The 57,671-nt window shown below is 51.0% G+C and carries 56 protein-coding genes and 1 pseudogene (1 of these 57 running past the window's edge); 35 read left to right on the top strand and 22 right to left on the bottom strand.

Features of this window, described 5'->3' with window-relative positions:
- The first annotated feature begins 422 nt into the window (after positions 1-422).
- The 14 genes from flhD (at position 423) to CPA59_RS14445 (ending at position 15,497) form a co-directional block, all read left to right on the top strand.
- On the top strand, positions 423-773 hold the full coding sequence (gene flhD, locus CPA59_RS14510) for a flagellar transcriptional regulator FlhD (RefSeq protein WP_038667870.1): 351 nt from the start codon (positions 423-425) through the stop codon (positions 771-773).
- Positions 774-775: 2 nt separating this feature from the next.
- Positions 776-1,354, top strand: coding sequence for a flagellar transcriptional regulator FlhC (flhC, locus tag CPA59_RS14505; protein ID WP_038669508.1), 579 nt, complete (start codon positions 776-778; stop codon positions 1,352-1,354).
- A 133-nt stretch (positions 1,355-1,487) separates the two neighbouring features.
- Positions 1,488-2,375 (top strand): flagellar motor stator protein MotA, encoded by an 888-nt coding sequence (gene motA, locus CPA59_RS14500; protein WP_038667872.1) that lies wholly within the window; start codon positions 1,488-1,490, stop codon positions 2,373-2,375.
- Positions 2,372-3,502 (top strand): flagellar motor protein MotB, encoded by a 1,131-nt coding sequence (motB, locus tag CPA59_RS14495; RefSeq protein WP_038919582.1) that lies wholly within the window; start codon positions 2,372-2,374, stop codon positions 3,500-3,502. Before motA ends, motB begins: the two co-directional genes overlap by 4 nt.
- A gap of 17 nt (positions 3,503-3,519) precedes the next feature.
- On the top strand, positions 3,520-5,553 hold the full coding sequence (gene cheA, locus CPA59_RS14490; protein WP_174213773.1) for a chemotaxis protein CheA: 2,034 nt from the start codon (positions 3,520-3,522) through the stop codon (positions 5,551-5,553).
- Between the two features lie 35 nt (positions 5,554-5,588).
- Positions 5,589-6,086, top strand: coding sequence for a chemotaxis protein CheW (cheW, locus tag CPA59_RS14485; RefSeq protein ID WP_013318523.1), 498 nt, complete (start codon positions 5,589-5,591; stop codon positions 6,084-6,086).
- 117 nt (positions 6,087-6,203) lie between these two features.
- Positions 6,204-7,907, top strand: a complete 1,704-nt coding sequence (locus CPA59_RS14480) for a methyl-accepting chemotaxis protein (protein WP_107759798.1) — start codon at positions 6,204-6,206, stop codon at positions 7,905-7,907.
- A gap of 707 nt (positions 7,908-8,614) precedes the next feature.
- Positions 8,615-9,487 carry a protein-glutamate O-methyltransferase CheR gene (gene cheR / locus CPA59_RS14475; protein WP_013318521.1) on the top strand — a complete coding sequence of 291 codons (873 nt, stop codon included), beginning with the start codon at positions 8,615-8,617 and terminating at the stop codon, positions 9,485-9,487.
- On the top strand, positions 9,487-10,539 hold the full coding sequence (locus CPA59_RS14470; RefSeq protein ID WP_013318520.1) for a chemotaxis response regulator protein-glutamate methylesterase: 1,053 nt from the start codon (positions 9,487-9,489) through the stop codon (positions 10,537-10,539). The genes cheR and CPA59_RS14470 overlap by 1 nt, the downstream gene beginning before the upstream one ends.
- Before the next feature lie 34 nt (positions 10,540-10,573).
- On the top strand, positions 10,574-10,963 hold the full coding sequence (cheY, locus tag CPA59_RS14465; protein ID WP_013318519.1) for a chemotaxis response regulator CheY: 390 nt from the start codon (positions 10,574-10,576) through the stop codon (positions 10,961-10,963).
- A gap of 9 nt (positions 10,964-10,972) precedes the next feature.
- Entirely contained in the window at positions 10,973-11,617 is a 645-nt protein-coding gene (gene cheZ, locus CPA59_RS14460; RefSeq protein ID WP_013318518.1) for a protein phosphatase CheZ, read from the top strand.
- 226 nt (positions 11,618-11,843) lie between these two features.
- A complete protein-coding gene (gene flhB / locus CPA59_RS14455) occupies positions 11,844-12,995 on the top strand; it encodes a flagellar biosynthesis protein FlhB (protein WP_038919577.1) in 1,152 nt (383 codons plus the stop codon).
- Entirely contained in the window at positions 12,988-15,075 is a 2,088-nt protein-coding gene (flhA, locus tag CPA59_RS14450; RefSeq protein WP_107759796.1) for a flagellar biosynthesis protein FlhA, read from the top strand. Before flhB ends, flhA begins: the two co-directional genes overlap by 8 nt.
- Positions 15,075-15,497 (top strand): flagellar protein FlhE, encoded by a 423-nt coding sequence (locus CPA59_RS14445; protein WP_038919574.1) that lies wholly within the window; start codon positions 15,075-15,077, stop codon positions 15,495-15,497. The genes flhA and CPA59_RS14445 overlap by 1 nt, the downstream gene beginning before the upstream one ends.
- A gap of 70 nt (positions 15,498-15,567) precedes the next feature.
- Here the strand turns inward: CPA59_RS14445 and CPA59_RS14440 are convergent, their stop codons facing one another.
- The 3 genes from CPA59_RS14440 to flgA all read right to left on the bottom strand — a co-directional run bounded on the left by CPA59_RS14440 (position 15,568) and on the right by flgA (position 17,122).
- Positions 15,568-16,005: a flagella synthesis protein FlgN gene (locus tag CPA59_RS14440; RefSeq protein ID WP_107759794.1), complete on the bottom strand. Its 438-nt coding sequence runs from the start codon at positions 16,003-16,005 to the stop codon at positions 15,568-15,570.
- 4 nt (positions 16,006-16,009) lie between these two features.
- Positions 16,010-16,309 (bottom strand): flagellar biosynthesis anti-sigma factor FlgM, encoded by a 300-nt coding sequence (gene flgM, locus CPA59_RS14435; protein ID WP_038667902.1) that lies wholly within the window; start codon positions 16,307-16,309, stop codon positions 16,010-16,012.
- Positions 16,310-16,453: 144 nt separating this feature from the next.
- Positions 16,454-17,122 carry a flagellar basal body P-ring formation chaperone FlgA gene (gene flgA / locus CPA59_RS14430; protein WP_038919572.1) on the bottom strand — a complete coding sequence of 223 codons (669 nt, stop codon included), beginning with the start codon at positions 17,120-17,122 and terminating at the stop codon, positions 16,454-16,456.
- Between the two features lie 166 nt (positions 17,123-17,288).
- Between flgA and flgB the strand changes: the two genes are divergently transcribed.
- From flgB to flgL, 11 genes are all read left to right on the top strand, one after another.
- Positions 17,289-17,708, top strand: a complete 420-nt coding sequence (gene flgB, locus CPA59_RS14425; RefSeq protein ID WP_033567706.1) for a flagellar basal body rod protein FlgB — start codon at positions 17,289-17,291, stop codon at positions 17,706-17,708.
- Positions 17,709-17,741: 33 nt separating this feature from the next.
- Positions 17,742-18,146, top strand: a complete 405-nt coding sequence (gene flgC, locus CPA59_RS14420) for a flagellar basal body rod protein FlgC (protein WP_038919571.1) — start codon at positions 17,742-17,744, stop codon at positions 18,144-18,146.
- Positions 18,147-18,158: 12 nt separating this feature from the next.
- A complete protein-coding gene (gene flgD / locus CPA59_RS14415; RefSeq protein WP_038919570.1) occupies positions 18,159-18,830 on the top strand; it encodes a flagellar hook assembly protein FlgD in 672 nt (223 codons plus the stop codon).
- Between the two features lie 67 nt (positions 18,831-18,897).
- Positions 18,898-20,097 carry a flagellar hook protein FlgE gene (gene flgE / locus CPA59_RS14410; protein ID WP_038919569.1) on the top strand — a complete coding sequence of 400 codons (1,200 nt, stop codon included), beginning with the start codon at positions 18,898-18,900 and terminating at the stop codon, positions 20,095-20,097.
- Positions 20,098-20,118: 21 nt separating this feature from the next.
- The gene (locus CPA59_RS14405) at positions 20,119-20,874 is read left to right on the top strand and encodes a flagellar basal body rod protein FlgF (RefSeq protein ID WP_038919568.1); all 756 of its coding nucleotides are present in this window, start codon (positions 20,119-20,121) and stop codon (positions 20,872-20,874) included.
- Positions 20,875-20,900: 26 nt separating this feature from the next.
- Complete coding sequence (gene flgG / locus CPA59_RS14400) at positions 20,901-21,683, top strand: flagellar basal-body rod protein FlgG (RefSeq protein ID WP_038919566.1); 783 nt, start codon at positions 20,901-20,903, stop codon at positions 21,681-21,683.
- A gap of 133 nt (positions 21,684-21,816) precedes the next feature.
- Positions 21,817-22,533 (top strand): flagellar basal body L-ring protein FlgH, encoded by a 717-nt coding sequence (locus CPA59_RS14395; RefSeq protein WP_033112348.1) that lies wholly within the window; start codon positions 21,817-21,819, stop codon positions 22,531-22,533.
- Between the two features lie 16 nt (positions 22,534-22,549).
- Entirely contained in the window at positions 22,550-23,659 is a 1,110-nt protein-coding gene (locus CPA59_RS14390; protein WP_038919565.1) for a flagellar basal body P-ring protein FlgI, read from the top strand.
- Positions 23,659-24,609 carry a flagellar assembly peptidoglycan hydrolase FlgJ gene (gene flgJ, locus CPA59_RS14385; protein ID WP_038919564.1) on the top strand — a complete coding sequence of 317 codons (951 nt, stop codon included), beginning with the start codon at positions 23,659-23,661 and terminating at the stop codon, positions 24,607-24,609. Before CPA59_RS14390 ends, flgJ begins: the two co-directional genes overlap by 1 nt.
- Positions 24,610-24,735: 126 nt before the next feature.
- Positions 24,736-26,658 (top strand): flagellar hook-associated protein FlgK, encoded by a 1,923-nt coding sequence (gene flgK / locus CPA59_RS14380; RefSeq protein WP_038919563.1) that lies wholly within the window; start codon positions 24,736-24,738, stop codon positions 26,656-26,658.
- Between the two features lie 31 nt (positions 26,659-26,689).
- Positions 26,690-27,619 (top strand): flagellar hook-associated protein FlgL, encoded by a 930-nt coding sequence (gene flgL / locus CPA59_RS14375; RefSeq protein WP_038919562.1) that lies wholly within the window; start codon positions 26,690-26,692, stop codon positions 27,617-27,619.
- Positions 27,620-27,787: 168 nt separating this feature from the next.
- Here flgL and fliR read toward each other — a convergent pair whose 3' ends face one another.
- From fliR to fliF, 13 genes are all read right to left on the bottom strand, one after another.
- Complete coding sequence (gene fliR, locus CPA59_RS14370) at positions 27,788-28,570, bottom strand: flagellar biosynthetic protein FliR (RefSeq protein ID WP_049855049.1); 783 nt, start codon at positions 28,568-28,570, stop codon at positions 27,788-27,790.
- Positions 28,571-28,572: 2 nt separating this feature from the next.
- Positions 28,573-28,842, bottom strand: a complete 270-nt coding sequence (fliQ, locus tag CPA59_RS14365; RefSeq protein ID WP_013318499.1) for a flagellar biosynthesis protein FliQ — start codon at positions 28,840-28,842, stop codon at positions 28,573-28,575.
- Between the two features lie 43 nt (positions 28,843-28,885).
- Complete coding sequence (gene fliP, locus CPA59_RS14360; protein ID WP_369831436.1) at positions 28,886-29,584, bottom strand: flagellar type III secretion system pore protein FliP; 699 nt, start codon at positions 29,582-29,584, stop codon at positions 28,886-28,888.
- Positions 29,585-29,658: 74 nt separating this feature from the next.
- Positions 29,659-30,078, bottom strand: coding sequence for a flagellar biosynthetic protein FliO (gene fliO, locus CPA59_RS14355; RefSeq protein WP_038919557.1), 420 nt, complete (start codon positions 30,076-30,078; stop codon positions 29,659-29,661).
- Positions 30,078-30,494 (bottom strand): flagellar motor switch protein FliN, encoded by a 417-nt coding sequence (fliN, locus tag CPA59_RS14350; protein WP_038919556.1) that lies wholly within the window; start codon positions 30,492-30,494, stop codon positions 30,078-30,080. Before fliN ends, fliO begins: the two co-directional genes overlap by 1 nt.
- On the bottom strand, positions 30,487-31,503 hold the full coding sequence (gene fliM, locus CPA59_RS14345; RefSeq protein ID WP_038667932.1) for a flagellar motor switch protein FliM: 1,017 nt from the start codon (positions 31,501-31,503) through the stop codon (positions 30,487-30,489). The genes fliN and fliM overlap by 8 nt, the downstream gene beginning before the upstream one ends.
- A 5-nt stretch (positions 31,504-31,508) precedes the next feature.
- Positions 31,509-31,997: a flagellar basal body-associated protein FliL gene (gene fliL, locus CPA59_RS14340; RefSeq protein WP_038919555.1), complete on the bottom strand. Its 489-nt coding sequence runs from the start codon at positions 31,995-31,997 to the stop codon at positions 31,509-31,511.
- A 133-nt stretch (positions 31,998-32,130) separates the two neighbouring features.
- Complete coding sequence (locus CPA59_RS14335; protein WP_107759792.1) at positions 32,131-33,453, bottom strand: flagellar hook-length control protein FliK; 1,323 nt, start codon at positions 33,451-33,453, stop codon at positions 32,131-32,133.
- 2 nt (positions 33,454-33,455) lie between these two features.
- Positions 33,456-33,896 (bottom strand): flagellar export protein FliJ, encoded by a 441-nt coding sequence (gene fliJ, locus CPA59_RS14330; RefSeq protein WP_038919553.1) that lies wholly within the window; start codon positions 33,894-33,896, stop codon positions 33,456-33,458.
- A gap of 8 nt (positions 33,897-33,904) precedes the next feature.
- A complete protein-coding gene (fliI, locus tag CPA59_RS14325) occupies positions 33,905-35,275 on the bottom strand; it encodes a flagellar protein export ATPase FliI (RefSeq protein ID WP_038919552.1) in 1,371 nt (456 codons plus the stop codon).
- On the bottom strand, positions 35,275-36,030 hold the full coding sequence (gene fliH / locus CPA59_RS14320; protein WP_100849787.1) for a flagellar assembly protein FliH: 756 nt from the start codon (positions 36,028-36,030) through the stop codon (positions 35,275-35,277). Before fliH ends, fliI begins: the two co-directional genes overlap by 1 nt.
- Positions 36,005-36,997, bottom strand: a complete 993-nt coding sequence (gene fliG / locus CPA59_RS14315; RefSeq protein WP_013318489.1) for a flagellar motor switch protein FliG — start codon at positions 36,995-36,997, stop codon at positions 36,005-36,007. The genes fliH and fliG overlap by 26 nt, the downstream gene beginning before the upstream one ends.
- A complete protein-coding gene (gene fliF, locus CPA59_RS14310) occupies positions 36,994-38,709 on the bottom strand; it encodes a flagellar basal-body MS-ring/collar protein FliF (protein ID WP_038919551.1) in 1,716 nt (571 codons plus the stop codon). Before fliF ends, fliG begins: the two co-directional genes overlap by 4 nt.
- Positions 38,710-39,041: 332 nt before the next feature.
- Between fliF and fliE the strand changes: the two genes are divergently transcribed.
- Positions 39,042-39,356 carry a flagellar hook-basal body complex protein FliE gene (gene fliE, locus CPA59_RS14305; protein ID WP_038667944.1) on the top strand — a complete coding sequence of 105 codons (315 nt, stop codon included), beginning with the start codon at positions 39,042-39,044 and terminating at the stop codon, positions 39,354-39,356.
- A gap of 197 nt (positions 39,357-39,553) precedes the next feature.
- Here fliE and fliT read toward each other — a convergent pair whose 3' ends face one another.
- The 3 genes from fliT to fliD all read right to left on the bottom strand — a co-directional run bounded on the left by fliT (position 39,554) and on the right by fliD (position 41,887).
- Positions 39,554-39,916 (bottom strand): flagellar protein FliT, encoded by a 363-nt coding sequence (gene fliT / locus CPA59_RS14300; RefSeq protein ID WP_038667946.1) that lies wholly within the window; start codon positions 39,914-39,916, stop codon positions 39,554-39,556.
- Positions 39,916-40,326, bottom strand: coding sequence for a flagellar export chaperone FliS (fliS, locus tag CPA59_RS14295; RefSeq protein ID WP_038919550.1), 411 nt, complete (start codon positions 40,324-40,326; stop codon positions 39,916-39,918). Before fliS ends, fliT begins: the two co-directional genes overlap by 1 nt.
- A gap of 103 nt (positions 40,327-40,429) precedes the next feature.
- A complete protein-coding gene (gene fliD, locus CPA59_RS14290) occupies positions 40,430-41,887 on the bottom strand; it encodes a flagellar filament capping protein FliD (RefSeq protein ID WP_049842389.1) in 1,458 nt (485 codons plus the stop codon).
- Between the two features lie 741 nt (positions 41,888-42,628).
- Between fliD and CPA59_RS14285 the strand changes: the two genes are divergently transcribed.
- From CPA59_RS14285 to phoH, 9 genes are all read left to right on the top strand, one after another.
- A complete protein-coding gene (locus CPA59_RS14285; RefSeq protein ID WP_107759790.1) occupies positions 42,629-43,471 on the top strand; it encodes a flagellin in 843 nt (280 codons plus the stop codon).
- Between the two features lie 227 nt (positions 43,472-43,698).
- The gene (locus CPA59_RS14280; protein WP_050570001.1) at positions 43,699-47,142 is read left to right on the top strand and encodes a methyltransferase regulatory domain-containing protein; all 3,444 of its coding nucleotides are present in this window, start codon (positions 43,699-43,701) and stop codon (positions 47,140-47,142) included.
- A gap of 128 nt (positions 47,143-47,270) precedes the next feature.
- Positions 47,271-48,395, top strand: coding sequence for a DegT/DnrJ/EryC1/StrS aminotransferase family protein (locus CPA59_RS14275; protein WP_107760851.1), 1,125 nt, complete (start codon positions 47,271-47,273; stop codon positions 48,393-48,395).
- 88 nt (positions 48,396-48,483) lie between these two features.
- Positions 48,484-49,665: an acetyl-CoA carboxylase biotin carboxylase subunit family protein gene (locus CPA59_RS14270; protein WP_049842390.1), complete on the top strand. Its 1,182-nt coding sequence runs from the start codon at positions 48,484-48,486 to the stop codon at positions 49,663-49,665.
- A complete protein-coding gene (locus CPA59_RS14265) occupies positions 49,662-50,792 on the top strand; it encodes a Gfo/Idh/MocA family protein (protein ID WP_107759788.1) in 1,131 nt (376 codons plus the stop codon). The genes CPA59_RS14270 and CPA59_RS14265 overlap by 4 nt, the downstream gene beginning before the upstream one ends.
- A gap of 85 nt (positions 50,793-50,877) precedes the next feature.
- Entirely contained in the window at positions 50,878-52,308 is a 1,431-nt protein-coding gene (locus CPA59_RS14260) for a hypothetical protein (RefSeq protein WP_038919547.1), read from the top strand.
- A 377-nt stretch (positions 52,309-52,685) separates the two neighbouring features.
- Positions 52,686-53,408 carry an RNA polymerase sigma factor FliA gene (locus CPA59_RS14255; RefSeq protein WP_013318476.1) on the top strand — a complete coding sequence of 241 codons (723 nt, stop codon included), beginning with the start codon at positions 52,686-52,688 and terminating at the stop codon, positions 53,406-53,408.
- Positions 53,409-53,462: 54 nt separating this feature from the next.
- On the top strand, positions 53,463-53,975 hold the full coding sequence (gene fliZ, locus CPA59_RS14250) for a flagella biosynthesis regulatory protein FliZ (RefSeq protein WP_038667959.1): 513 nt from the start codon (positions 53,463-53,465) through the stop codon (positions 53,973-53,975).
- Between the two features lie 532 nt (positions 53,976-54,507).
- Complete coding sequence (phoH, locus tag CPA59_RS14240; RefSeq protein WP_038667961.1) at positions 54,508-55,296, top strand: phosphate starvation-inducible protein PhoH; 789 nt, start codon at positions 54,508-54,510, stop codon at positions 55,294-55,296.
- A 124-nt stretch (positions 55,297-55,420) separates the two neighbouring features.
- Here the strand turns inward: phoH and CPA59_RS14235 are convergent, their stop codons facing one another.
- From CPA59_RS14235 to CPA59_RS14225, 3 genes and pseudogenes are all read right to left on the bottom strand, one after another.
- Positions 55,421-56,248 carry an FkbM family methyltransferase gene (locus CPA59_RS14235; protein WP_039692952.1) on the bottom strand — a complete coding sequence of 276 codons (828 nt, stop codon included), beginning with the start codon at positions 56,246-56,248 and terminating at the stop codon, positions 55,421-55,423.
- 360 nt (positions 56,249-56,608) lie between these two features.
- Positions 56,609-56,710 (bottom strand): annotated as a pseudogene (locus CPA59_RS14230) (transposase); the annotation flags it as partial.
- A 467-nt stretch (positions 56,711-57,177) separates the two neighbouring features.
- On the bottom strand, positions 57,178-57,671 hold the 3' end of the coding sequence (locus CPA59_RS14225; protein WP_107759786.1) for a methyl-accepting chemotaxis protein. Its footprint extends 1,111 nt past the window's final position; the window shows 494 of its 1,605 coding nt (coding positions 1,112-1,605); its start codon lies off the right edge, out of view; its stop codon occupies positions 57,178-57,180.

Genomic DNA, 57,671 nt, shown 5'->3' with positions numbered 1-57,671 from the left:
GTTTTTTTCTCCTGTTGTGATCATATTGTGTTCAGGAAAATTTCACAGCAGGGTAAAAATCAGTGAAATATTATGTTTTGCCTCTTTCATTTTTGTGATGCAGATCACATAATTATCAAAATGCTGATATGCCTGCGTTGTATGAGTCAGGCCGAAGGCGGTACAGTGGCGGAGGATTAGGATTAATCCTACGTTCTATGTTGGACGCAATACAGAGAAAGGATGAGCCTGGAGTTATGAAGAGATGGAGCCTCAGACGCATCAATGTTGATGCTGTATTTTTCGTCATATTAGAAGATTATAAAGTAGTAGAATTATCTGGCACCGATAGTTTTCATGCCACCTATGGAGAGTGATTGTTTAGCGGGTGAGCAGTCTATCACCTAACTTATGTTTGAAACATAGTCTGTCGGGATGGGAATATGGGTACCTCTGAATTGCTCAAGCACATTTATGACATCAATTTGTCTTATTTGTTACTGGCTCAGCGATTAATAAACGACGAAAAAGCATCAGCGATGTTCCGGTTGGGTATCAATGAAGAAATGGCTGAGGCATTGATGCAGCTGACTTTGCCGCAAATGGTAAAGCTCGCTGAAACCAATCAACTAATATGTCATTTCCGCTTCAGTGATCACAATACGATTAAGTTATTAACACAAGAATCCCGGGTTGATGATCTGCAACAGATCCATACCGGTATTTTATTGTCGAGTCATTTATTACAAGAGCTGTCTTCAAAAGAAGAAGGCTTGCCTAAGAAAAGGGCATAATGATGGCGGAGAAAAGTATTGTTCAGGAAGCTAAGGATATCCAGCTGGCGATGGAACTCATTTCACTGGGTGCGCGCCTGCAGATGCTGGAAAGCGAGACGCAATTAAGTCGCGGTCGCTTAATCAAGCTTTATAAAGAATTACGAGGCAGCCCTCCACCTAAAGGAATGTTGCCGTTTTCTACCGACTGGTTCATGACATGGGAACAGAATATCCATTCTTCCATGTTCTATAACGCCTATCTATTTTTACTCAAAAATGGACAATGCACCGGTGTCGAGGCAGTAATCAAGGCTTATCGCCTTTACCTCGAGCAATGTGCTCCTCAAAGCGATGTGCCTTTGCTGGCGTTGACCCGCGCCTGGACATTGGTTCGTTTTGTGGATAGCGGCATGCTGCAGCTGTCCTCATGTAATTGCTGCAAGGGGATGTTTATTACCCATGCACATCAGCCCAAGAATAGTTTTGTCTGCAGTTTATGCCAGCCACCCTCCAGAGCAGTAAAAAGACGTAAACTTTCGCCGAATGTTGCCGATATGATACCTCAACTGCTGGACGAACAGGTTAAACATGCAGTCTGAGCCTGATGGCGATTTTGTGGTTCTGTCATCGCGCGTTCATTGCCCGATGGCAGTATTCCCTCCAAATAAGTCGTTGGTAAGACTGCATTTATAACTCTCTCCGCCACCCTTTTACTATCTATAAGGAATTCTTGTGCTGGTTATATTGGGTTATCTTGTCACTATAGGCTCCATACTTGGCGGTTATCTTATCGTGGGTGGCGAGTTGGGGGCGTTGTATCAGCCTTCGGAACTGTTGATTATTGGTGGCGCGGCTGCTGGTGCGTTTATTGTTGGTAACAACGGCAAAGCGATAAAGGCGACGCTGAAAGCGCTTCCCACGCTGTTGAAAGGATCCCAATATACGAAAGCCGTATACATGGATCTGATGGCGGTATTGTTCCGGTTGATGGCCAAATCCCGCCAGCAGGGTATGCTTTCGTTGGAGTTTGATATCGACAACCCAAAAGAGAGTGAGATTTTCTCGAATTATCCCCGCATCCTTTCTGATAACTATATCGTAGAGTTCGTCACGGATTATCTGCGACTGATGGTCAGCGGCAACATGAATGCGTTTGAAATCGAAACGCTGATGGATGAAGAGATCGAAACTGTCGAACATGAAGTTGAAGTGCCGGCCACCAGTCTGAACCTGATGGGGGATGGTTTGCCGGCATTCGGTATCGTGGCGGCGGTCATGGGGGTTGTGCATTCATTGGCGTTTGTTGATCGTCCTGCAGCCGAGCTGGGGATGATGATCGCCCATGCGATGGTGGGTACGTTCCTGGGGATTTTGCTGGCATATGGCTTTGTGTCGCCGCTGGCGTCGCTGTTACGTCAGAAGAACTCAGAGAAGCTCAAGGTTCTTCAGTGCATCAAGGTGACACTGTTATCCAGCCTGAATGGTTATGCGCCGCAGATTGCTGTTGAATTCGGTCGTAAAACTCTTTATTCAACAGTGCGTCCTTCATTTACCGAGATGGAAGAGCATATTCGTAATGTGAAGGCACCGGCACAGCAGGCATCGGAAAATGACGCATGAAACACCAGCATCCCATTATCCGCAAAAAACGTAAATCGGGGCATGCCGCTCATCATGGTGGTTCATGGAAGATTGCTTATGCCGACTTCATGACCGCTATGATGGCTCTCTTCCTGGTCATGTGGCTGATTGCCATTTCCTCACCTTCCCAGTTGGCTCAGATTGCCGAATATTTCCGCACGCCATTGAAAATTGCCATCACGTCCGGTCCGAAGATGAGTGATGCCTCCAACCCCATCCCGGGCGGCGGTTCGGATCCTACTCAGCAAGAAGGCGATGTGAAGCGGCAGATTGACACCATGGATGGCCGTCTTGAGGAAATCAAACTGAACAAACTGCGGGAGCGGCTCGATCAGTTGATTGAGGCCGATCCCCGTCTTAAAGCGTTACGCCCGCACCTGTTGATTGAAATGGTGGATGAGGGGCTACGCATTCAAATTATTGACAGTAACAATCGCCCAATGTTTAAAACCGGCAGCGCCCAGGTTGAGCCGTACATGAGCGATATTTTGCGAGCCATCGCGCCGATTTTGAATGATATTCCCAATAAAATCAGTTTATCGGGCCATACTGATGATGCACAGTATGCAATGGGGGAGCGTGGCTACAGCAACTGGGAGTTGTCGGCCGATCGCGCTAATGCTTCCCGGCGCGAACTGATTGTTGGTGGACTGGCTGAGGGCAAGGTTTTACGCGTAGTTGGTATGGCCGACACGATGAATTTAAAGCAGGCGAAGGGAGGCAGCGATGCCATCAACCGGCGAATCAGTCTGGTTGTCCTGAACAAGCAGGCGCAGGAAAACATCGAACGTGAAAATGCTGAAAGCAGCGCAGTAAACATTGATAAAATAGAGAATTTACAGAACATGGGGATGGAAAAGGCCAAACCTGCTACCGCGCCTGCCGATAACGGTAACAGTACGGCTACACCACAACCCGAAACCAATGGGACGCCTGCATCTGGCTCAACTGTGGCTCCAGCCCAAGCACCGGCAACGACGGCGCCGGCATCGGGGGCGAATGGCGCGTCGACGACAGGACGTCGGCAGCCTACTACAGCTTTGCCAGCAGCACCTGATAGCCAGGCGACACCTTCTTCAACAAGCCGCGATTCACAGCAGAGGTGACCCACGTGAGCATGGACATGAGTGCTTTTTATCAAACATTCTTTGATGAAGCAGATGAATTGTTGGCGGACATGGAGCAACATTTATTGCAACTTGATCCGTTAGCGCCCGATACGGAACAGATGAATGCCATATTTCGCGCTGCTCACTCGATTAAAGGGGGCGCGGGAACGTTCGGTTTCACGGTATTGCAGGAAACCACACACATATTAGAAAACCTGTTGGATGGTGCCAGACGCGGTGAAATGCGATTGAGCACTGATATCATCAACCTGTTTTTGGAAACCAAAGATATCATGCAGGATCAGTTGGATGCTTACAAAACCTCGCAAGAGCCCAACGCCGAAAGCTTTGAGTATATCTGTCAGGCTCTGCGCCAGCTTGCTCTGGAGTCCAAAGATGATGGTGCTGCCGGAGCGGCCTCTGTCAAGGTAAATGCTGAACAACCGGTTTCCGCGTCCCCTACGCCGGCTTCCGCCGGCGGTCATTCGGGATTGCGTATTGCCCTTACCAACCTGAAAGAGTCAGATATTCCTCAGTTGCTTGAAGAATTGGGGAATCTGGGTACGGTAAAAGATACGGCGCAGACCAGCAACAGTGTTGAGTTAACGCTGGAAACGTCAGCCAGTGAAGATGACATCAGCGCTGTGCTGTGTTTTGTGCTGGAGCCGGACCAAATCAACTTCAAATCTGCCGCTCAGGCAGCGCCAGCCGACGCTGCTCCGCCAGTTGCTGCGGTGGTCGAGCCGACTGAGCCTGCGCCTGCGCCAGTTGCCCCCGTTCAGCCTGCTGCGCCAGTGGCGGCTGCACCGGCGGCCAAGCCTGCAGGCGGCAATGATGCAGCCAAAGGCAGACAAAAAGCCGGTGACACCAGTATCCGTGTAGCGGTGGAAAAAGTTGACCAGCTCATTAACCTGGTTGGTGAACTGGTGATTACTCAATCCATGCTGGCTCAGCGCTCCAGTGCGCTGGACCCGGTCGCTCATGGCGACCTGCTTAATAGCATGGGGCAGTTGGAAAGAAACGCGCGTGACCTGCAAGAGTCCGTGATGTCGATCCGTATGATGCCGATGGAATATGTATTCAGCCGTTTCCCGCGTCTGGTTCGCGACCTGGCCGCCAAGCTGGGCAAAGAAGTTGAACTGACCCAGTTGGGAAGTTCAACCGAGCTGGATAAGAGCCTGATCGAACGTATTATTGACCCGTTGACGCACCTTGTACGTAACAGTCTGGACCATGGTATCGAGTCACCGGAAAAACGTATTGAAGCGGGCAAATCGGCTGTCGGAAACCTGACGCTGTCTGCGGAACATCAGGGCGGCAATATCTGTATCGAAGTGATTGACGACGGTGCGGGTCTGAATCGTGAACGTATCCTGGCCAAAGCCCTGTCCCAGGGGATGGCGGTGAGCGATAGCATGACTGACGAAGAAGTCGGTATGCTGATTTTTGCTCCCGGTTTTTCTACTGCCGAGAAAGTGACCGATGTGTCGGGTCGTGGCGTGGGCATGGATGTGGTGAAAAGAAATATCCAGGAGATGGGCGGGCATGTTGAAATTCATTTCGTGAAAGGTAAGGGAACCACCATCCGCATTCTTCTGCCGTTGACGCTGGCGATCCTGGATGGGATGTCGGTCAAGGTCAATAGTGATGTATTTATCCTGCCGCTTAACGCGGTTATGGAGTCTCTGCAGCCGCAGGCCGAGGATTTGTATCCTCTGGCTGGAGGAGAGCGTGTGCTGCAGGTCCGTGGCGAATATCTGCCACTGGTTGAGCTGTATCAGGTATTCGATGTCGCCGGAGCAAAAACGGATGCCACTCAGGGTATCGTTGTTATCCTGCAGAGTGCCGGCCGTCGTTATGCCTTGCTGGTTGACCAGTTGATTGGTCAGCATCAGGTTGTTGTGAAGAACCTGGAAAGCAATTATCGCAAGGTGCCAGGCGTTTCAGCCGCAACTATTTTGGGTGATGGTAGCGTAGCGCTGATTGTGGATGTTTCTGCGTTGCAGGCGCTTTATCGGGAAAAGCGTGTGGTTGAAACCGCAGCTTAACAGCAAATTACAGCTATAGATTAAAGGTGAGAAACATGACTGGACTTGCAAATGTCACAAAATTAGCAGGCGAGACAGTAGGTCAGGAATTTTTGATTTTCACGCTGGGTGACGAAGAGTACGGCGTGGACATTTTGAAGGTTCAAGAGATTCGCGGTTACGATCAGGTCACTCGTATTGCCAACACGCCGAGCTTTATTAAAGGTGTTACCAACCTTCGCGGCGTCATCGTGCCGATCGTCGATTTGCGCATCAAGTTCATGCAGCAGGAAGTCGACTATGATGACAATACGGTCGTCATTGTTTTGAATCTGGGACAGCGTGTAGTGGGCATCGTGGTTGATGGCGTGTCTGACGTGTTGTCACTGACTGCTGATCAAATTCGTCCGGCGCCGGAGTTCGCGGTGACCCTGTCGACGGAATACCTCACCGGACTGGGTTCTCTGGGCGAGCGTATGCTGATTCTGGTTGATATTGAGAAGCTACTCAGTAGCGAGGAAATGGCGCTGGTTGATAGCGTCATGAAGGTTTAATAAACCAGCCATATTGGGCCACTTCGGTGGCCCATGTCATTTGATACCCTCAATCTCTGGAATTCAAAAGTTATAGAGATGCACAAGCATCAATGATCGTTGTTATTAAGGCTTAATATGCTGAATCGTGTAAAAGTTGTTTCCGGGATCGTTATCGTTCTTGGACTATTCATTGCTCTTCAAATCATTTCTGGTGGGTTATTTTTTAATGCACTGAAGTCGGACAGAGATATCTTCACGACGACACGAATTATTAATCAGCAGAAATCAGAACTGGAATCTACCTGGTCTTATTTATTGCAGACTCGTAACACGTTGAACCGTGCAGGAACACGTTATGCCATGGACGCATCAGGCGGGGCATCTGGCGGCGTATCAGCCAAGGAGCTGATTGAACTAGCGAAAAAACAGCTGGTTATCGCCAACACTCACTTCGCCAACTATGAAAAGATCCCTTATACCAATCAGCAGGATCCGGCTGTAGCTCAAGTGGTGAAAGATAATTACACCACGTTGAACAGCGCGTTAAGCGAACTGATTGTTTTTATCTCTAACGGTAGGCTGAAGGAGTTTTTTGATCAGCCGACTCAAAGTTTTCAGGACAAGTTCGAGAAGGCCTATTATTCTTACAAAGAATCTTACGACAAAGTCTATGCTAATGCCGTAGAGGAAAATAATTCGGCTTATTCAACGGCATTATGGTTGCTGATATCGGTAGCGATACTGGTTGTCGTGATGGCGCTGCTTGTTTGGCTGGGTATCAATCGTTCACTTATTCAGCCATTGACCAATCTTATTGAACATATCCGGCATATGGCGAAAGGCGACCTGACTACCCGGATTGATTTCCATGGTACGAACGAAATGGGGATTCTGGCGGATAGCCTGCGCCATATGCAGACTGAGTTCTTTACGACGGTCAGTGCGGTTCGGCTGGGAGCAGAAGCCATTTATACCGGCGCATCGGAAATCAGCGCTGGCAATAGTGATCTGTCGTCACGAACCGAACAGCAGGCTGCGGCGCTGGAAGAAACTGCGGCCAGCATGGAGCAGTTGACATCCACCGTGAAACAGAACGCCGAGAATGCGCGTCAGGCAAGCCAACTGGCGTTGAGCGCCTCCGAAACAGCGCAGAAAGGCGGCAAGGTTGTCGATAACGTGGTGAAAACCATGCATAACATTGCTGGCAGTTCGCAGAAGATTGCTGATATCACCAGCGTGATCGACGGTATCGCTTTTCAGACCAATATCCTGGCGCTGAACGCTGCTGTTGAAGCGGCCAGAGCCGGAGAGCAGGGAAGAGGCTTTGCTGTTGTGGCAGGCGAGGTGCGTAACCTGGCCCAACGCAGCGCTCAAGCGGCAAAAGAGATTAAATCTCTGATTGAGGATTCGGTAAATCGGGTTGAAGAAGGTTCCGTACTGGTCGAAAGTGCCGGGGAAACCATGGGCGAGATCGTCGGTGCCGTCACGCGCGTTACTGACATCATGGGCGAAATTGCTTCTGCGTCTGAGGAGCAAAGCCGCGGTATCGATCAGGTTGGCCTGGCGGTGACCGAGATGGACCGCGTTACCCAACAGAACGCCTCGCTGGTGGAAGAATCTGCCTCTGCGGCGAATGCGCTTGAAGAGCAGGTTCGGGTACTGAATCAGGCAGTGGCCGTATTCCGTTTGTCGGATGCTACGATGGCGGCCGGACGCCCCGCTGCGATTGCCTCACGGGCGCCGGTTTCCAAACCGGTTCTCCTGGCAACGCCGGCTTCCGCAGAGAAAGAGAAAAAGGCCAGAGCCAGTAAAACCACCGATAACTGGGAAACCTTTTAATCGCTGAATCGGATGGGCCAGGTTATCGGCCCATCCGATAAATAGACAAGCAATAATGAAAATTTATCCTGAGCAACAATAGCAATGCTGAGTATAGATTTTCATCTGATGATTTTTGCAGCTTTCTTTTTTCTCACTAATGAAAGTTGCATCACGGAACAAAAAAATGGCAGGGAGAGGCTATATTGGATGATGTTTACTTAAGATATTTTTAAGGGATTCTGTGCCTTAATGTTACGCAGCCGGTATTGATACGGCTGTGGTTTTGAGACAAAGGTTGCAGTTTTAATTTTTGTTACCGTTATGACGCTTCTTTAGTTAAAGAAAGGTTTAATACGGCCGATTGATATAAGTAATGCCAACTGTATAGGCGTATTTTAACGGCATTCTGGGCGTGATTGTCAGTCAGATGCGGCTGATCGCACTCAGAAGCGTATGGCGACGATAAGGGTTGCATTATTTTTCGGTGAGCAATCTTCACGATGAACAATGCCGAAAAGGCATCAATGTAAACCATCGCATGATTACCGCCATTAATCCGTCGGAGAAGGGCTGATAAAAGCATGCTTCCCGCTGGTATTCTGGGCGGTATCCGGTTCATCGCATAAGAAGATGCCGGAGATTAAAGCATGAGACCTGTAATAGCTATAATGGGAAGTCTGATTGGAAAACAATAAAATCATCTATCCATTTTCGGGCGGTCAGATATGAAAAATACACCATCGCCAAATCGTTCAGGTTCTACATCTATTTTGAGTCAGATGGTTGAACGGTTGCCGCTGTCTGATGTTCATTTCCGAAGAATCAGCCAGCTTATCTATCAGCGCGCCGGCATCGTGCTGGCCGATCATAAACGTGAGATGGTCTACAACCGTCTGGTCAGACGGCTGCGTTTACTGGGAATCAACGATTTTGGTCAGTACCTTGCTTTGCTGGAATCGGACCCGAACAGTGCCGAATGGCAGGCATTTATTAATGCGTTAACGACCAATCTGACGGCGTTTTTTCGTGAGGCGCACCATTTCCCCATTCTTGCCGAGCACGCCCGTAAACGGCCCGGAGGGTACAGCATCTGGTGTACCGCTGCGTCTACGGGAGAAGAGCCTTACTCATTGGCGATGACTCTGGCTGAAGTCTATGGCGACCGTGCCAGTAACTGTCAGATCATAGCCAGCGATATTGATACACAGGTTTTAGAGAAAGCGTCTGCCGGCATTTACCGGCAGGAAGATCTGCGTTCGCTTTCTCCACAGCAGATGCAGCGTTTCTTTTTGCGGGGAACCGGGCCGCACAGCGGGTTGGTCCGTGTTCGGCCGGACCTGGCGAACATGATACATTTTCAGCAAGTGAATTTGTTGGCTCCCGAGTGGTCTCTGCCAGCGCCTTTTGATGCGATTTTTTGTCGTAACGTAATGATTTATTTTGATAAAGAGACCCAGGAGCGCATTTTGCGTCGTTTTGTTCCGCTGCTTAAACCGGGCGGATTATTGTTTGCCGGGCATTCAGAGAACTTCAGTCAGATCAGTCGGGAATTTTACCTGCGCGGGCAGACTGTTTATGGGCTGGCTAAGGAAAGATAATGAGCAAAATAAAAGTATTATGTGTTGATGATTCTGCGCTAATGCGTCAGATCATGACCGAAATCATTAATAGTCATCCCGATATGGAGGTGGTTGCCACTGCACCTGACCCTTTAGTGGCGCGCGATTTAATCAAGAAGTTCAATCCGCAGGTGTTGACGCTCGATGTGGAAATGCCGCGTATGGATGGCCTTGATTTTCTTGAAAAATTAATGCGACTTCGTCCGATGCCGGTGGTGATGGTGTCTTCGCTGACCGGTAAAGGTTCGGAAATTACTTTGCGGGCGCTTGAGCTCGGGGCGATCGATTTTGTTACCAAGCCTCAGTTGGGCATTCGCGAAGGGATGTTGGCATACAGTGAACTGATCGCGGAAAAAATCCGTATGGCTGCCAAGGCTCGTTTGCCCCAGCGCAACGCGGCGCCTGCGCCTACGGTGTTGATCCCCAGTACACCGTTGCTTAGTAGTGAAAAACTGATCGCAATTGGCGCCTCAACCGGCGGCACCGAGGCGATCAGGCATGTCTTACAGCCGTTGCCGCCGACCAGCCCGGCGTTGCTGATTACTCAGCATATGCCGCCGGGATTTACCAAGTCTTTCGCTGAGCGGTTAAATAAACTGTGTCAGATTACAGTGAAAGAGGCCGAAGACGGTGAACGTGTCCTGCCGGGGCATGCGTATATCGCGCCTGGCGCCCGCCATCTTGAGCTGGCGCGTAGCGGTGCGAACTATCAGGTAAAATTGCATGATGGCCCGCCGGTTAATCGTCATCGTCCTTCTGTTGACGTACTGTTCCACTCTGTTGCACAGTACGCCGGGCGAAATGCGGTAGGAGTAATCCTAACTGGCATGGGAAATGATGGGGCCGCGGGAATGCTGGAACTTCATAAAGCGGGGGCGTATACGATCGCGCAAAATGAAGCCAGCTGTGTGGTATTCGGTATGCCGCGAGAGGCTATTGCACTCGGTGGTGTCGATGAGGTGGTGGATTTGCACCAGGTGAGTCAGCGGATGCTGGCACAAGTTTCTGCCGGACAGGCATTACGTATATAGCAGCTCCGGGTGAGCAATAATATTAGGAGTAGGTATGGCTGATAAAGAACTCAGATTTTTAGTAGTGGATGATTTTTCGACGATGCGTCGTATTGTTCGAAATCTACTAAAAGAGCTGGGCTTCAACAATGTGGAAGAAGCGGAAGATGGCGCTGATGCTCTGAACAAGCTCCGTTCAGGCGGTTTCGATTTTGTCATTTCTGACTGGAACATGCCTAATATGGACGGACTTGAGCTGTTGCAGGCTATCCGTGCCGATGGCACGCTTTCCAAGCTTCCCGTTCTGATGGTAACCGCTGAGGCAAAGAAAGAGAATATTATTGCTGCAGCACAGGCTGGTGCCAGTGGTTATGTTGTTAAACCGTTTACTGCCGCTACGCTTGAAGAAAAACTGAGTAAGATTTTCGAAAAGCTTGGTATGTAAGGAGATGCCATGAATCCACATCCGATGCCCATTAACGATCATGCGTCTGCCACAGAGATTATTTCTCGTATCGGGCAACTGACACGCATGCTGCGTGATAGCCTGAAAGAGCTTGGTTTGGATCAGGCGATCACTGAAGCGGCGGAAGCGATTCCAGATGCTCGCGATCGTCTTGATTATGTAGTCCAGATGACCGCACAAGCGGCAGAGCGCGCATTGAGCTGTGTTGAAGCAGCCCAGCCTCGTCAGAATCAACTGGAAGAAGAATCCAAATCCCTGAAGGTTCGCTGGGATCAGTGGTTTGAGAATCCGATTGAATTGTCGGAGGCGCGTGAGTTGGTTACCGATACGCGCAATTACCTTGAATCCGTCCCAGACCATACTGCGTTTACCAATGCTCAGTTGCTGGAGATCATGATGGCTCAGGATTTCCAGGATTTAACCGGGCAAGTGATTAAGCGCATGATGGATGTTGTTCAGGAAATTGAAAAACAACTGTTGATGGTCTTGCTGGAAAACATTCCGGAAAAACCGTCTGAAACCCGTCGTGCGAATGAAGGCCTGCTTAATGGGCCTCAGGTTGATAAAACCGCTGCAGGTATTGTTTCTAACCAGGATCAGGTTGATGACCTGTTGGATAGCCTGGGTTTCTGATTTTTCCCCGACACCCATTGCATCCGTATGAGTGGGCATCGTGGCGTAAGGTATGTGGATGTTTACGATCGGGCGTGTCCCGATCGTAAATTCCTGCGCCCCGTCTTATGCAATAAAATAAATAGCCGCTTATTTTCTCCTTTTTTCTACCCATCATGATTTGCCGGATTTGTCATGCTAGCGGTGTATAACTTTATGTCAGCGGGCATTAACAGGAGCGGCTGTAGTGGCAGACGATAGCGATCTGGAGAAAACAGAAGCTCCCACCCCCCAACGAACGGAAAAAGCCCGAGAAGAAGGTCAGATTCCCCGATCGCGAGAATTGACGTCGGTGCTTATGTTGATCGCCGGCCTGGCGATTTTGTGGGGAAGCGGCTCCGGCATGGCAGCCAGACTGACTGATATGATGGCCAAAGGATTAATATTTGACCATAACTTCATCAGCGACGAGCGGTTAATTATTTCCCATGTCGGTTCGTTGATCGAGCAGGCGGTGATGGCGCTTGTCCCTATCTTATTCGGTCTGGTGCTGGTTGCCCTGGCAGCGCCGATATTGCTGGGGGGACTGATTTTTAGCACCAAGGCGATTAGCTTCGATTTTGGTAAAATGAATCCGCTATCTGGGTTGAAACGTATGTTTTCAACCCATGTACTGGCCGAATTATTTAAAGCCATCCTCAAAGCCGTCATTGTCGGCTGCATTACTTTCTGGTTTCTCAAGCACAACTGGAATAGCATGCTGCACCTTGTGTCTGAGCCATTGGGGATCGCGATAAAAGATGCGCTGAACATTGCCTTCCTGTGCTGCTTCTGGGTGATCCTGGGGCTCTTTCCCATGGTGGCTTTTGACGTTGGCTGGCAGATATGGAGCCATATTAAGCGGCTGCGTATGAGCAAGCAGGAAATCCGCGACGAATACAAAGAACACGAAGGGGATCCGCATATCAAGGGCCGCATTCGCCAGCAGCAGCGGGCGATGGCCCAGCGTCGAATGATGGCGGATGTACCGAAAGCGGATGTGATTGTTACCAACCCGACCCACTATGCCGTGGCACTGAAGTATGATGAGAAGAAAATGCATGCGCCCAAGGTATTGGCCAAAGGCACCAATCAGATAGCGCAGCGCATTCGCGAATTGGGAGCAGAGCATCGTATCCCGATTCTGGAAGCACCGCCGCTGGCACGCGCCCTTTACCGTCATACTGAGATTGGGCATCACATTCCCACCGGATTATACGCCGCAGTCGCTGAAGTGCTTTCCTGGGTCTACCAGCTCAAGCGCTGGAAACGTGAAGGCGGTTTGATACCGCGTAAACCTAAAAACTTACCTGTGCCGGATGCACTGGATTTTGCTAAAGAGAAAACAACCGATGGCTAATCTGGCCTCTTTGCTTCGCCTACCAGGCAATATGAAAGGTTCACAATGGCAGATCCTGGCAGGACCTGTTCTGATATTGCTCATCTTGTCGATGATGGTTCTGCCGTTGCCACCGTTTATTCTGGACTTGTTGTTTACGTTTAACATCGCACTGTCCATTATGGTGCTGCTGGTCGCCATGTTTACCCAGCGCACGCTCGATTTTGCCGCCTTTCCTACCATTCTGCTGTTTTCCACGCTGTTGCGTCTGTCGCTCAACGTGGCATCGACTCGTATCATTTTGATGGACGGGCATACCGGCGCCGGCGCCGCCGGGCGTGTGGTTGAAGCCTTCGGCCACTTCCTGGTGGGCGGTAATTTTGCCATCGGTATTGTGGTGTTCATTATCCTGGTGCTGATCAACTTTATGGTTATCACGAAGGGTGCCGGCCGTATCGCTGAAGTTGGCGCGCGCTTTACGTTGGACGGTATGCCAGGTAAGCAAATGGCGATTGACGCCGACCTGAATGCCGGGTTGATTGGTGAGGATGAGGCCAAGAAACGGCGTTCTGAAGTGACCCAGGAGGCGGATTTCTACGGGTCCATGGATGGTGCCAGTAAGTTCGTGCGGGGTGACGCCATCGCCGGGCTGATGATTATGGCCATCAACATCATCGGCGGATTGCTGGTAGGGGTGGTTCAGCATGATATGGTGCTGGGACAGGCGGTTGAGAACTACACCCTGTTGACTATCGGTGATGGTCTGGTGGCGCAAATACCAGCTCTGGTGATTTCAACCGCGGCCGGTGTGATCGTGACTCGAGTCAGTACCGATCAGGATGTTGGTCAGCAGATGGTGACCCAGCTGTTCAATAACCCGCGTGTCATGGTCCTGAGCGCCGGGGTGTTGGGCTTGGTCGGTTTGGTCCCCGGCATGCCTAACTTCGTTTTCCTACTTTTCACCAGCGCGTTGTTAGGGCTGGCCTGGTGGATGCGGAAAGGGGAAAGCAAAGCGGAGTTTGCAGCGAATGAAGCCGCGGCTGCGGCACCTGTTACACCGCAGGTGGTGGAGGCCAGTTGGTCTGATGTGCAACTGGAGGATCCGCTCGGTATGGAAGTCGGGTACCGCTTAATTCCGATGGTCGACTTTCAGCAAAATGGCGAGTTGCTCGGGCGTATTCGTAGTATCAGAAAGAAATTTGCTCAGGAAATGGGTTTTCTACCCCCGGTCGTGCACATTAGGGACAATCTGGATCTGCAGCCAGCCAGCTATCGTATTCTGATGAAAGGGGTCGAAATCGGTAGCGGTGAAGCCCATCCGGGACGCTGGATGGCGATCAATCCCGGCAATGCAGTAGGTACCTTGCCAGGTGATTTGACTAAAGATCCCGCTTTTGGCCTGCCGGCGATCTGGATTGAAAGTGCGCTGAAAGAGCAGGCGCAAACACAGGGATATACCGTAGTTGAGGCCAGTACGGTCGTGGCTACGCACCTGAACCATTTACTCAGCCTGCATGCCAGTGAGCTGTTCGGCCGTCAGGAAGCGCAGCAATTGATGGACCGCGTGTCTCAGGAAATGCCGAAGCTGACCGAAGACTTTATTCCGGGCGTAGTGACCTTAACGACGCTGCACAAGGTGCTGCAGAATCTGTTAAGTGAACAGGTTTCGATTCGGGACATGCGCACGGTTATTGAAACACTGGCCGAGCACGCGCCGGTGCAAACCGATCCCTATGAGCTGACTACCGCGGTGCGTATTGCGTTGGGGCGGGCTATCACGCAGCAGTGGTTCCCGGGCGATACGGAGCTGCAGGTTATTGGCTTGGACAGTGCGCTGGAGCGTTTGCTGTTACAGGCGCTTCAGGGCGGCGGTGGTCTGGAACCCGGATTGAGCGACAGACTGCTGGAACAGGCAAAACAGGCATTGCAGCGACAGGAAATGCTGGGAGCACCGCCGGTGTTGCTGGTTAACCACGCACTGCGCGGATTATTGTCACGTTTCCTGCGCCGCAGCCTGCCGCAAATTGCCGTATTGTCGAACCTCGAGATCAGCGATAGCCGGCAGATCAGAATGACGTCGATGATTGGTGAGTCTTCCTGATGAAGAACATGTTGATAGTCGGTCTTTTTAGTTTAGCGACAGGGGCGTTTTCATTTAGCGCCCACGCTCAACAAGGCGGGTGGAATACAAGCCTGACTGGGCCATCATTTCAATACAAGGGCATGCTGGCCTCTTCGCCTGCGTTGCTTCCTCCCCCTGGGTTGGGCGTAACGGCCGCCCAATCCGTGACGGTAATCTACTGGCGATATCAACTGAAATCGCCAGCGCCGATAGATCTTGCCGTCAAGCTCTGCGCCGCTAATCGTTGTATCAATCTGGATGGCGCCAGCGGGCAAACTCGCGGATTGCAGGGCGTACCCGCCAACAGCGAGTTCAGGATGTTGTTCTATGTGCCTGGAAGCGGGCGGATGGCTACGTCGGTGGATGTGGTATCTAATGAAATATCAGTGAACTATAAATAGTGCATTGAAATTATATGTGCTGATATTTCTACGACAAGATGCGCGAGTAAGCCGACTGGTTTAGTCCAAATTAGATACTGATTCGTCGGCCAGAAATAGAATTGCTTCGAGATTGACCGTCCGGTCCGTACAGAGACTGTGCGTGACGAGGTTTCAATACCGCCAGCGCTTTTTCGTTGTGATCGAGATGATAACCAAGCAGTAAGCCGTTATGCTGGTTTTTATCGCGCAAAGATTCACTTAACGCGGTGATCTGTTGCCAGGTTTGTTCCAGGGCCGCATGGCTAGAGTAAGGCGCTTTTACTCGCAACACTGATTCTCCCTGCAGGCGAATTTTATCCAAATGCTGGATAGTCGATAACAGAGAGCCCTTTTTATCGGTAATCACTTGCAGAGCTGGCCCATCAACATGGCCTGCACAAAGCAACAACTGCTCATCAGACAGCACAACTTCGAGTTCACGCATGTTGAACAGCAGTTGCTCCAGCAGCTTTACAAGTTTTTCCATAGGGTTAGTCGCCTGCGATTAAGTCCTGAGCATCTTTAATTAATGCATCAGCAATTTTACCGACGTTCATTTTTAATGAACCGTCACGAATAGCCTGCTTCAGGGTTTCTACGCGCTGCATATCGATGTCCTGCGACGACGGTTGCATCAGCTTGGACTGCGCATCGCTCAGTTTAACCTGAGTACCGGTCACACCGCTTTGCTGCCCGGTTTCTTCCTTCCGCTTCAATTTTGCTACGTCGCCGGTATCCCGGGGTTGAACCTGGCTTACCGGTTTGACTGACTGGGTCCGATCAATGCTCATGGTAGTGTGCTCGTGTCATGAAAAGTATAAATGATGATAATCAATGAGATAGCTAACACCATCTAAAACTGGCATTTATTTAACCAGTATATCATCAGCGACTATGTACATCATATCGGCAGCATTGAGCATTACTTTAGCAAATTATTGTGAGATCAGAATAATCCCATCGTCGGTTGCGATGCCTGATACGACCTGCCCTGAAGCCGTGCGTGCTCTGGCAGATTGGCCCGAAGCCGCATTGTTCATCGCCTTTCCTTCGCTGCGTACGTTAAAACCATCCCCCTGGGCCAGAATCTGCACGTTTTGCCCAGCGCGGATCACCCAGGGTTTTCTAATCATCACCTGGGTGATGGGCTGGCCTGGGGCGATATCCCGCAGCGCCACCGCGCCCTGGGCCTCTTCCGGGGTGAACAAGGCGCGGGGAGGGAGTTGATCGATCCTGCCGCGGATGGTTCGAATATCGCCGGACGTCAGTTCTGTTCCCCGGCTGACCGGAGCCGCAGCGACCACATAGTTTCCAGTAACCTGCACTTCGACCTGAACGAAACGCCGTTCTTGGCTACAGCGAACCGATACTGAGAGATTGCCCCACATTTTGGCATTCCCCGGCAGTGAAATCTGCGGATTTTCACAAACGGGCCATTGGGCTTCAGGCGTCTTTACCACCACATTAATCGTATTGGACGAGCCTTTAAAATTATCCGAAAAAAAGCGGGAAATTTGTGATGCAAGATCGGCAGCATTCACCAGTACCGGGGCAAACAAGATACCCAACATCGATAACTGTATGTATTTTCTGATATCCGGCATCAGTCTTACGCTCTCCAAAAACCGTTTAATTTCACGGTATCAGTGTAACGGTACTTGCTTACAGTTAAGGCAATAAATAGCGCTTCATTTTATGTCTATTCTTGCGATGATTTTTACAGGATGAGAATTATCCTACCAGCACTAAAGTTTAAATTGCGGAGGGAGCATGCTCGATAAATTGGATGCCGCGCTACGGTTTCAGCAAGAAGCATTGAATCTCCGTGCCCAGCGTCAGGAGATTTTGGCTGCCAATATAGCCAACGCGGATACTCCTGGTTATCAGGCGCGTGACATTGATTTTGCCAGCGAACTGAACAAAGTCATGGAGCAAGGGCGTGCCAGCGGCCAGTCAGTATCGCTGAGCCTGACGTCTGCACGACACATTCCCGCTCAGACAGTGCAACCGCCCGAACTTGATCTGCTCTACCGTGTCCCGACTCAGCCGGCTCTTGATGGCAACACGGTTGACATGGATCGCGAACGTACCAACTTCGCGGACAACAGTCTCAAGTATCAGAGCAGCCTGACGCTTATCGGCGGGCAGATTAAAGGGATGATGTCGGTACTTCAGTCCGGGTCATCATAACAGCATTGGCGACAGATATAAGGTTGATGTCTCATGTCGTTACTTAATATTTTCGATATTTCCGGCTCGGCGCTCTCTGCCCAGTCTCAACGCCTTAACGTTAGCGCCAGTAACCTGGCTAACGCCGACAGCGTTACGGGACCCGATGGTCAGCCCTATCGCGCCAAGCAGGTGGTTTTTGAGGTCGATGCTGCTCCGGGGCAGGCGACTGGCGGTGTGAAAGTCGCCAAAGTGGTCGAAGATCCTTCTCCGGAAAAACTGGTCTATCAGCCGGGAAATCCGCTGGCCGATGCCAAAGGCTATGTCCGCATGCCGAATGTGAATCCTGTCAATGAAATGGTTAACACCATTTCGGCGTCCCGAAGCTATCAGGCGAACGTGGAAGTATTGAATACCACAAAATCGATGATGCTGAAGACATTAACCATTGGTCAGTAATCTGGAGAATTCATGGCTACCACATCTTCTGTCAGTGACGTCCAAAGTACTACATCAACGACGTCGACATCGTCTGTCAGCGGAAGTACCAGTGCTGACTTACAGAATAGCTTCCTGACTCTGCTGGTTGCTCAGCTGAAAAATCAGGATCCGACCAACCCGATGGATAACAACCAGTTGGTCTCTCAGCTGGCTCAGTTAAACACGGTGAGCGGCATCGAGAAGCTGAACACCACACTGGGGTCCATTTCCACGCAAATCAACAGCAACCAGTCCATTCAGGCCGCCTCATTGATTGGTCACGGCGTACTGGTGCCGGGCACCAAAGTGCTAGTCGGCAAGGAAACGACTACGCCGTTCGGCGTTGAGTTGGAAAATGCGGCGGAGAACGTGACCGTCAATATCACCGACAGTTCCGGCAAAGTGGTTCGCAGTATGGAACTGGGTTCATTGAGCGCCGGGGTTCATGCCTATTCCTGGGATGGCAAGGTCTCTGATGGTACGGCCGCACCAGATGGCGCTTATACAATTTCGGTTTCCGCTACCTCAAATGGTACTCAGCAGGTAGTAGAGGCTCTGAACTACGCGTACGTGAATGGCGTGGTCACCAATAGCAGTGGGGCATTACTGGACCTGGGCCTGAGCGGTCAGTCCACGCTGGATAATGTACGTCAGATTTTGTAGCAGTTACGGATATAACGCGCGTCACTTTTTTAGTGAATAACAGTTCATCAATATTCAGGAGAGCACTATGAGCTTTTCTCAGGCGGTCAGTGGCTTAAACGCTGCCTCTAACAATCTGGACGTGATTGGCAACAACATTGCCAACTCCGCTACCGTTGGTTTCAAAGCCAGTAATATCTCTTTTGCCGATATGTATGCCGGCTCCAACGTAGGTCTGGGGACCCGAGTTGCATCCGTACTGCAGGACTTTAGCAACGGTTCTATCACCGGTACGTCTCGTTCGCTGGATGTAGCCATTAACGGGAATGGTTTCTATCGTCTTCTTAACAGTAACGGCAGTGTGGTTTACAGCCGTAACGGTCAGTTCACCTTAGACAGCAGCCGTAATATCGTCAACGCGCAGGGGCTGCAGTTGACCGGTTATCCCGCCACCGGTACTCCGCCGACCATTCAGCAAGGTGCAGACCCGGTGGCGCTGAGCATACCGGAAACCACTATGTCGGCCAACGCGACGACCACGGCATCTATTATCGCCAACCTGAACTCATCGGATAGCACCAATACCTGGGACGCGACCGATCCGACCAATACCTCAAACTACAAGGGTTCCATCACTACCTACGATAGCTTGGGTAACGAGCATAACTTTGCGCTCTATTTTGTGAAAAGCGCCGCCAACAGCTGGAACGTGTACGCTCAGGATACCAGCATTACCGGCGCCGGTTTCCAGGGGCCGACCGCGTTGTCCTTTAATAACAGCGGTGCGCTGACGACGACGACGCCGGCGACGTTAACCATGGCGACGTTGAATGGTTCTGCCGCCAGTACCTTTACGCTTGCGTTTACCGGCACAGTACAGCAGAACAGCGGCTCCAATAGCACCAAGACGCCAACACAGAATGGTTATGCGCCGGGTGAACTGACCGGTTACAGCATCAGTAACGATGGTACGGTTGTCGGCTCTTATTCCAACTCGAAAACCCAGGTGCTTGGGCAAATTGCGCTGGCTAACTTCGCTAACCCGGAAGGGTTGTCTCCCCAGGGGGATAACGTTTGGGCGGCAACCAGTAATTCTGGTCAGGCGGTTGTCGGTCTGGCAGGTTCCGGCAACCTTGGCAAACTGGTTGGTAAGGCAACGGAAAGTTCCAACGTCGATATGAGTAAGGAACTGGTTAACATGATCGTTGCCCAGCGTAACTATCAGTCGAACGCGCAGACCATCAAAACGCAGGATCAGATTCTCAACACACTGGTCAACCTGCGTTAATTATCATAACGGGGATATTGCATGGATCACGCTATCTATACAGCGATGGGCGCAGCAAGCCAGACGCTGGAGCAACAGGCCATTACGTCGAACAACATGGCCAACGCCTCGACGCCGGGCTTTCGCGCGCAGCTGGCTGCGATGCGTGCTGTGCCGATCCAGGGGGTGACCAACGAGACGCGCACACTGGTGATATCATCAACTCCTGGGGCGGATACCACCCCGGGTTCGATGGATTATACCGGGCGTTCGATGGATGTTGCCTTGTCGCAGGACGGCTGGCTGGCGGTGCGTGCTGCGGACGGCAGTGAAGCCTATACCCGCAACGGTAATATGGAAATCAACGCCAACGGGCAGTTGACCATTCAGGGCAACCTGGTGATGGGCGACGGCGGCCCGATTGACGTTCCGCCTCAGACTCAGCTGACTATCGGCCCTGACGGTACCATCAATGCGTTAAACCCTAGCGATGCCGCGAACACGGTTACCCAGATCGGGCGCCTGAAGCTGGCCAAGGCGACGGGAACCGAAGTGACCCGTGGCGACGACGGGCTTTTTCGTGTGTCCCCTGCCGCGCAGCAGCAGCGCGGTGCGGTATTACAGAATGACGCAACGGTCAGGGTAATGCCGGGGGTACTGGAAGGCAGTAACGTCAATACGGTTGAATCGATGGTGGAGATGATTTCCAACTCGCGCCGTTTTGAGATGCAGATGAAAGTGATCAGCAGCGTTGATGATAATACGCAACGTGCTAATCAGATACTTGCAATGAATTAAGTGCCCTTGCGCACAGGAGTGACTCGATGATCCGTTCTTTATGGATTGCCAAAACCGGTCTGAACGCCCAGCAAACCAATATGGATGTCATATCCAACAACCTGGCGAACGTCAGCACCAATGGTTTTAAGCGTCAGCGTGCCGTATTTGAGGACCTGATGTACCAGACAGTTCGTCAGCCAGGGGCGCAGTCTTCAGAACAGACCACACTGCCGTCAGGTCTGCAACTGGGGACTGGTGTGCGTCCGGTGGCAACCGAGCGCATTCATACGCAAGGCTCCTTTTCCGAAACCGGTAATGTGAAGGATATGGCGATCAAGGGCGCCGGTTTCTTCCAGGTGCTGATGCCGGATGGAACCACGGCGTATACCCGCGATGGCTCTTTCCAGCAGGACTCCAACGGTCAGCTGGTGACATCCAGCGGCTTTCAGGTCCAGCCGGCGATCACTATCCCGGCAAACTCCAGCAACCTGACGGTTGGCCGCGACGGGGTGGTCACCGTGACTCAGCAGGGGCAGACTGCGCCGGTGCAGATCGGACAGCTGAACCTGGCTATGTTCATCAACGAGGCGGGCCTGGAAAACCTCGGCGAAAACCTGTATGCGGAAACCGCCAGTTCCGGCGCGCCGACTCAGAGCACGCCTGGCCTGAACGGAGCGGGTCTGATTTATCAGAAATTCGTTGAAACATCGAACGTGAACGTCGCCGAAGAGTTGGTGTCGATGATCCAGACTCAACGCGCGTATGAAATCAACAGCAAGGCGATTTCTTCCACCGATCAGATGTTGCAGAAACTGACCCAGCTGTAATCTTTCCTGGGTAATGCTTGTTAAATAGGGTGGCGTTTTACTGATTTGCGGCTGGAATGCAGATGGGTAAAGTGGCCACCTTGATTCAATATGTGGATAGATTACTGAAAGTAAGGCGATATCCGTAGTGATGATGAATACGAAGTCGGTTGCAGCGTTGCAGCCATGTCGGCCCCGTCTGCTGGCATACGTGATGATGTTAACACTGTCCGGTTGCGCCTATATACCTCATGACAAGGTGGTGACCGGGCCAACGACAGCGCAGCCTGCACCGCCTTTACAGGCTATTCCCAACGGTTCTATTTTCCAGACCGGGCAGGCGATGAACTATGGCTATCAACCGATGTTTGAGGATCGTCGCCCAAGGAATGTAGGGGATACGCTTACCATTGTGCTGCAGGAAAACGTCAGCGCGAGCAAGAGTTCGTCGGCGAATGCCAGTCGTGATGCTTCCGGCTCGTTCGGTATGACCACGACGCCGCGTTTGCTGGAAGGCCCACTGGGCAATAACCGGGCCGCATTTAACGCTACCGGCAAAGATGACTTTACCGGGAAAGGCGGCGCCAACGCGAATAACACCTTTACCGGCACTATCACGGTTACCGTGGATCAGGTGCTGACGAATGGCAACCTGCACGTTGTGGGTGAAAAACAGATTGCAGTTAATCAGGGAACCGAATTTATTCGTTTCTCCGGGGTGGTAAACCCAAGAACTATCAGCGGCAGCAATACCGTACCGTCAACACAAGTGGCGGACGCGCGTATGGAATATGTGGGTAATGGCTACATTAATGAAACGCAGACCATGGGCTGGCTGCAACGGTTCTTCCTTAATGTTTCGCCGTTCTAAATTGATGAGGCATACAATGCGGATCACTTCAATCTTTACCGTTCTTCTTGCTTTGCTGATGGTGGTGGCTCCGCCTGCATCGGCCGAGCGTATCCGCGATCTGGTGAGTATTCAGGGCGTGCGTGATAATGCCCTGATTGGCTATGGTCTGGTGGTGGGGCTGGATGGCACCGGTGACCAAACCACGCAGACGCCGTTCACCACTCAAAGTCTGAACAACATGTTGTCTCAGTTGGGGATTACCGTTCCGGCTGGTACCAACATGCAGTTGAAAAACGTGGCTGCCGTTATGGTGACGGCAAAGTTGCCGGCGTTTGCCCGTTCGGGACAACCGGTGGATGTTGTCGTTTCTTCGATGGGTAACGCCAAGAGCCTGCGCGGCGGTACGCTGCTGATGACGCCGCTGAAAGGGGTGGATAATCAGATCTATGCTATCGCGCAGGGGAACGTATTGATCGGCGGCGCTGGCGCATCCGCGGGCGGCAGCAGCGTGCAGGTAAACCAACTGTCGGGCGGGCGTATCAGCGGCGGTGCAATCATCGAGCGTGAACTGCCCAATACTTTTGGCACCGGCAATACCATCATACTGCAGTTAAATCAGGATGATTTCACCATGGCACAGAGCATCAGCGATGCCATCAACCGTTTTGGTCGCGGTGGTTCGGCAGCTCCGCTGGACTCGCGTACTGTTCGGGTTGTGGTGCCTGCCGGCAACAGCGCTCAGGTGAGGTTCCTGGCCGACATGCAGAATATTGAGGTGAATGTCGGCACGCTGGACGCCAAGGTTATCATTAACTCTCGTACTGGCTCGGTGGTCATGAACCGCAATGTCCAACTGGAGAACTGCGCGGTCGCTCAGGGCAACCTGTCCGTTACCATCAACCAGCAAAATGTGGTCAGTCAGCCGAACACGCCGCTGGCAGGCGGGCAAACGGTCGTGACACCGCAAACGGAAATCTCCATGCGTCAGGAAGGCGGCGCGCTGCAACGAGTCAACTCCAGTGCGAACCTGAACAGTGTGGTCAGAGCATTGAACTCGCTTGGCGCCACGCCGATGGATCTGATGTCAATTCTTCAGGCGATGGAAAGTGCTGGTTGCCTGAGAGCGAAGCTGGAAATTATCTGATGAGCGATATGAAGGCGTTTAACAATCCTGCTTATGAGACACAGTCGCTTAACTCGCTGAAGCGGGATGTATCCAGTCATCCCCAGAGCCGGGAAGGGATTCGCGCTGTGGCTAAACAGTTGGAAGGCGTCTTCGTGCAGATGATGATGAAGAGTATGCGTGACGCGTTGCCGAAAGATGGCATTTTCAGCAGCGATCAAACCCGCATGCTCACATCAATGTATGACCAGCAACTGGCCCAGCAAATGTCGTCGGGCAAGGGGCTGGGATTGGCTTCCGTAATTGAAAAACAGATGATGGGCCAGGGCATTGCCGGGAATGAACCCGCATCGACGGCGCCTTTCAAACCCGATGGTCAATTAGCCCGGGCCATGCCTTCGTTTGTGCTGGAACAGATGGTGCGTAAGGCCGTCCCCAAACTACCGGAAAAATCGTCGGCGTTACCGATGAGCAGCACCGACTTTATCTCCCGGTTGTCCACGCCAGCCATGCTGGTTAGCCAGCAAAGCGGTATCCCACATCATCTGATTATGGCGCAGGCTGCTCTGGAGTCCGGTTGGGGGCAGCGTGAGATTCCTACCGCCGATGGCCGTCGCAGTCACAACATTTTTGGTATTAAAGCCGGCAGTAGTTGGGATGGCCCGGTCACGGAAGTTACCACGACAGAATACGAGCAGGGCATCGCCAAAAAGGTCAAAGCCGCCTTCCGTGTGTACGGTTCTTATCTGGAAGCATTAAACGATTACGCCAAATTACTGACGCAGAATCCCCGTTATGCCGGTGTTTCTGCTGCGGCCACCGCAGAACAGGCTGCGGTGGCGCTGCAACAGGCAGGGTATGCGACTGACCCGGCTTATGCGAAGAAGCTGGTAAGCATGATTCAGCAGATGAAAAACTCGGGTGAAAAGGCGGTTCAGGCCTATACGCACGACCTGAGCGGGATTTTCTAATTTTCCTCAAGTTTTCAGCCCGTCTGCCGATAGCTATACAAGTTAATTTATAACGGCGATATCTTTTTGTGCCCGGTAATAGGTACTGCCCTGTCTGTGCATGAGTAAGAGTAAAAGGAACCCAGCATGTCCAATTTGATTAACACCGGAATGAGTGGTTTGAGTGCTGCCCAGGCGGCGTTGAGTACCGTCAGTAACAACATCAGTAACCAGGCTGTTACAGGGTATAGCCGTCAAAATGCACTGTTGGCACAGAACAACGGCACCAATCTTTCTGCCGGTTATATTGGCAACGGGGTCAGCGTTGTCAGCATCAATCGTGACTACAATGATTTCATTGCCAAACAATTACGTGCGGCACAGACAACAAGCAGCGCGACCACGTCGTATTACAGCCAGATCTCCAAGATCGATAACCTGTTGTCGAGCAGTTCATCCAGCCTGTCCACCACAATTCAGGACTTCTTTAAGAACCTGCAGAACCTGACCAGCAATTCCAGCGATTCCTCAGTGCGTCAAACCGTGCTGGGCAAAGCCGGAGCCTTGGTCAATCAGTTCAAGATTACCGATCAGTACCTGCGTGATATGGACAGCAATATCAATGGCGAGATTTCCATCACCGTTACGCAAATTAATACTTATGCCAAACAGATTGCTGATATCAACGATCAGATTATTCGTCTGAAAGGCGCCAATAACGGCGCGTCGCCGAATGATCTGCTGGACCAGCGCGATAACCTGGTTAATGACCTGAACAAGCTGGTTGGCGTGGATGTGGCGGTCCAGGATGGCGACATTTACAACGTTGCATTGAAAAATGGCCTGACCCTGGTTCAGGGCAAAAGCTACAATACGCTGGTCGCTACGCCATCCAGCACTGACCCGGCTCGCACAACTGTTTCTTACAACGATGCGATCGCCGGCGTGAGTGAAGTAAAAGAAAGCACCATTACCGGTGGTTCTCTCGGCGGTTTGCTCAATTTCCGTACCAGTACGCTGGATAGCGCCCGCAATCAGTTGGGACAGATGGCGCTGGCGTTTGCCGATGCTTTCAACCAGCAACACAAAGCCGGGTACGACCTGAACAATGATCTGGGCGGGGATTTCTTTGGCGTTGGCTCATCCGTCACGTTAAAGAGCGCCAAAAATACGTCTGCTACCGAATTGACCTCGTCCTATCTGAGCGATACTTACTCAATGCAGTACAACGGAACGTCATGGAGCGTTACCCGCTCTGACGGTACGACAGCAGCCTCAACCTTGTCCGGCTCTGCATTGACCTTTGATGGTTTCACTATCGATATTTCCGGTTCGGCTGCATCAGGCGATACTTTCAGTTTCAAAGTATCACCGGGGCAATCATCCATTTCGCAAACTGCGCCGACCGGCTCAACGTCCGCCGCTTCGTTGACGCGTAACGACACCAACTACATCAAGGCGAGCGACTATAGCGTCAAATTCGTTGGTCCGGCAGCTAATGACTGGTCGATCACGCGTTTGTCGGATGGTGCCGACCTGTCTTCCTCTGCGACGTATACCGCAGCCAGCGGTTCGACGTCGGCCAGCCTGATTTTTGACGGGATGAAACTGGATATCTCCGGTACGCCGGCAGCGAAAGACCTGTTTACGGTCAAGGGTGTTCGCGATGTCGTCGTGGATATGTCGGTGAAAGTGACGGATTCGTCCAAGATTGCGGCGGCCGGTGTTTCGCTGACGTCAGCCGGTGGTGGCGTGAGTGATAACACCAACGCTAAAGCGTTACTGAATTTGCAGACCAGCAAGGTTGTAGAGAATAAATCCAGTATCAGTCAGGCGTATGCCAGTCTGGTCGGGGATATCGGCAACAAAACCAGTACCGCCAAGGTTACCGATACATCACAGAAAAATGTGGTGTCGCAGCTGACTACTGAGCAACAGTCTGTATCCGGCGTCAATCTGGATGAAGAGTATGGCGATCTGGTTCGTTTCCAGCAGTATTACATGGCGAATGCCAAGGTAATCCAGACTGCTTCGACGATCTTTGATGCCCTGTTGGCGATCCGTAGCTAAATTTGTGACGAGAAACAGTAAGGAATAAGTTATGCGACTGAGTACCAGTATTATTTTTCAGCAGAGCATGCAAGGCGTCACAGATGGATTGTCATCCTTCAGCAAAACAGGCCAGCAGCTTGCCAGCAACACTCGCGTGTTAACCCCTTCTGATGACCCGATAGCGGCGTCCAAGGCTGTTATGGTCAACCAGGCGCAGGCACAAAACGAGCAATATACGCTGGCGCGCACCTTTGCTGAAAATGGCATGAATAGCGAATTGTCTGTGCTGACCAACGTGGCGACCGCATTGACCTCGGCCAGCACGACGCTGTTAAGCGCGGACGGTACAAAGAATGATAACGATCGCCAGCTTATTGCAACCTCTCTGCGCGGCCTGAAATCTCAATTGCTCAATCTGGCAAACAGTACGGATGGTAATGGCAGCTATGTTTTCGGTGGCTACAAGACCGACTCTCAGCCGTTTACTACCAATGCGTCCGGCACCGTTAGCTATGTGGGTGGTAATCAGGCAATTTCCCAGCAAGTGGATGCGGACCGTATCATGTCTGTCGGGCATATTGGTTCCGACGTATTTAACAACGCGAGCGGTACCGCGGACATCTTCGGTGCGCTGGATAGCGCGATTAGCGCGCTGGAAACTCCGCTGGAAGGCGCCACTGATGCTGTGAAGAGTGCCAATACTGCATCAATGAGCGCAGCCAGTCAGAGCCTCAAGAACGCGCTGACTAACGTGTCTTCTGCGCAGGCAACGCTGGGTGTTCAGCTGCAGGAGATCGATACGTTGGATAGCATTGGTACCGATCGTACTACGGCGAACAAACAGACATTGAGCGACCTGGTTGACATCGATATGGTTGCGACCATCTCCACATATATGATGCAACAACAGTCTCTGCAGGCTTCATATAAAGCCTTTAGCGATATGCAAAGTCTTTCGCTGTTCCAGCTTAATAAATAAAACGGAATAGCGACCCGTATTTGGATACGCTTAAACCGGGCGTATTCTTTTTGGCATGTCATCCTTAATAAGATGACATGCTTTTTTTTGCCGTGTATTTCGCAATGCGAATCAGGCCATTTTGGATAAGCCGGTAAGGTGGAGGAAGATACCGAATGAATGGGCGGGTTACCCGGCAAAGCGGCTTAATAAGTCAGTTAATAAATCGTAGGTTTCGCCGAACAGTTTTTCTGCATAAGGCGAGAGCAGGAAGATCAGAAAACCCACGGTGATGATCCCGGCGAAGAGGGTGATGGGAAAGCCGATGGCAAAGATGGTTAGCTGTGGCGCGAGCCGGCTTAATAAGCCAAGCGCCATGTTGATAGTCAGCAGCAGTGTGATGAGGGGCAGGGCAAGCATCAGCCCGTTAGAAAATATCCTTCCGCCAGCCTCGGCCAGGGTCATAAATACGTTACCGCTGATCGGTTCGGCATTGATGGGGATGGTGTGAAAACTGTCAACCAGCAGCGATATCAACCATAGATGCCCATTCATGCTCAGAAAAAGCAGCAACGCCAGCAAGTTCATGAACCGTGCAACCACCGGCATATTCGGGCCGCCGCTGGGGTCAAAGAAGGTCGCAAACGAAAGCCCCATCTGCAGACCGATAATCTCACCGGCCAGACGGATAGCCGCAAACGCCAGTTGCATAGCAAAACCCAGCATCGCGCCTATCAACACCTGCTGACATAGCATCCAGACACCGGCAGCGGAAAATATTGGAATCGAGGTGTGGGGAATGCTCGGTGTAATGACAATAGCGATCAGCACTCCCAGACCGATCTTTACCCGACGAGTGATAGAGCGTTCGCTAAAGATCGGCGCGGTACTAATAAGCGCGAGGATCCTGACCAGTGGCCAGAAAAACTGGTTGAACCAACCGATCATATCGATGCTGCTGAGGGTGACCATGTCTATCCAATCATGTTGGGAAATTGGCTGAACATCGTGCGCATATAATCAAGAATGACGCTGAGCATCCAGGGGCCGGCAACCACCAGCGTGAAAAATACCGTCAGCACTTTGGGAATGAATGACAGGGTCATTTCGTTGATTTGTGTGGCTGCCTGGAGCAGGCTGATAATCAAGCCGCTGACCAGTGCGGCGACAAGAGGAGGGCCTGCCAGCATCAGCGCTATTTTCATTGCTTCATAGCCTAAAGCCATGACGGATTCAGGAGTCATACAGGCATTCCTCTGATGTGGTGAACAGCAGTAACCGCATCGACTAAGTATAGAAACTCTGGGCCAGCGACCCCAGCAACAATTGCCACCCGTCAACCAGCACAAAGAGCATCAGCTTGAATGGTAACGAGATGGTGGCCGGGGGAACCATCATCATACCCAGCGCCATCAGTACACTGGCTACAACCAGGTCGATCAGCAGGAAAGGAATGAAAATCGTAAAACCGATCTGAAAGGCGGTTTTCAGCTCGCTGGTAACATAAGCCGGCACCAGTACCCGCATCGGAACCGCTTCCGGGCCTTGCAGTGAGGGAATCTGCGCCAGACGGGTAAATAAAGCCAAATCCGCTTCCCGGGTTTGCCGGAGCATGAATTCACGCAACGGCTGCGAGCCTTTTTCGATAGCCACTTCCATACTGATTTTATCTTCACTGAACGGACGATAGGCTTCGTCATAGATACGGTTCAGTACCGGAGACATCACAAAAAAAGTCAGAAACAGACTCAGTCCCAGCAACACCTGGTTGGGCGGCGCGGTTGGCGTTCCCAATGCGTTGCGCAGCAGGCTCAGGACGATGATGATACGGGTAAAACAGGTCATCATCAGCAATACCGCCGGAATAAAACTCAGCGATGTAATGAAAACCAACGTCTGAATCGGCAATGACCAGCTCTGCCCGCCGTTAGCCAGGGGCTGGCTGATAATACCGGGCAACTGCGCCAGTGCATGGGGGGCGATCATGAACAGAATGGAAGCCGCAGGATAACGTAGCAGGCGCAGCCATGCGGAGAAAGAAGTCGGACGCAGGGTGGTACTCATTCGGTTTTTTCCGGACGCGTGGTCGCTTTCTTGAGAAACTGGAGAAAATCGGCTGGCGCAATTTTTTCTGCCGATGCCGCTGCGTTGCCAACGGGACGCGCGGGCAGGGTATGTAAATGGGTGATCTGCTGGGCGGTTACCCCTAATACGAGCCAGGTATCGTCGACTTCAACAATCACGATACGTTCGCGTTGCCCGACTAGGCAAGACGACACCACTTTCATAACATTGCCGCTTTTGACCTGCGGCGCGATACCCAGTTTGCGTAACAGCCAGGCGACCAGCAAGATCAACAACAGCACACCGCACAAGGCGGTGCCGATTTGCGACAACAGCGCGCCGCCGGAAATAACGGATTCAGCAGCCGCGGGCGGCTGCTGAATGGTAGAGACAGTCTGTTGTGCGGTACCCGTCATTAACGGCCTAACCTGCGCATACGTTCTGACGGCGTAATAATATCGGTGATACGTACGCCATACTTGTCAGAGACGACCACGACTTCACCTTGAGCAATCAGATATCCGTTAATCATGATATCCAGCGGCTCACCGGCCAGGCCGTCCAGCGCTACCACGGAGCCCTGCGACAAACGCAGCAACTCTTTGATGGTCATTTTGGTGCGACCGAGCTCGACCGTCAGTTTGACCGGGATATCCAGAATCAGATCGATATCCTGCATTGAACCCTGCGTGTCCTGCACATCAAAGTTCTTAAAAATACCTTCGGTACTACCCGGCGCGCTTTTTTCTGCCGACTGCTGCTCGCTAAATGCATCAGCCCACAGATCGTCCACGGAATCCGTTTCTTCGGACGGTTTCTTGATGTCACTCATTGAGCGGTTCCTCGTCATTCAGAGAATTTAAAATGGGGTTAATCAAGTGTTCAACACGCAAGGCATATTGACCATCTAACGTACCGTATTGACAGGTCAGCACCGGCACGCCATCAACATGAGCCACCAGGCGTTCAGGTTTATCAATCGGCAAAATATCTCCGGGTTTGAGTTTCAAAACCTTTGACAGTCGAACCGGGATATCGACAAAGTTGGCAACCAGCTCCAGCTCCGAGTGCTGTACCTGCTTTGCCAGTGTTTCACGCCAATGCTGGTCTTCCTGCTGAGAGTTTTCCAGCGGCGGGTTAGCCAGCAATTCGCGTAAAGGCTCAATCATGGAGAACGGAATACAGATACTGAATTCACCGGTCAAGGTCCCGATTTCCAGATGGAAAGGGGTCGTCACCACGATATCGTTCGGCGATGTGGTGATGTTGGTGAATTTTACCTGCATTTCCGAACGCACATATTCCACATCTAATTTATAAATCGCATTCCAGGCATCACTGTAAGCTTCGAGCGCCAGTTTAAGCATCCGGCGCACAACACGCTGCTCGGTATGCGTAAATTCACGACCTTCAACCTTGGTGGGGAAACGACCGTCGCCGCCGAACAGGTTGTCCACGGCAATAAAGACCAGGCTGGGGGAGAACACAAACAGAGCCGTGCCGCGCAGCGGCTTCAGATGTATCAGGTTGAGGTTGGTCGGAACCGGCAGGTTACGCGCAAACTCATGATACGGCTGAATCTTGATAGCACCGACAGTAATATCCGGGCTACGACGAAGCAGGTTGAACAGCCCCATACGGAACTGACGTGCAAAACGTTCGTTGATGATCTCCAGCGCCTGCAGACGTTCACGAATGACGCGCCGTTGTGTATTGGGATCGTAGGGTTTGACATCCCCGTCTTTCTGCGAAGCAGCGTTGCTGGCATCAGCGCTACTATCGCCACTGTCACCGTTTAGCAGAGCGTCAATCTCTGCCTGTGAAAGAATGCTGTCACCCATAGTGATTACCGCAAAATGAAAGCAGTGAACAGGACATCGCTGACTACCTGGTTAGGTTGTCCAGGAACCAGCGGTGGGCTTAATACCTGCTTGATATCTTCAACCAGTTTTTGCTTGCCTTGTTCCGTTGCCAGAACAGAAGAGCTCTGACGAGAAAACAGCATAATCAAACGACTGCGAATTTCCGGCAGATAATTGGTCAGGCGCGCACGGGTCGCTTCATCCGGCAGTCGCAGGGTGATCCCCACATACAGCACCCGATCCGGGTTGTTATCCGGAGATAACAGGTTAACGGTGAATGTATCCAAAGGCATGAACACCGGCGCTGGCGGCGGAGGCGGTTCGCTAGCTGCCGTTTCGGCTTTTTTCTGACTCAATAACCACCAGCCGGCACCCGCTGCGGCAGTGGCTGCCAGGGCGATAACAATCAAGAGTATCAGCCAGAGGGACCTCTTATTACCGCCTGACTGGGCTTTCTTATTAGACGTAGCCAATGATATATCCTGTTATTTATCAGTATCTAATGGCAAAGTCAGCCATTAGATAAATGCGTGATATCACGATTATCCCGCCTATTCACCGCTTCAATACAATGAATAAACAATAAAAAAAGCGTTAACTTCTTCATTAGGCAAAGATATCGACGCCATTAATACCTGTTGCCATTGACTGCAGCTGTGCCGGGACCGCCAGCGGTTCAACTTCGGCGGCGGTATGCTCGGATTGGCCGAATTGCTGCTGATAAGACGAGGCGTTGCCGCCGCCGTTACCATTGGCGTTGCTTGCCACTTGCTGCTGTGACTGCTGCCAACTGCCGGCATCCGACCCTACACTGCTCTGCCCCAGGTTGATACCGCTCTCGGCCATCGCGCTGCGCAGGTGGGGGAGGGCGGACTCCAGTGCGGAACGCACCTGGCTGTTACCGGAAACCAGGTGAATTTGCGCCTGATTATCTTCGATTTTCAGCATGATATGCAGTGAGCCCAACTCTTCCGGGTGAAGTTTCAGCTCAGCGGTCTGCTGCCCGTTACGGCTAAACATCACGACCTGCTGACCCAGCGCATCATTCCACTGCTGAGTACCCAGCGGCGCGTTGATCTGGCTGGTTACGTGCTGGGCTGCGGGTTGCGTTGGCGTGGCGTTGCTGGCGAACAGCGACGACAGCGTCTGCAATGACGAGTTGGCGCTGGCATCGGCCGGTGCCGATGCGGCTATCGGATTACTGGCGCTGTCTTCCTTACGGGATGTCAGCAGAGTGCTATCTTTGGACTGGTCAACTGCCTGCAATCCGGTATTTTTGGCCGCGGCAGAGGTGCTCACGGCAGTCAGGGACGAGGCCGTCGAGCTATCCGTTGTTGCGGATGCTTTCAGTGTAAAATCACCTTGTGACGATGAATCGCCGGTTTTTGCCGAACCCAGCAACGAACTCAACACGCTGTTGCTGGTCTTGCCGTTTTTCAACTCACTCAATCCATCGGATAAAGACGGGTTGGACGCCGTGCCTTCAGTTGCCGCTTTTGTCTGCGCCGTAGTTTGTACCGGAATCATGGCAAACAACGCTTGCATAGCCAGCGCATCGGTATCAGTCGCTTTCTCGTCCTTTGCACTGACTTTCTTCTGAGCCTTGGCCAGCAGCGATTCAAGGGAATTGCCTGATTGCAAGTCAGCCAGCGTCAACGTCCCTTTAGTCAAGGCGCCCAGAATGGCATTCAATTCGTCACTGTTTGCTTCAATGCCGCTTTTTGCCAATGCGTCTTTGAAGTCGGCGCTTTCCTGATCGCTGATAATGGTTTTTTTGGCGGACTGTGCCGTTGACAGTTTCTGCGAGAGCAACTGAACAAAATTTTCCGGTAGCTGGTCTTTGCCCAGCAGCGCAAGTAAGGAATTCCCCTGAGGCGCAGTTGTGCTTGCATCAGTCGTTGTGGTGATCGGCATTGCTGGCAAGTTCATAATTATGTTTTCCTCATTGATGCGCGTTGGGCGAATTCATCCATCCGCTTTTGTTCCAGGCGATTTTCATGCGCCAGCATTTTAGTCTGTTCACGCTGTTGCAATGTACTAAATGCATTCAGTCGCTGCTGCTTTTCCTGCCAGGCTTTCATCGCCTGATTCAAACGAGAAGTCCAATTTAATAACTGATGCTGGTGCTGCTCAATCGCTTTTTCCAGAGTCAAAATAAATTGCTGATAATTTTGCCAGGAGGTATTGGCCATGCCTTCGGTCATTGAGTCATTAAGCCGCTGGCGATAATCATCATGGTAACCTAACAACGCATTAAGTTGCTGTTCAGCCTGCAAATAGGCTTTTTGTACCTGACCCAGATGCGTTGTCGCAGCATCGACCTCTTTTTGGGCCAAATCACGCAGCATGACGAAGGTAGATTGAGTTCTCATTCACCCTCCTACCGATTATACGGGAAAATGTTATCCAGTGCCTGACAGGCTTCCTCAAATGAGCTTCGCTCAAACATTCCCTGCTGCAAAAAATGTTGCATCTGCGGATAAAGCTGTATTGCCCGATCAAGCAACGGGTCGCTACCGGCGGCATAAGCGCCGACATTAATCAGATCGCGGTTGCGCTGATAACTGGATAACGACTGCTTGAATTGCCTTACCGCAGAATAATGGTTTTCATCTATCAACGCCGTCATCGCACGGCTAATAGACGCTTCGATATCAATAGCCGGATAATGTCCGGACTCTGCCAATTGGCGGGACAGCACGATATGGCCGTCCAGAATGGCGCGAGCCGAGTCGGCGATCGGGTCCTGCTGGTCATCGCCTTCGGTCAGCACCGTATAAAACGCGGTGATTGAACCGCCGCCGGAAATACCGTTGCCCGCACGCTCTACCAGCGCAGGCAATTTGGCGAAAACCGAAGGCGGGTAACCTTTGGTTGCCGGCGGTTCGCCAATAGCCAGTGCGATTTCACGTTGAGCCATCGCATAACGCGTCAGCGAATCCATAATCAACAATACATGATGACCACGGTCGCGGAAATCTTCTGCGATGCGCGTAGCATAAGCTGCGCCCTGCATACGCAGCAGGGGAGAGACATCCGCCGGGGCGGCGATCACCACAGAGCGCGCAAGCCCTTCGGTGCCGAGAATGTTTTCAATGAAGTCTTTAACTTCGCGCCCACGTTCCCCAATCAGGCCGACTACGATCACATCGGCTTGAGTATAGCGCGCCATCATTCCGAGCAGCACACTTTTACCAACACCGGAACCGGCGAAAAGCCCCATACGCTGACCACGGCCCACCGTCAGCAATGCGTTGATGGCTCGCACGCCGACATCCAGAACGTGTTCAATCGGCGTACGCTGGAGCGGGTTGAACGGCGCGGTCACCAGTGGCGCGGTGTAGCCGGTATCAGGTGCAGGAAAACCATCCAACGGTTTGGCGCTGCCATCCAGTACGCGGCCCAGCAATGCCGGACCCAGCGGTAGCTGCTTGCCCTGACTGCTGCCGGAAAGACCAACGCGTTCATAGACCCGGGCTCCCGGGATGATCCCTTCGACTTCTTCAAGCGGCATCAGAAATAGTTTCTGGCCGTTAAAACCGACGACTTCACTTTCCACTTCGTCAACCTGATTGCCGTTCTGACGTTCAATCAGGCAGGTCGAACCCAGCGGCATGTGCAGGCCGGTCGCCTCAAGCACCAATCCCGTCGCACGCGTCAGCCGTCCATAACGGCGTATTGCAGGCGTATTGGCGATACGCTTTTCAAACGTATCAATAGAAGAGAGCCAACGGGAAAGACGCACAGTCATCAGAGTTCTCCCGGTGCTGCCAGTCGGCAAAGTTCATGCCAGCGGGTGGCAATGCTGGCGTCCAGATCCCCTTCTTCGGCGCTGACTTTGCAGCCTCCGGGATGCAATTGGTTATCTGCCAACAACCGCCAGCCGTGAAGGCTGAGGGTAGGGCCGAGGTGTTGTTCCACCCGCTCCAGGTCCGATGGGTGCACACGCAATTGCGGCTTGCCGCTGAACATGGGTTCCTGCTGGATCAACTGCTGTATTTGCCCCATTAGCGCAGTGCCGTCACAAACCGGCGACTGACCAATTACCTGCTTGGCGGCGGTTAAGGCCAACTGCATCAGGCGTGAGACAATGACGCTGTCCAGAGCGTCCAGCGTTTGCTGGAATTCATTGACCATCTGTTGCATCTGGGCAATAACCGGTTGCTGCTGCTGAGCCGCATCCTGTAAACCCTGCTGTGTGCCGGTCTGGAGTCCGTCCTGATAACCGGCGGCGTAACCCTGTTGCTTGCCTTCGGCAAACCCGTTTTCCCGCGCCTGCTGCAGCACCTGTTCGCGCAGGGTTGCCAGATCATCCTCCGACTGCTGAAAATCAGACATGCCGAAGAAGTCGTTGTCTCCCGGTTGCGCCGACGGCGAAGCCGGAGAGGACGATGCCGACGTCCCCACATCCGCGACAGCGGGTGTGGGGGCGGAAAGGTCATCCAGTTTCCACGGCTGCCAGTCAAGATTGCTGGAAGAATTAGACAAACGCGTCATCACCACCACCGATAATCATTTCGCCGCTGTCTGCCAGTCGACGTACAATGAGCAAAATGGCTTTCTGTTCGTTTTCCACCTGGGACATACGTACCGGGCCACGAGTTGCCAGGTCGTCGCGCAGGATTTCCGCCGCACGCTGCGACATGTTACGCAGGAACTTCTCGCGCAGCGGCTGTTCGGCACCTTTCAGCGCGATCAGCAGAGACTCGGATTCCACTTCCTGCAGCAGACGCTGGATACTGCGGTCGTCCACTTCCACCAGGTTTTCGAACAGGAACATTTCGTCGATAATTTTCTGTGCCAACTCGCCATCGAATTCGCGTACGGCATCGATAACCGCTTCTTCGTGCTGCGTTTTCATCAGGTTGATGATCTCTGCCGCAGTACGAACACCACCCATCTTGCTGCGTTTGAGGTTTTGACCGTCCAGCAGCCCGTTAAGTACTTCGGTCAGTTCCGCCAGAGCGGACGGTTGCACCCCGCCGAAGGTGGCGATACGTAGCATAACGTCATTACGCATGCGCTCGTCGAAGTGAGCCAGAATATCCGCCGCCTGTGCGCGTTTGAGGTGCACCAGGATGGTGGCGATAATCTGCGGGTGCTCGTCGCGGATAAGGTCGGCGGCGCTTTGCGGCTCCATAAAGTTGAGCGTTTCCATACCGGTAGAGGTTTCCTTGCTTTCAAGGATATCTTCCAGCAGGCTGGAGGCACGCTCTTCACCCAATGCCTTGACCAGGACAGAACGAAGGTATTCGCCGGCATTCACACCTAACGCCGCATACTGCTCGGCCTCAATATCAAACTCGCGCAACACTTCCAGCAACTCAGACTGAGAGACCTGTTTCATGTTGGCCATCGCAGTACTGAGATGCTGCACCTCGCGGGTTGAGAGGTGCGTAAAAACTTCTGCCGCACGGTCTTCACCGATAGTCATCAATAAGACGGCGCTCTTTTCTGTACCTGTCAGACTCATAGTTCGTTACTCATCCAGTGGCGGATTACCAGCGCGACGACGCGAGGATCATTTTCGGCCAGTTCACGGATACGCTGACTGTGCATTTCTGCATGGGCCCGCTGCTCGGATTTCCGATGCAATTCTTCTTCCATCGTGCTGAGCGTGACGGTGACATCCGCATCCTGACCGCGCAACGAGGCGGCCGCTTCGGCTGCTTCCTGCAACTGCGCACGTCTCTGCAACTGCGGACGCACCAGTTTACGATACAGAATCCAGCCAACAATCAGTACCAGCAGCCAGCGGCCTACTTCGGTCAGCAGATCGAAGAACACCTGTTTCTGCCAGAAGGGCAGTTCGCCGCCAGTGGCGTCTGTAATGGTGAACGGTGTATTAACCACGTTCAGGGTATCACCGCGGTCACCGGAGAATCCCATGGATTCACGAACCAGCGCTTCGATTTTCTTCAGTTGTTCATCATTGAGCGCTGCCGGCTTGCCGTCCTCGCCCTGCGTGTAGTTAACCACGACAGCGACAGACAAACGCTGAATATTGCCGGTGTTTTGTTTGGTGTGCCGAATGGTGCGATCAACTTCATAGTTGATCGTCTGATCGTGGCGGCTGTTGTAGGTTTGATTGGCCGCGTTGCCGGCAGAAGATGTCTGGTTATTGGTTCCCGCCGCGTTAGCATTGGCGTTGTTGGCATTGTTCGCGTTATTAGCGTTATTTGCCGGCGGGGTAGAAATGGGCGCGGTCGGCGCCGGTGTCGGTGTATTCGATAATGCGCCAGGTACGCCGCCTACGTTAGGACCACCGCGCTGATCGCTCTGACTGGTTTGCTGAGAGCGCACCGCAGCCTGATTCGGCGTCTGGTTAGGTTGATACTGTTCATCAGTCTGTTCGCGGCTGGCGAAGTCGATCTGGGCGGTGACTTGCGCATGGACATTGCCTGCGCCGACCACAGGCGTCAGAATCGCTTCAATCCGGCGCTGGTAATTGCTTTCGACTTCATTGGCATACTTCAGTTGCGCGGCATTGAGGTCGCGCCCAGAACTGTCATTTTGCGTCAGCAGTTTACCGGTCTGGTCAACGACGGTGACCTTGTCGGCCGGCAGGCCTGCTACGCTGCTGGAAACCAGGTAGGTAATGGCGCTAATCTGGCTATCGTCAAGCGCCCGGCCCGGTTGCAGAGTAACGGTAACTGCGGCGGAAGGGGATTTCTGTTCGCGCACGAACAGCGACGGCTTGGGAATGGCCAGATGTACGCGTGCATTCTGGATCGGCCCCAGGGTTTCCATGGTTCTCGCCAGTTCGCCTTCCAGCGCGCGTTGATAGTTGATCTGCTCGCTGAACTGGCTGATGCCGAATTTTTCCTGGTCAAGCAGTTCAAAGCCAACAGCACCGCCTTTCGGTAACCCTTGCTGGGCGAGCTTCAGACGGGTTTCATAAACCTTGTCCGACGGGATCATGATGGCCGCGCCGCTTTCGGTGAAGCGGTAAGGGATATTCATTTTGCCCAGTTCGGAGACAACACTACCGCCATCACGTTCATTGAGGTTGGTGTACAGCACCCGATAATCGGGGCCGCGAGCCCACAATGACAGGGCGACAACAATCGCAATAGTTGCAGCGGAAGCAATCAGTAACGGGATTTTAGGGTTGGCACGCAAACGGTTGAGTATCTCGCCAAAGCTTTTCCCACCGGTTGCGGCGCCGGATGTTAAGGCGTTCATACTCTATCTCTGCCTGGTTGCTGAACGATATGGGTAACGTTGTAACGTAACAAAACAGAACTCCCTGATTGCGCAATCATAAAAACTCATCGCCTACATTTACCGGCATGCCATTATTTTCCGTTACGCAAAATTTGATGGGTCGATAAGCTGGCATTTTTAATGTCATTTATACGATTTACTACCTTATGGATATGGTAGCGTATTGAACCTGTAAAGAGATGTATGTGAAATAAACGGCGCTGATGGCGCAGTTCGTTTGCTACATATACATATGTTTATCATTTATTTGGTTTTTATATCATTCTCAATCTTTAGTTGAGGAAACAGGCATGTCTATTCAGGGTATCGACGCGGTATTGCAGCAGATGCAGATTACCGCAACCAAAGCGGCCGGTGGATCGGATTCCAACGTTGCGTCCCAGTCTGGTTTTGCCGGCGAGCTGAAAGCTGCGCTCGAAAAAATCAACGAAACACGGACGCAGGCACAGACGCAGGCTGAAGCATTTACGTTGGGCAAGCCGGGGGTCGCTCTGAATGACGTCATGGTTGACAACCAGAAGGCCTCTATTGCTTTGCAAATGGGGGTTCAGGTGCGCAATAAACTGGTCTCGGCTTACCAGGAAGTCATGAATATGACGATATAATCGGCAAGCAGAACGCTGCCCGGTTATATCTGCTTTTTATTGATTGTGATATCGGATGATTGTTGTATTCGGCAAACATCCCGAGACAAGGGGGGAATGACCAACGGTTATTCCCCCCTGATTTTTGCCTGATTTTTTTGAAGTAAAAAGAGCCCGTTCTGGGAAGTGTCAGGGCTCGTCTACAGGAACAGTGTTAATCAGGGCTGCGGTTTTCCCGGAAGTATATCGTTGGAGAACTCGGCATAAGTGTTGTTAATCGATTTTTGATTCTGTGACTGCTGGATGAGCACCGCCAGCTCCTGCATTCTGTTCTGCAGCAGCTCTTTCACCTGTGATTCCGTATCCAGTATGTCCTGAAGAAGCTGCCGGAACTGTAATTGCACAGTGCTGGGAATATTGGCAGGAACGGTAATCTGACTGATTCTCTCTATTGACTGGATATAAACTATTTCCTGTTCAACAACATCATCCCATAATCCATTAAGCGCCATGGCCTTGATATTTCGGATGAGTTTGAGTAACCCCTGATACTCAATTAGTAATGGAGAGAGGTTTTCCATTAGCGCGTTTCCGTCGTTGGTTGATAACCAGGTCCAATTTGTTTCCAGGCATCCGCAATATTACCGAGGAGAGCCTCCACTTCTATGATTGCCTGCAAATCGTTATTGATATTGGCATGCAATAACCGACGCACCATGTAATCGTAAAGATCGGAAAGGTTCTCTGCCAGCTCGCCACCTTTTTCCATATCCAGTCCGAGTTTCAACCCATTACTGATAATATCGATGGCTTTGGAAAGGGCATTCCCTTTTCCGACGATGTCATTCTGTTCAAGAAGAATTCTTGCCCGGACAAGCGCGCTCTTGGTACCGTCAAACAGCATAACAATCAGTTGATGCGGACTGGCGCTCATTACCGCGCTTTCCACACCCACTTGAGCATACGCCTGACTGACATTCTTTCTATACATGACCATGCGTTGGATAACCGATTAACAATAAATAAAAAGGTAATAATATTCGTGACTGTATGACGTGCGGTAAATCCCGTCACGTCATACATTCCTGGCTTAGTTAGCTCGAACTACTACTGGTTTTGTTAAACTGCTGCGTCAGGTAAGTACTGGTTGAATTTAGTTTGGCCAGCAAGGTATTGAGCTGAGCAAACTGGGTCTTATAACGCGCCATTGTAGAATCGATGCCATTCTGAATGCTTTCGATTTGCTTAGTTAATGAAGCCTGATTGGTCTTAATGCTGCTTTGGGCGGATTTTATCAGGCCATCGCTAGAGTCCAGCGTCTGAGTCAGGTACTTTCCTGCCTGAGTTGCAAATCCGGTGGTGGTACCGTTGCCGACAAAGAACTGCGTCACGCTGCTGGAGCTGGTTTTCAGCGTACTTTCCAGCTTGGTGGTATCGACGGTTAGTTTACCGCTATTTGTCGGATCTTGAGTAATCCCCAAATCAGCCATAATGTGCAGAGAACCACTACTGCTTTGGAAATTACTCAGCAAACCCTGCAACTGCCGCTGGACGGTGCGGATAGTTCCATCACCAACCAGCGCGCCATTGCTTGACGATTGGCTACCACTGGCCTTTTCGGTCGAGCTTGGCGCGGTGTAGTTGGTCTGCGCTTTAATGACATCCAGCACGTTATTATAAGCGCTGACCCACGTCTGAACCGCTTTCTCGGTATTGGTGATATCCGATGATACGGTCAGTGTTTCCGCTGTAGTGCTGGAAGACGTTGATTTAAGATTCAACGTTACGCCGCTGATAGCGCTACTCACGGTGTTGCTCTGACTGGTGACGGACATGCCGTTCAGCGTGAACGTCGCATCTTTAGCTGCGACCTGTTCAGTAAAACTGCCCAACGAGCTGGAAAGCGAACCGCTGACTGAAATGGTCATAGCGGATTGCGTACCGGTATCTTTTGCCGTCAGCATCAAATAATTACTGGTACCGTTATTAATGATACTGGCACTGACGCTGCCGCCGGCATTGTTGATAGCATCACGGATATCATTTAATGATGTTTTGTCATCGGTCAGTGTAATTTTCAGCGGCGTAGTCTGACTGGCCTGAGTAATCGTGATCGTGCTGCTGGTGCTGGAGGTTCCCCCTGATACCAGAGCGGTCGAGGCGCTGCTGAAACCACCAGAAATCTGTGACTGAGCCTGAGCAAGCTGGCTGACGGAAATGCTGTAGGAACCGGCAACCGCACTACTGTTAGTGGTTGCGCTGAATGAAGTGTTGGTGCTGGTCACTGCAGTTGAAGTGATCGTCTTCATGTTCTGCAGCGTCGTTGTGGCGCTCTGCAGGCTCTTCATCGCCGCTTCAACCGCGCTGTAGGCCGTTGCCTGCGCGCTTAACGAAGTTTGTTTGTTGGTGTACGGTGTCAGTTTTTGGCTTTCAGCGGATTGCAGCTTGGTCAGTAATCCGCTCAAGTCCAGTGATCCACCACTTGTTGTTGTAGCCAGGCTCAAACCTACCGATGAAATGTAGTCTGCGGTACTGCTAACCGTCGTAGCCATAGAGATACCCTTCCGTTTAAATTGTGAACTGACAGTCTTATCGGCACTGTATACGAAAAGTTTACAGACGTAATGTAAATTTCAGCGTAATCGTTATCCTCCGTGATTTCCATCGCGCCTGAACCGTCTGCGGGATTCTATCCCGGCACGATACGTATGATGCCGGGATCAACAGCTGTAATCGGGCGTTTTTCGGCTTGCCGAAGGCATTGAGTGTGTCGCCAGTATCCGTTTGGCTGGCGGGATGTTCAGCAGCTTATGGCAGCGTATCCACGCGTTGGATGCCCATGATCTAACCACATGACTGTGTTATCGACCAAGTGATGAAACCTTTATCGCGTCTTGCCAGTAAGCCTGGGGCAATGCGCCAGATACCTTATTTTATGAAGTATAGAGAGAGAATGAAGCGGGCGCTTTTCATTCGTCATCCGCCATCGCGCTGCCTATAGCCGACGCATGATGTCTGATAAGCACGGTGTCGAACGCCGCCTTTCCTGCCTCGCTACATTTTATAGCAGGCTGCTGAATATAGAATGACCGGTTCTCACATTCCCTGCAAGTTGCCGCCTTTCCTTATATTCTTCTTGCCGTAAGTGTCGGCCTGACTGGTTTTTTCCGGGGGATACGAAAAATTCAAAAAAAAACTAAAGGTTGTTTTACCCCGGCCGATACAGTTAGTGACGGTGATGACACCGGGGGCAACAGCCCATCCCCATTAATAGAGATGAAAGGAATATAATTATGGCAGTCATTAATACTAACAGTATGTCGCTGTTGGCCCAGTCCAACCTGAACAAATCACAATCTTCCCTGCAGACTGCTATCGAACGTCTGTCCTCTGGCCTGGCTATCAACAGCGCCAAAGACAACGCAGCGGGTTCTGGTATCGTTAACGGCATGACCGCTCAGATTCGTGGTCTGACCCAGGCTTCCAAAAACGCCAACGACGGTGTGTCTCTGGTACAGACCGCTGAAGGTAACCTGAACACCATCAACGACAACCTGCAGCGTATCCGTGAGCTGGCCGTACAGGCAGCGAACGACACCAACGGTACTAACGACCGTACTGCTATCCAGACTGAAATCAACCGTCGTGTTGACGAAATCAACCGTGTTGCTGCCAGCGCGAACTTCAACGGCAAAGCGCTGCTGGACGGCACTGTTACAGCTACTGGCTTCAACATCCAGGTTGGTTCTGGCACCACTGCTAACGATGCCATCTCCGTGGGTAGCTCTGCACTGATCAACGCCACCTCTGGCGGCCTGGGTATCACAACTTCCAATACCGACGTATCTAATGCTGCAGGCGCTACTGCGCTGGTTGCTGCGATTGATACTGCTCTGCAGACCATCAACACCGCTAAGGCGAACATCGGTGCGACTCTGAACCGTTTCCAGTCTACCATTGACAACCTGAGCAACACCATCAACAACCTGAGCAGCGCACGTAGCCGTATTCAGGATGCTGACTACGCGACCGAAGTATCCAACATGAGTAAGGCACAGATTCTGCAGCAGGCTGGCACTTCTGTACTGGCTCAGGCTAACCAGGTACCGCAGACTGTTCTGAAACTGCTGCAGTAATCTCTGTTCACGCAGTGATGAATTCAGAAACCAACCCTTCGGGGTTGGTTTTTTTATTTTGTGACACAGCCGGGATAAATAAATTAATCAGAATAAAAATCGGCTTCTTAAGCGACGAAATAGGGAAGTTATAATTTGATGCTCAGGGGATTGGTGAAAAGGGTTTTCTTATATACTACAGACAATTTTATCTCCGCATAAAGTATTGAAGGAAATTCCTTGTGACCATGCCAGATACACAACCTTTAGCGAATAATGACGACCTGGGTGAAGATACTGGTAAAACTCCATTGAGTTCGATGGCCCCTCCCGTTCCTTACACCGCACCTTTCCATCTGCAAGCCACCGCACATCTGTATGGCATCGAATCGGCTGCGCCGGAAAATGCGCGCGTACTTGAGATAGGGTGTAAGGATGGCGGCAATTTGCTGCCTTTTGCGCTGGCGAATCCACAGTCGCAGTCTGTCGGGATCGATCTTGATGCGGAGCAAATTGAAAAAGGCAGTGCGCTGATAAAACAGCTGGAACTGGACAATATCGCGTTATTCGCCCTGGACCTCGAATCTCTGCTGGCTTGCGATCCTGGGAAATTCGATTACATCATTATCCACGGTCTGTTCAGTCTTATTGGTGGTGAGACGCGGGAAGCGCTGCTGCGTTTCTGCAGCGAGCACCTGACCGCGGAAGGTATCGTCTGCTATTGCTACAACACTTATCCAGGGTGGAAGACCGGCGAGATCCTGCGGGACGCCATTCAGCTTCACAGCAGTCTCGCCAATGATGAAAAGACGGCACAATCCAGCGCCCGCGCGATGCTGACCTACCTGTCTTTGGGAACGTCTCCGGATAACCCCCAGAATGCGGCGCTGAAAACCTTTATTGAACAAGCTGAAAAACAGTCCGATGTGGATTTTGCGCTGCATTATCTGCAGGGGCTGAACCAGCCTTGTTACTTCGTTGATTTCTATTCACAGATTACCCAAACCGGCTTTGCCTATGTCGGCGATGTTCGCGCCTACACAGAACTGGCGGGGCACTACGGCGAGCAGGTTTCGCGCTTGCACGAGACGATTTGCCCTGAAAATACCACCTATCTGCGCCAGCAATACCTCGACTTCGCCGTTAACCGTTCTCAGCGATTCAGCATATTGGTCCCGCAGGAAAGGTCCGGGGCGATTCTGCCTGAGCCTGATCTTGCAAAACTAATGGACTTCAATTGGGCAGGTAATTTTCAGCGTGTCAGAGCGGATGACGATAGGACGTTGAATGCCCACACGTCCGGTACCGGTGAAACCATCAGCACGGAAAACCCGGTGGTATTAAGTATTCTGGATGTATTGGGGGAGGCCTGGCCAGCCAGTTTGACCCTGGATCAATTGGTCTTTAATACCCAACTGCCGGAACAAGAGGCGGAGAATCATCGACAGAATGTACTGGACGCGTTAAAGAACTTGTTTGTGAAAGGGATCAGCGGTATCTACACGCGGATAGGAAATTGTACTTACCGAAACAGTCGGCATAAGACGCTGACTGGGTTGCCCGGTATTGCCACGACCGATCTGGCATTCAATTTCTGGCATGAGCCGGTGTCGCTTGATAGTAACGAACGGCAGTTCCTGCAACAGCTGTCATCATCGCCCCTGAATAAGGATAAGGCGTTTTACAGCCAGCTCTGGGCGTTGCGTAATAAAGGCGTGATATGGGGAACGCCACGCGCGTGGCGAGACTATTTGCAGGAAGCGATCGTGACGGCGGATGCCGGACAGGTTGCTGTTTATATTCAGTCGCTGGTGATGTACACCAGTGAAACCAATGCCGGCGGCTTTGTTGAACCGGAAAAATCATCGGCGCATAAAAAGAATAAGCCGCAGGATAGAAAACCACTCAACCGGAAAGTGTACGAAGAGATTGATCGGCTAACCGCGCTGGGGCAGTTTGCCGAGGTCAGAAAAAAAGCGGAAGAGATTATCAGTACCTATCCCGATAACCTGTGGGTTTGGTATCCCTTCGTGAATACTTATGTCCGTACCAGTGATTTTGATGGTGCGCTGAGCATCATTACCAGAGCAATCGCCCTGATGCCTTTCAACTGGGATTTTTATGTTGATCTGGCGGTATGCTTCTGGAAAAAGAACGAACTGCATCAAGGCATGGCGCTGACCAGAAAAGTATTGCGTTGTGATAAGCAAAAAGGGCTGGCGTGGGATACGCTGGCCGTTTTGTTGAATATCACCCATAACCTGGATTCAGCGTTTAAATGCATGGAGAAGGCGCTGCAGATTGAACCAGAAAATCCGAATTTTATCAGTCATATGGGAATGGTTTGCCATAATCTGGGGCGAAAGGACGCTATTCAGTACCACCGTAAAACCATTGAGTTGATGCCCCAGGCGTTTCATCTGTACAGTAACCTGTTGCTGGGGTTGTCCCACGATGTCAACGTGACGCCACAGGCGCAGTTTCAAGAGCACCTGGTATTCGGTAAGCGCGTGGAAGAAGCGGCTGAGCGCTATCATTGCCAGTTTACCTATTCCCTTGATAAAGCAGCCCAGCGCCCACTGCGCATTGGTTTTATTTCCGGCGACTTTGGCAACCATCCGGTGACGAATTTTCTGGAGCCGATCTGGAATTCGCTTGATCGAAGCGCGTTCTCGCTTTATGCCTACTCAAGTTTTCAACGTAACGATGAGAAAGCCGAGAGCCTAAAACAGACCGCGGCCGGCTGGCATGATGTCGACAAGATGGGCGACCTGGAACTGGCGAAGCTCATTAATAAAGATGAAATCGACATCCTGATCGATCTATCTGGGCATACGGCTTATAACCGGTTGCCGGCGCTGGCGCTGAAACCCGCACCAATCCAGATGACCTGGATAGGTTACCCAGGAACAACGGGAATGCGTGCCATTGATTATATTTTGTTGGATGAGCATTTCCTTGTGGAGAGTGGTCTGGATGAGTATTTGATAGAAAAGCCTATTAGTATGCCATCGATAAAATTCTTTGAGCCTGATAAAGACAGCCCTGACGTTAATGAATTGCCCGCCTTGAACAATGGTTATCTGACTTTTGCCAGTTTCAATCGCCCACAGAAGATTTCTGACGAAAACCTCACATCGTGGGCAAAAATTCTGGTTGCATTGCCTACTTCCCGATTGATTATGGGATATATGACGGGGCAGGAAACGATAGATTATTTGCGCAATAAGCTGCTTGAGTTAGGTGTCAGGGATGAACAGTTAGCATTCCGCATGCGGACTGGCTTAAAAGAATATCTGAGAATGCATCATGAGGTGGATATTCTTTTAGATACTTATCCGTATACCGGTGGAACGACGATCGGTCATGCTTCCTGGATGGGGGTACCTGTCTTGACGCGTGAGGGAGATTCTATGGCATCAAGGCAAGGTGGTGTAATTATGCGAATTCTGGGACTGGATGAATTCATCGCGCGAGATGACGATGAATTGATAGAAAAAGCTCGGTACTGGAGTCACTCGCTGGATAAGCTGAGCGAAATCCGGGCCGGAATGCGTGGCATTATGACCACCAAAATTAGCTCTGTGGATTCACCATCCATATATTTTGAAAACGCAATGCGCCGGGCATGGCAAATATATTGTGCCGGCGATGCTCCTCAGGCATTCCGTATAAGTTCAGAGAGCAAGTAAAGATTCGAGAGATAACGATTGCTTTATATCGTATTGGATGGCATCTGGGTCTGTCATCTGATTGAGAAAAAGCGAAAATTGTATTTGAAAATACTGCGTAGCGACATAAGCGCAAGGACAGGTGAATGATGAGCAAGAACATCTATGTAACGAGCCCTTTACTGCCTCCGCTTGATGAATTTATGCCCTATCTGGAAAAGATATGGGATAACAAATATCTGACGAACGGCGGGCCTTTTCACCAGCAGCTTGAACAAGCGCTGGCTGAGTATCTGGGCGTTAAGCATCTGTGTTTATTCACCAACGGCACGCTGGCGCTGCTGACGGCGCTACAGGCGCTGCGCATCACCGGCGAAGTTATCACCACGCCTTATTCGTTTGTAGCGACGTCTCACTCGTTATTGTGGAATAACCTCAAGCCTGTCTTTGTCGATATCGATCCGGTTACCTGCAACCTGGATCCCAAAAAGATTGAAGAAGCGATTACGCCGCTCACGTCCGCCATTCTGCCTGTCCACTGTTATGGTATTCCCTGCGATGTTGATCGGATCCAGAACATTGCGGATGTTTATGGCCTGAAGGTGATTTATGACGCCGCACACTCTTTCGGCGTGAAAAAAGATGGCGACAGTATTCTGAATTATGGCGATCTCTCGATTCTAAGTTTCCACGCGACCAAGGTGTTCAACACCATTGAAGGCGGCGCCATTATTTGTCCCGACGTAAAAATGAAGAAACGGATCGATTATCTGAAAAACTTCGGCTTTGCGGATGAAACCACCGTGGTCGCCCCCGGCATTAACGGCAAAATGAACGAAGTGCAGGCGGCGTTTGGTTTGTTGCAACTGAATTATATCGATCAGGCGCTGGAAGACAGAAAACGCATTTATCGCTATTACCGCGACGGACTGGCGCAGATTAATAGCATCAGGACGTTGAGCGTGCCGGATTCAATTGACTGGAATTATGCCTATTTCCCGCTTTTTGTTAATGATTACTCGTTCGATGTGCGCGAGAAACTGTATGACGCCCTGAAAGAGCACGGCATCATGTCGCGCCGGTATTTCTACCCGTTGATCAGCAGCTTCCCGATGTACCGCGGTCTTGGCAGCGCGAGCGCCGAGAATTTGCCGGTGGCGACCGACATCGCCAACGCTGTGTTATGCCTGCCCATTTATCCAGGCCTGGAAACCGGCGATCAGGACCGCATCATTGAGATTATTGGGCGTACGTTGAGTGAAAACGTGCGTTAAGTGACAGGCTTGCTCTCGCCCCAGGGGGGAGTGCGCGTTCCCTGTCGCAGCGGGGAGCCTGAGAAAATATTGGTAACAGAGAATGGATATGTCGACTATAGATGCCTTAATGCTTGATGCGGGTTTTTCTGCGCTGCCGCTGCTGGAAGCGTGCCTGGAACAGGGCGTTGCGATTGGTGTGTGCAGCGGTAAACCCGGCGATCCTGGTCATATCCGGGCAACCCGGTCGATTGTCGAAGATTATTCGGACAAAGAGGCCATTCTCGGCATTGTCAGAAAAGAAAATATTAAGGCTATTTTGCCCGGCGTGACGGATGTTTCTTATGAAACCGGCGCCTGGGTCGCGGAATCGCTGGGCATGCCCGGTTTCGATTCGGTTGAGACAACGGCGATCCTGCTGAAAAAGGATGCGTTCCGTGCTTATGCGCAGCGTAAAGGACTGCCGATTCCTAAAGCGGTGCGTGACATTGAATCGGTGGGGCAACTGTCGTACCCGATTCTGGTCAAGCCAGTCGATGCTTATAGTGGCCGTGGCATTACTCAGGTTCAGCGCGAGCAGGATATTCTGCCGGCTTACCAGTCGGCCGCGTCGGCATCGGTAAGCGGTCAGGTGGTGATAGAAGAGTTCAGGCAAGGCTCGCTGCACAGCCATTCGGCGTTTATTCGTAACGGCGAGATTGTCTGTGAGTTCTTTGTTGATGAATATTGCACGGTCTACCCTTATCAGGTGAACAGCAGTTGTGTTGCTCATCAAATGAGTGAAACGCTGAAAAATGCCGTCAGTGACTGCATCAACAGCATTGTCGCCGACCTGAAGTTATGCGATGGCCTGCTGCATACGCAATTTATCGCCAATGGCGACGATTTTTGGCTGATTGAACTGACCCGGCGTTGCCCGGGCGATTTATATTGCCAGCTGATTCGTTATTCCACCGATATCCCCTATGCGGAATATTTTGTGGCGCCTTTTTTGTCACTGTCGTCGACATTCGCCAATAAGCGGCCGGCAGCCCGCCATTATGTCGCCAGACATACCGTATCGGTGTCTGAAAAAACGATCTTTAACGCGCTGCGTTATCACCAGTTGCCTGGTGAGTTACTGGAGAGTGTCGTGCTGAAAAAAAGCGGCGAAGTGCTAAATCCGGCGCCAGGCGATCGCGCTGCCGTTGTGTTTATGACCTTCGATGAAGAAGCCGCGTTGCTGAAAAGTACCGTGAACCTGAAAAATCACCTGGTGGTGAGCCACTCTTTTCTGGGGAAAGAGAAATGAAAAGCATGACAAACAACGGTGAGGCATTAAAAGTCGGGTTCATCGGCGGAGGCATTAATTCGGCAATCGGTGAAACGCACAAGATTGCTTCGCAGATGGATGGTCACTTCGAACTGGTATCAGGTTTTTTCAGCCGCCATGATGACATCAATCAGCAAACCGCCACCAGTTGGGGAATTCATGAAGACCGCGTGTACCGCGATTTGACCGGATTTTTGCAGGCGGAAGCCAGTAAACTGGATGCGGTTATCATTCTGACGCCGACGCCGACGCATAAAGATATTGTGATTGCCTGCATTGAGCATCAACTGCCGGTTATCTGTGAGAAGTCGCTGGCAACCAGCGTAGAGGAAGTGGCCGAGATTCAGCATGCGCTGGAACAAATGAACGGGACTCTGCTGGTCACTTTCAATTATTCCGGTTACCCGATGGTCAGAGAGCTGAAACAGCGGATCGCCGATGGCGAGCTGGGCCAAATCAGGCAGGTCATGGTTGAAATGCCTCAGGAAGGTTTTCTGCGCCATGTGAAGAGCGGGGCGGTGCCGCGCCCGCAGGACTGGCGTCAGCATGACGGCGTGATCCCTACCGTGTCGCTGGATTTGGGGGTGCATGCCCATCAGATGGTGGATTTCATCATCGGCGAGCAGGCGCAGGATGTGTATGCGGTGCACCATCGGTTCGGTGAGATCCCGGACGTGGTGGATACGGTTCACTGCATCTCTGGCTACACCAATCAGGTAGTGTGCAATTATTGGTACACCAAAGCGGCGCTGGGTTACCGCAACGGGCTGCGTATCCGGGTTTATGGCAGCAAAGGATCGGCTGAATGGTTGCAGATGGACCCTGAGCATTTGAAACTCAGTAATATCAACGGCGTCTCCTATGTGATCGACAGAACGCATCCGGATAACCTGATCGCATCTCAGCCACGGTACAACCGGTTTAAAGCCGGCCACCCCGCCGGATTTATTGAAGCGTTTGCCAATTACTACGAGGACATTGCTTCTTATCTGAAAGAAGGCGCGTGCGAGTATGTGTTTGGCGCCGATGTTGCGATGCGCGGTATTCGTTATCTCCAGGCCGCCGCCGCCAGCGCGCATTCTGGCGAGCGAGTAACACTACCGTAAGAACCACATATTACGTCCATATAGTGCTTTTTACGCCATATGGTTGATAGTCTCAGTACAGAAAAACCTTTTTAGAAGGCTATTTATGAAGAATTACATGCATATGAGATCCGCGCATCAATATTATCGCGATGTGTTTAGTCGAGAAATTATGCTTGGTGATGTTGGCGATCTTCCGAAAGATATGGTGATTGATTTAATTGGCAAAAGAAGCTGTAATTTTTATTTGTTGAACAAGAAGTTGGCTGATAGTCCAAGTAATTTGCCTGAAGCGCAGGATAAAGCACTTAGGTTAATGTTGCAGACCATTGCGTTGTCTAATCTGGCATTCGATGATAAATGGGGCGGACAACAAGTTCAGTTACCTCCCGATTATGTAGAGGGTATCGTCAATTCACTTATTGATGTTATCAATCTGGCTCCGAACCTGGAGTATTTGGTCGCATCGATACAAGTTTTATTCCGTGTGGGCGCGGTAGAGCATGCTATTACTTTGATAGAAAGTAACTTTTCGTTATTGGTTGATGTGCCTGTTGTCTTCAAGATTTTATTACTTACCTGTATTCTCGAAGAGAACTATGAGTACGCATTTCTTCTTGTTAAGAAGATGTCTGAAAATTCGTACTTAATCGGCGAAGATCCACTGGCATTGCTGATGATAGTTACGACCGTATTTAAAAATGGTGGTTATCCAAATAGTTATATTGATTTCACATCTCTCATTTCAGAAAAAATTCAATTACCTTATGAGAGTTATAAATGGCTACTACATAAAGACAACAAGAATGATAAGCCTACGGTTTTGGTTTCCTGTGATGTAAAATATTACCATCAGCATGCCATTTATTTGTTATATTCATTATATGAAACAAATAAAGATAGCTTGAATGTTCACATCCATGTTTATGATATCGATGATGAAACATTTAATGACATTAAGGAGAAAAAACGGCAATTCCCAGAGCTGAATATTTCTTGCTCAATGGAGGTCGTTGGGAATGTCCCTGGGGTAAATGTTCACTATGCATCGAGACGGTTTATTTTTGCCAGCTATTTGTTATCTATAAACGAAGGACCATTATTGATTCTGGATGCGGATTGTCTGGTGAGGAAGAACTGGAGCTTAATCGAGCATTCTATTGATTTATCAGGTGATATACTGATTACGAAAGATGATAACTCCCCATTCTGGGAGAAAGTATTCGCAGGCTTTGTCTATCTTAAAGGTGGGGAGCTGTCAACAGCGTTTATTGATAAAGCTGCACGCTTTATCTGGGATAATCTGAACAAAAATAACGTTGTTTGGTTTTTGGATCAGGTCGCGCTTTCTGCCGCGGTGGATGAGATACCCGCTATGCATGATATTTCAAGGATAGACTCGACCTCGGCATGTGACGTCAATCACAGAGAAAACTCATTCGCCTGGGTGGTGACGACTATCAAGGATGCGCAAAATCGCTATTCGGAATATAAAGATTATCTTGTTGAAAAATATGGCAATAAGCTTAATGGCTAAAATTGACTGAGCAGTAGGAATAAGGTGCCAGTGGGATGGTGCCTTATTCCTCAGCCATATTTTATTATGCTGATTATCCGATACGGCGGTTTATCAGCGTAAGCATCTGCAAACAGGCTGATTCTCTTCCGTCGTCATGACTATTATTGTATTAATAGTTTCTTGCATTATCAGTCAATAACTGTACATCACAAAAATGGCTGACTCTGACCGAGGGAAGGTACCCACCTTACGCTATAGCGGCTACAATATTCAGAAATGGGAATCCGGTTGCATATCTGAAAAAAGCCTTTTTTCTACACCTATTCTGCCGATTGCCATAGTATGCTAAACGCATAATGTTGCTGAGCACCTTAATTTTATAGGTATTTATCACTGTGAGCGAACTGTATACCGCTGAAGGCACAATGGATAAAAATTCATTATGGAAGCGCTATGTTCCCCTGGTGCGCCATGAAGCCTTACGCTTACAGGTTCGTCTTCCGGCAAGCGTCGAGCTCGATGATCTCCTGCAAGCGGGGGGCATTGGGCTGCTCAGTGCCGTAGAACGTTATGATTCGTTGCAGGGCACGGCATTCACCACCTATGCCGTGCAACGTATTCGTGGCGCGATGCTGGATGAGCTGCGCAGCCGGGACTGGGCGCCGCGCAGTGTCAGGCGTAACGCCCGGGAAGTCGCTCAGGCAATGCAACAGGCTGAACAGTCACTCGGCCGGGCTCCTACCGAACAGGAAGTAGCCCAAACCCTGAATATCTCGCTGGAGGAGTATCGCCAGATTCTTCTGGATACCAACAATAGCCAGTTGTTTTCTTACGATGAGTGGCGGGAAGAGCATGGGGATAGCGCTGAGGCGTTACTGGAAGGAAATGAAGAAGCCAATCCGTTAAATCAACTGATGGACGTGAATTTACGCCAGCGAGTGATGGACGCGATTGAGAGCCTACCAGAGCGAGAGAAAATGGTGTTGACCCTCTATTACCAGGAAGAACTGAACCTAAAGGAGATTGGGGCGGTTCTGGAAGTCGGGGAGTCGCGCGTTAGTCAGTTGCATAGCCAGGCGATAAAGCGTCTGCGTGCGAAATTAATGAGTGACGTTTAATTTTGGAGCGCGCAGATATGTAGTTGTACCCACACTACTGTCAGGAATGGACTCATGCCTCAAGCAACCAGGAAGAAGCAGCTTCTGAGCCGTTATTTGAAAGACTTCAAACACAGGCAAACACACTGCGCCAATTGTGCCAAGGAACTGGATCGTGTTTCGCTGGTATTTCGCGATCAGCTCATCAATAAAAAGTCGATAGCCATGATGGATCGGCTGATTGACAACACTATCTGGGAATCTGTGCAGGAAGAACTCATCCCCTTATGTCGTTTCTGCAGTGAAGTTTCCTGCAATACACACGCCAATTATTTCGATATCAAAGCGTTCACGCAGTATCTGATCGAACAGACTGAGGTGCGCCACAGCACGATGCGGGAATATGTCATCCGCTTGCGGCGTCTTGATGAATTGCTGCTGTCGAAGAATTACCCGCAGGAGAGCTTCTCCTCGGATGGCAATATTCAACAGCGTATTTGCGATTATTTGCCTGATATCGAGCAGAATACATACCGCAGCGCTCTGCGGAAGTACGATCAATATCTGCACTGGCAGAAGCATTACTAACCTTCGCATTCCTCCGCTGACCGGCGGAGGAAATCCAGCTCATAGTTTTATGTTATGGTGATGTGAAAATACTTGCCATACCGGGGCAAAATATAGCACTGTCATCTTAATGACATCTGTGGGCGGTAATTTCATCCTCAGATGTCAGGTGCCTGATACGGTCAATCATTATTCACCCGAATAGTTATTGTCACAGTGAGGAGCGCGAATGGTAGAGTCCTTCCCTGGACGGAATAGTCAGCAAATTCGCCCGTATTTACCGCTTCATCGATGCGGAGGATCTCCCTCCCGCTTCATTTTCTCACTGTCCCCTGGTTGTTGCGATATGGTCCCTGGAGTGATTCCCGCTCCATTCTTCAAAGCCGATGCCGAACGCGCCGTCATGCCACTAAAGGCGACAGCGCCAACTTCGCATCGGCTTTTTTCATTCCACCTGCGTTACGGCTTAATAAGGAAGCCAAACCTCATTTGTGAACAAAACACCGTCGACCCAGGGTCGTACGGTCAATGAAACAAACTGTAAGGTGCCACTATGGGAAGACAAAAAGCAGTGATCAAAGCGCGTCGTGAAGCCAAACGTGTTATCAGACGCGAATCGCGCAGTCATCGTCAGCGTGAAGAAGATTCGGTCACTTCTCTGGTTCAGTTGGGCGGCATTGAAGCTATCGGTATGGCGCGTGAAAGCCGCGACAACTCAATGATTGAGGCCCGAACCCCAGCTCAGGAACACTACTTGTCTGCAATAGAAAATAAACAGTTAATCTTTGCCACCGGTGAGGCGGGTTGTGGCAAAACGTTTCTCAGTGCGGCCAAAGCGGCCGAAGCACTGCTTCATAAAGAGGTTGAACGTATTATTGTTACGCGGCCGGTATTACAGGCGGAGGAAGACCTCGGCTTCCTGCCGGGCGACATCGCGGAGAAATTCGCTCCTTATTTTCGGCCGGTTTATGACGTGCTGCAGCGTCGGCTCGGCTCTTCCTTCTTGCAGTACTGCCTGCGGCCGGAAATCGCCAAGGTAGAGATCTCGCCATTCGCCTATATGCGCGGGCGGACGTTCGAAAACGCAGTGGTGATTCTGGATGAAGCGCAGAACGTTACCGTCAATCAGATGAAGATGTTCCTGACGCGTCTGGGCGAGAATGTCACGGTGATTGTCAATGGCGATATTACGCAGTGCGACTTGCCTGCCGGCGTGAAATCGGGCCTGCGCGACGCGCTGGAGCGATTTACGGAAGATGGCATGGTGGGGATTGTCACCTTTAGCAAAGAGGACTGCGTCCGTTCCGAGCTGTGTCAGCGTACGCTGGTGGCGTACTCCTGAGCGGTTTTCCCCAAATAGCAACAGGGCTGCTTTCGCAGCCCTGCTTTCAGAGAGAATGATGCTATTTTTGATTATTGACGTATAAGTTGAATATCATCTCTTATTTGATATTTTTGTGCGTTGATTAGTTTTTAGGGGTTAAAAGCAAAAAGCGCATCAGGCAAGGTCTCGCCTCAGATGTTAGCAATAAGCGGTTGTCATCAGTAAAGTCGCGTAGGATGTCCAGATGAACAGTGGGACGTTCGACACGATCCAATACATTGATATTGAAATATTGATCAAGAATATGTAGCAGGTCTCGATACTTACCGAGAAAACCTTCTATCCAGTTGTGAACTTCAATGATAATTGTTGCGCCTTGTATTTTTTCTATGAATGCCTCATTTAGCACATCAAATTCAGCACCTTCAATATCAATCAGCATCAGAGCTTTATGGAAATCAACATGTTGAATCAGTGATAAGTTATTTGAATTGGCTTCTCCGAATATCTGCAGTTCTCCGATCGCACCATTTCTGCGCCAATTTTCTGCAATGACTTCTTGCCCATGTTTGTTCTGCTCAAAGCAGATAGCATGGCGTACTTTTTTGCTCAAAAGCATTCCACAGGCATAGTAGCCATCCGCTGCCCCAATATCGATAAATGTATCAAATTGGTTGGATTCGGTATGACAGATAAAATCCAGGATTTCCTTCTCATAAAGGCCAAGCAGCATTGACCCTAAATCCGATTTTCCCCACCAGGTATCCTGGGTTAGTAATAAATTTTTAAAGGGGCCGAAAGCTACTTTTCCCTGGAGTCGTTGAAAAAGCTCCAGCGAGACGCGTTGACGCCGTTGATGCACATTTTCAGTGCGCCACATCAATTTATCTTCTTCCGTAGCATTTTTTTGTCTTTCCAGCATTGGCGCGAAATAAATCTCTTCATTTTCAATAAAATGCTGAATATTCACTGATTTATGCCTCTTAGGGTTAACATGATCTTTTGTAAAGTGCAGAACTTGGCTCCTATCATACTTGTCTCCGATAGTGACCCGGAATCCTTAAAACTGACGATACCGTCTTTACTCCGGGTATGCTATTAATATTTGAAACTATATATCAATCAGCTAGTTGGAATCATGAGCTGTATAAATATTGGCTCACACAGTACGCTGAATGGTTATTGCATAATAGCGCTGCGCTTGTCTTTGTCTTTTCGCCCCGATACTGATGTTCAGCGTCCTTATGTCTCATTTAGTCATACTATTGATTCATAATATGAGGCTGCTCGCCGTTACAAAAGATATCAACGTCAAGGATATAAGAATCAGTACGCCCAGTCGCTCGGATACTTCGGCAACGGAATAGCCGCGCTCCGTGATTTGACGGACGGCCTCTTCCTTAAATTCAGGTGTAAATCGTGGTGTGCCCATATGCTCCTCCTATGCTCAAACTATAGGGCAGGTTCGTCTACCGGAGCGGGGTCAGTTCAAACTATAGGGCAGGTTCGTCTACCGGAGCGGGGTCAGTTCAAACTGTAGGGCAGGATCGTCTACCGGTGTGGGGGCAGTCCAGTATAAGGAATGTGTAAGACAAATGTGGAGCGTCGCACGCATTATGGCTTTGTTAGTGGTGTCATATATTGTTGAAGGTGTTGTGTGATAGCCGCTGTTGGCGATAGCACATAAATTAGAGAAGGTGACGCTTGTCGGTTATTGCTGAGTGACAGAGCTCGTATGATGAGCAGACCCAGAAAATTGGTGAATCATGTTTAACATGGCGGCACGAGCTCTGAAAATGGACGAGAATGGTGCGTTCGCGACCTCCGGTTGTTAATAGCATGGGTCTGTCAATGCACTAAGGGCTGCGAAAGCAGCCCTGTTGTTAGGTGCGAAACCGATCAGTGATGGCCGAGGCGTAATGGCTGTATGTCGTTCATGGCATATGAGTCGGTAAAATGGCCGTTCCCCTGCAGTTTGAAGGCCTCCACCGACTGGCGCAATTTGGTTGCCTGCTCGTTGAGTGAGTCCGCTGCGGATGAGGCTTGCTCCACCATGGCGGCATTCTGCTGTGTAACTGCCTCCATCTGGTTGATGGCGGTGTTAATCTGGGATATGCCGCGACTTTGTTCTTCCGACGCCAGCGACACTTCATTGACCAGGCTGGACACGTTCTGAATTACGCCTTTCACGTTATTGATGGAATCACGGACTTCGTCAGCCTGCACCGCACCATGCTGTACGGCGGCAATCGCACTGTCGATCAGCGTCTTGATCTCTTTGGCGGCGGATGAGGAACGCTGGGACAGCGTGCGGACCTCGCCGGCCACCACCGCGAAACCACGCCCATGTTCACCTGCCCGTGCGGCTTCCACAGCGGCATTCAGCGCCAGGA

Origin of the sequence: Dickeya sp. Secpp 1600 (genome assembly GCF_003049805.1) — a bacterium.
GTDB classification, from domain to species: domain Bacteria; phylum Pseudomonadota; class Gammaproteobacteria; order Enterobacterales; family Enterobacteriaceae; genus Dickeya; species Dickeya fangzhongdai.
The sequence above is the reverse complement of the archived record's forward strand: the minus strand, read 5'-3'. Positions and strand labels throughout refer to the sequence as shown.

Excerpts from the sequence above, each read along its gene's own strand:
- CPA59_RS14405 (WP_038919568.1), top strand. The coding sequence starts at position 20,119 with ATGGATCACGCTATCTATACAGCGATGGGCGCAGCAAGCCAGACGCTG.
- flgK (WP_038919563.1), top strand. The coding sequence starts at position 24,736 with ATGTCCAATTTGATTAACACCGGAATGAGTGGTTTGAGTGCTGCCCAG.
- flgL (WP_038919562.1), top strand. The coding sequence starts at position 26,690 with ATGCGACTGAGTACCAGTATTATTTTTCAGCAGAGCATGCAAGGCGTC.
- fliO (WP_038919557.1), bottom strand. The coding sequence starts at position 30,078 with ATGACGGGTACCGCACAACAGACTGTCTCTACCATTCAGCAGCCGCCC.
- flgB (WP_033567706.1), top strand. The coding sequence starts at position 17,289 with ATGCTCGATAAATTGGATGCCGCGCTACGGTTTCAGCAAGAAGCATTG.
- CPA59_RS14335 (WP_107759792.1), bottom strand. The coding sequence starts at position 33,453 with ATGAACTTGCCAGCAATGCCGATCACCACAACGACTGATGCAAGCACA.
- cheW (WP_013318523.1), top strand. The coding sequence starts at position 5,589 with ATGACTGGACTTGCAAATGTCACAAAATTAGCAGGCGAGACAGTAGGT.
- fliT (WP_038667946.1), bottom strand. The coding sequence starts at position 39,916 with ATGGAAAACCTCTCTCCATTACTAATTGAGTATCAGGGGTTACTCAAA.
- CPA59_RS14285 (WP_107759790.1), top strand. The coding sequence starts at position 42,629 with ATGGCAGTCATTAATACTAACAGTATGTCGCTGTTGGCCCAGTCCAAC.
- fliM (WP_038667932.1), bottom strand. The coding sequence starts at position 31,503 with ATGGGTGACAGCATTCTTTCACAGGCAGAGATTGACGCTCTGCTAAAC.
- flgJ (WP_038919564.1), top strand. The coding sequence starts at position 23,659 with ATGAGCGATATGAAGGCGTTTAACAATCCTGCTTATGAGACACAGTCG.
- CPA59_RS14390 (WP_038919565.1), top strand. The coding sequence starts at position 22,550 with ATGCGGATCACTTCAATCTTTACCGTTCTTCTTGCTTTGCTGATGGTG.
- fliI (WP_038919552.1), bottom strand. The coding sequence starts at position 35,275 with ATGACTGTGCGTCTTTCCCGTTGGCTCTCTTCTATTGATACGTTTGAA.
- cheZ (WP_013318518.1), top strand. The coding sequence starts at position 10,973 with ATGAATCCACATCCGATGCCCATTAACGATCATGCGTCTGCCACAGAG.
- CPA59_RS14270 (WP_049842390.1), top strand. The coding sequence starts at position 48,484 with ATGTCGACTATAGATGCCTTAATGCTTGATGCGGGTTTTTCTGCGCTG.
- CPA59_RS14265 (WP_107759788.1), top strand. The coding sequence starts at position 49,662 with ATGAAAAGCATGACAAACAACGGTGAGGCATTAAAAGTCGGGTTCATC.
- motB (WP_038919582.1), top strand. The coding sequence starts at position 2,372 with ATGAAACACCAGCATCCCATTATCCGCAAAAAACGTAAATCGGGGCAT.
- flgC (WP_038919571.1), top strand. The coding sequence starts at position 17,742 with ATGTCGTTACTTAATATTTTCGATATTTCCGGCTCGGCGCTCTCTGCC.
- fliS (WP_038919550.1), bottom strand. The coding sequence starts at position 40,326 with ATGTATAGAAAGAATGTCAGTCAGGCGTATGCTCAAGTGGGTGTGGAA.
- cheR (WP_013318521.1), top strand. The coding sequence starts at position 8,615 with ATGAAAAATACACCATCGCCAAATCGTTCAGGTTCTACATCTATTTTG.
- fliJ (WP_038919553.1), bottom strand. The coding sequence starts at position 33,896 with ATGAGAACTCAATCTACCTTCGTCATGCTGCGTGATTTGGCCCAAAAA.
- fliE (WP_038667944.1), top strand. The coding sequence starts at position 39,042 with ATGTCTATTCAGGGTATCGACGCGGTATTGCAGCAGATGCAGATTACC.
- fliD (WP_049842389.1), bottom strand. The coding sequence starts at position 41,887 with ATGGCTACGACGGTTAGCAGTACCGCAGACTACATTTCATCGGTAGGT.
- flgD (WP_038919570.1), top strand. The coding sequence starts at position 18,159 with ATGGCTACCACATCTTCTGTCAGTGACGTCCAAAGTACTACATCAACG.
- flhD (WP_038667870.1), top strand. The coding sequence starts at position 423 with ATGGGTACCTCTGAATTGCTCAAGCACATTTATGACATCAATTTGTCT.
- CPA59_RS14280 (WP_050570001.1), top strand. The coding sequence starts at position 43,699 with ATGCCAGATACACAACCTTTAGCGAATAATGACGACCTGGGTGAAGAT.
- flhC (WP_038669508.1), top strand. The coding sequence starts at position 776 with ATGGCGGAGAAAAGTATTGTTCAGGAAGCTAAGGATATCCAGCTGGCG.
- CPA59_RS14275 (WP_107760851.1), top strand. The coding sequence starts at position 47,271 with ATGAGCAAGAACATCTATGTAACGAGCCCTTTACTGCCTCCGCTTGAT.
- fliZ (WP_038667959.1), top strand. The coding sequence starts at position 53,463 with ATGCCTCAAGCAACCAGGAAGAAGCAGCTTCTGAGCCGTTATTTGAAA.
- CPA59_RS14440 (WP_107759794.1), bottom strand. The coding sequence starts at position 16,005 with ATGGAAAAACTTGTAAAGCTGCTGGAGCAACTGCTGTTCAACATGCGT.
- CPA59_RS14445 (WP_038919574.1), top strand. The coding sequence starts at position 15,075 with ATGAAGAACATGTTGATAGTCGGTCTTTTTAGTTTAGCGACAGGGGCG.
- fliN (WP_038919556.1), bottom strand. The coding sequence starts at position 30,494 with ATGAGTGACATCAAGAAACCGTCCGAAGAAACGGATTCCGTGGACGAT.
- CPA59_RS14470 (WP_013318520.1), top strand. The coding sequence starts at position 9,487 with ATGAGCAAAATAAAAGTATTATGTGTTGATGATTCTGCGCTAATGCGT.
- fliR (WP_049855049.1), bottom strand. The coding sequence starts at position 28,570 with ATGGTCACCCTCAGCAGCATCGATATGATCGGTTGGTTCAACCAGTTT.
- CPA59_RS14395 (WP_033112348.1), top strand. The coding sequence starts at position 21,817 with ATGAATACGAAGTCGGTTGCAGCGTTGCAGCCATGTCGGCCCCGTCTG.
- flgE (WP_038919569.1), top strand. The coding sequence starts at position 18,898 with ATGAGCTTTTCTCAGGCGGTCAGTGGCTTAAACGCTGCCTCTAACAAT.
- flgA (WP_038919572.1), bottom strand. The coding sequence starts at position 17,122 with ATGCCGGATATCAGAAAATACATACAGTTATCGATGTTGGGTATCTTG.
- CPA59_RS14480 (WP_107759798.1), top strand. The coding sequence starts at position 6,204 with ATGCTGAATCGTGTAAAAGTTGTTTCCGGGATCGTTATCGTTCTTGGA.
- CPA59_RS14260 (WP_038919547.1), top strand. The coding sequence starts at position 50,878 with ATGAAGAATTACATGCATATGAGATCCGCGCATCAATATTATCGCGAT.
- fliG (WP_013318489.1), bottom strand. The coding sequence starts at position 36,997 with ATGAGTCTGACAGGTACAGAAAAGAGCGCCGTCTTATTGATGACTATC.
- cheA (WP_174213773.1), top strand. The coding sequence starts at position 3,520 with ATGAGTGCTTTTTATCAAACATTCTTTGATGAAGCAGATGAATTGTTG.
- flgM (WP_038667902.1), bottom strand. The coding sequence starts at position 16,309 with ATGAGCATTGATCGGACCCAGTCAGTCAAACCGGTAAGCCAGGTTCAA.
- fliF (WP_038919551.1), bottom strand. The coding sequence starts at position 38,709 with ATGAACGCCTTAACATCCGGCGCCGCAACCGGTGGGAAAAGCTTTGGC.
- flgG (WP_038919566.1), top strand. The coding sequence starts at position 20,901 with ATGATCCGTTCTTTATGGATTGCCAAAACCGGTCTGAACGCCCAGCAA.
- phoH (WP_038667961.1), top strand. The coding sequence starts at position 54,508 with ATGGGAAGACAAAAAGCAGTGATCAAAGCGCGTCGTGAAGCCAAACGT.
- cheY (WP_013318519.1), top strand. The coding sequence starts at position 10,574 with ATGGCTGATAAAGAACTCAGATTTTTAGTAGTGGATGATTTTTCGACG.
- flhA (WP_107759796.1), top strand. The coding sequence starts at position 12,988 with ATGGCTAATCTGGCCTCTTTGCTTCGCCTACCAGGCAATATGAAAGGT.
- fliP (WP_369831436.1), bottom strand. The coding sequence starts at position 29,584 with ATGATCGCCCCCCATGCACTGGCGCAGTTGCCCGGTATTATCAGCCAG.
- fliQ (WP_013318499.1), bottom strand. The coding sequence starts at position 28,842 with ATGACTCCTGAATCCGTCATGGCTTTAGGCTATGAAGCAATGAAAATA.